Source organism: Simkaniaceae bacterium (assembly GCA_021734805.1).
Classification (GTDB): domain Bacteria; phylum Chlamydiota; class Chlamydiia; order Chlamydiales; family JACRBE01; genus Amphritriteisimkania.
In genome coordinates this window covers 1-42,319 of sequence record JAIPIG010000019.1, presented here as the reverse complement: position 1 = coordinate 42,319, position 42,319 = coordinate 1, and the positions used below count along the sequence as shown (strand labels likewise).

Annotated in this window: 41 protein-coding genes and 2 tRNA genes; 20 read left to right on the top strand and 23 right to left on the bottom strand. The window is 40.1% G+C overall.

Annotation, left to right across the window (positions count from 1 at the left end; translation table 11 throughout):
* The first annotated feature begins 203 nt into the window (after nucleotides 1–203).
* The 3 genes from K9M07_05015 (at nucleotide 204) to K9M07_05005 (ending at nucleotide 3,158) form a co-directional block, all read left to right on the top strand.
* A complete protein-coding gene (locus K9M07_05015) occupies nucleotides 204–1,994 on the top strand; it encodes a hypothetical protein (protein MCF7852582.1) in 1,791 nt (596 codons plus the stop codon).
* 6 nt (nucleotides 1,995–2,000) lie between these two features.
* Entirely contained in the window at nucleotides 2,001–2,360 is a 360-nt protein-coding gene (locus K9M07_05010; GenBank protein MCF7852581.1) for a hypothetical protein, read from the top strand.
* 300 nt (nucleotides 2,361–2,660) lie between these two features.
* On the top strand, nucleotides 2,661–3,158 hold the full coding sequence (locus K9M07_05005; GenBank protein MCF7852580.1) for a hypothetical protein: 498 nt from the start codon (nucleotides 2,661–2,663) through the stop codon (nucleotides 3,156–3,158).
* 39 nt (nucleotides 3,159–3,197) lie between these two features.
* Here the strand turns inward: K9M07_05005 and glgP are convergent, their stop codons facing one another.
* The 4 genes from glgP to K9M07_04985 form a co-directional block, all read right to left on the bottom strand.
* Complete coding sequence (gene glgP, locus K9M07_05000) at nucleotides 3,198–5,750, bottom strand: glycogen/starch/alpha-glucan family phosphorylase (protein MCF7852579.1); 2,553 nt, start codon at nucleotides 5,748–5,750, stop codon at nucleotides 3,198–3,200.
* Nucleotides 5,751–5,822: 72 nt separating this feature from the next.
* Complete coding sequence (locus K9M07_04995; GenBank protein ID MCF7852578.1) at nucleotides 5,823–7,265, bottom strand: inorganic phosphate transporter; 1,443 nt, start codon at nucleotides 7,263–7,265, stop codon at nucleotides 5,823–5,825.
* Between the two features lie 6 nt (nucleotides 7,266–7,271).
* Nucleotides 7,272–7,946: a TIGR00153 family protein gene (locus K9M07_04990; protein MCF7852577.1), complete on the bottom strand. Its 675-nt coding sequence runs from the start codon at nucleotides 7,944–7,946 to the stop codon at nucleotides 7,272–7,274.
* A gap of 199 nt (nucleotides 7,947–8,145) precedes the next feature.
* The gene (locus K9M07_04985; GenBank protein MCF7852576.1) at nucleotides 8,146–8,844 is read right to left on the bottom strand and encodes an rRNA pseudouridine synthase; all 699 of its coding nucleotides are present in this window, start codon (nucleotides 8,842–8,844) and stop codon (nucleotides 8,146–8,148) included.
* 179 nt (nucleotides 8,845–9,023) lie between these two features.
* On the opposite strand from K9M07_04985, the gene K9M07_04980 reads away from it, so the two are divergent.
* Genes K9M07_04980 through K9M07_04970 form a run of 3 tightly spaced genes read left to right on the top strand, consistent with a single transcriptional unit; the run spans nucleotide 9,024 to nucleotide 11,584 of the window.
* The gene (locus K9M07_04980) at nucleotides 9,024–9,704 is read left to right on the top strand and encodes a 2,3-bisphosphoglycerate-dependent phosphoglycerate mutase (GenBank protein MCF7852575.1); all 681 of its coding nucleotides are present in this window, start codon (nucleotides 9,024–9,026) and stop codon (nucleotides 9,702–9,704) included.
* A gap of 3 nt (nucleotides 9,705–9,707) precedes the next feature.
* Nucleotides 9,708–10,802: an aminotransferase class V-fold PLP-dependent enzyme gene (locus K9M07_04975; protein MCF7852574.1), complete on the top strand. Its 1,095-nt coding sequence runs from the start codon at nucleotides 9,708–9,710 to the stop codon at nucleotides 10,800–10,802.
* A complete protein-coding gene (locus tag K9M07_04970) occupies nucleotides 10,802–11,584 on the top strand; it encodes a NifU family protein (protein ID MCF7852573.1) in 783 nt (260 codons plus the stop codon). Before K9M07_04975 ends, K9M07_04970 begins: the two co-directional genes overlap by 1 nt.
* 3 nt (nucleotides 11,585–11,587) lie before the next feature.
* On the opposite strand, the gene K9M07_04965 is transcribed toward K9M07_04970, so the two are convergent.
* Entirely contained in the window at nucleotides 11,588–12,301 is a 714-nt protein-coding gene (locus tag K9M07_04965) for a biotin--[acetyl-CoA-carboxylase] ligase (GenBank protein MCF7852572.1), read from the bottom strand.
* A gap of 293 nt (nucleotides 12,302–12,594) precedes the next feature.
* On the opposite strand from K9M07_04965, the gene K9M07_04960 reads away from it, so the two are divergent.
* From K9M07_04960 to K9M07_04950, 3 genes are read left to right on the top strand one after another with little or no spacing between them, the layout of a single operon-like run.
* The gene (locus tag K9M07_04960; GenBank protein ID MCF7852571.1) at nucleotides 12,595–13,662 is read left to right on the top strand and encodes an FtsW/RodA/SpoVE family cell cycle protein; all 1,068 of its coding nucleotides are present in this window, start codon (nucleotides 12,595–12,597) and stop codon (nucleotides 13,660–13,662) included.
* Between the two features lies 1 nt (nucleotide 13,663).
* Nucleotides 13,664–14,134: a hypothetical protein gene (locus K9M07_04955; GenBank protein MCF7852570.1), complete on the top strand. Its 471-nt coding sequence runs from the start codon at nucleotides 13,664–13,666 to the stop codon at nucleotides 14,132–14,134.
* 4 nt (nucleotides 14,135–14,138) lie between these two features.
* Nucleotides 14,139–14,480, top strand: a complete 342-nt coding sequence (locus K9M07_04950; GenBank protein MCF7852569.1) for a hypothetical protein — start codon at nucleotides 14,139–14,141, stop codon at nucleotides 14,478–14,480.
* Nucleotides 14,481–14,565: 85 nt separating this feature from the next.
* Here the strand turns inward: K9M07_04950 and rpsJ are convergent, their stop codons facing one another.
* From rpsJ to rpsL, 4 genes are all read right to left on the bottom strand, one after another.
* The gene (gene rpsJ, locus K9M07_04945) at nucleotides 14,566–14,886 is read right to left on the bottom strand and encodes a 30S ribosomal protein S10 (GenBank protein MCF7852568.1); all 321 of its coding nucleotides are present in this window, start codon (nucleotides 14,884–14,886) and stop codon (nucleotides 14,566–14,568) included.
* An 18-nt stretch (nucleotides 14,887–14,904) separates the two neighbouring features.
* On the bottom strand, nucleotides 14,905–16,992 hold the full coding sequence (fusA, locus tag K9M07_04940) for an elongation factor G (GenBank protein ID MCF7852567.1): 2,088 nt from the start codon (nucleotides 16,990–16,992) through the stop codon (nucleotides 14,905–14,907).
* Nucleotides 16,993–17,014: 22 nt separating this feature from the next.
* Nucleotides 17,015–17,488, bottom strand: coding sequence for a 30S ribosomal protein S7 (gene rpsG, locus K9M07_04935; GenBank protein ID MCF7852566.1), 474 nt, complete (start codon nucleotides 17,486–17,488; stop codon nucleotides 17,015–17,017).
* A gap of 76 nt (nucleotides 17,489–17,564) precedes the next feature.
* A complete protein-coding gene (gene rpsL / locus K9M07_04930; GenBank protein ID MCF7852565.1) occupies nucleotides 17,565–17,936 on the bottom strand; it encodes a 30S ribosomal protein S12 in 372 nt (123 codons plus the stop codon).
* Nucleotides 17,937–18,290: 354 nt separating this feature from the next.
* Between rpsL and K9M07_04925 the strand changes: the two genes are divergently transcribed.
* Both K9M07_04925 and K9M07_04920 read left to right on the top strand, forming a co-directional pair.
* A complete protein-coding gene (locus K9M07_04925; GenBank protein ID MCF7852564.1) occupies nucleotides 18,291–20,255 on the top strand; it encodes a S41 family peptidase in 1,965 nt (654 codons plus the stop codon).
* A gap of 187 nt (nucleotides 20,256–20,442) precedes the next feature.
* Nucleotides 20,443–20,515 (top strand) — tRNA-Phe (locus K9M07_04920).
* 488 nt (nucleotides 20,516–21,003) lie between these two features.
* On the opposite strand, the gene K9M07_04915 is transcribed toward K9M07_04920, so the two are convergent.
* Together K9M07_04915 and K9M07_04910 are read right to left on the bottom strand one after the other, a co-directional pair.
* Nucleotides 21,004–22,092, bottom strand: coding sequence for a hypothetical protein (locus tag K9M07_04915; protein ID MCF7852563.1), 1,089 nt, complete (start codon nucleotides 22,090–22,092; stop codon nucleotides 21,004–21,006).
* Between the two features lie 234 nt (nucleotides 22,093–22,326).
* Nucleotides 22,327–22,731, bottom strand: a complete 405-nt coding sequence (locus tag K9M07_04910) for a winged helix-turn-helix domain-containing protein (protein ID MCF7852562.1) — start codon at nucleotides 22,729–22,731, stop codon at nucleotides 22,327–22,329.
* Between the two features lie 448 nt (nucleotides 22,732–23,179).
* On the opposite strand from K9M07_04910, the gene K9M07_04905 reads away from it, so the two are divergent.
* The 6 genes from K9M07_04905 (at nucleotide 23,180) to K9M07_04880 (ending at nucleotide 28,703) form a co-directional block, all read left to right on the top strand.
* The gene (locus tag K9M07_04905; GenBank protein MCF7852561.1) at nucleotides 23,180–23,977 is read left to right on the top strand and encodes an FkbM family methyltransferase; all 798 of its coding nucleotides are present in this window, start codon (nucleotides 23,180–23,182) and stop codon (nucleotides 23,975–23,977) included.
* A 677-nt stretch (nucleotides 23,978–24,654) separates the two neighbouring features.
* Nucleotides 24,655–25,359, top strand: a complete 705-nt coding sequence (locus tag K9M07_04900) for a class I SAM-dependent methyltransferase (protein ID MCF7852560.1) — start codon at nucleotides 24,655–24,657, stop codon at nucleotides 25,357–25,359.
* 14 nt (nucleotides 25,360–25,373) lie between these two features.
* On the top strand, nucleotides 25,374–26,366 hold the full coding sequence (locus tag K9M07_04895; GenBank protein MCF7852559.1) for a glycosyltransferase family 47 protein: 993 nt from the start codon (nucleotides 25,374–25,376) through the stop codon (nucleotides 26,364–26,366).
* Between the two features lie 7 nt (nucleotides 26,367–26,373).
* Nucleotides 26,374–27,048, top strand: coding sequence for a class I SAM-dependent methyltransferase (locus tag K9M07_04890; protein MCF7852558.1), 675 nt, complete (start codon nucleotides 26,374–26,376; stop codon nucleotides 27,046–27,048).
* Between the two features lie 42 nt (nucleotides 27,049–27,090).
* Nucleotides 27,091–27,744: a class I SAM-dependent methyltransferase gene (locus tag K9M07_04885; GenBank protein ID MCF7852557.1), complete on the top strand. Its 654-nt coding sequence runs from the start codon at nucleotides 27,091–27,093 to the stop codon at nucleotides 27,742–27,744.
* Nucleotides 27,741–28,703 carry a hypothetical protein gene (locus K9M07_04880; protein MCF7852556.1) on the top strand — a complete coding sequence of 321 codons (963 nt, stop codon included), beginning with the start codon at nucleotides 27,741–27,743 and terminating at the stop codon, nucleotides 28,701–28,703. Before K9M07_04885 ends, K9M07_04880 begins: the two co-directional genes overlap by 4 nt.
* A gap of 328 nt (nucleotides 28,704–29,031) precedes the next feature.
* Here the strand turns inward: K9M07_04880 and K9M07_04875 are convergent, their stop codons facing one another.
* From K9M07_04875 to K9M07_04860, 4 genes are all read right to left on the bottom strand, one after another.
* Nucleotides 29,032–29,787: a class I SAM-dependent methyltransferase gene (locus tag K9M07_04875; protein MCF7852555.1), complete on the bottom strand. Its 756-nt coding sequence runs from the start codon at nucleotides 29,785–29,787 to the stop codon at nucleotides 29,032–29,034.
* 6 nt (nucleotides 29,788–29,793) lie between these two features.
* Entirely contained in the window at nucleotides 29,794–30,858 is a 1,065-nt protein-coding gene (locus K9M07_04870; protein ID MCF7852554.1) for a hypothetical protein, read from the bottom strand.
* A gap of 37 nt (nucleotides 30,859–30,895) precedes the next feature.
* A complete protein-coding gene (locus K9M07_04865) occupies nucleotides 30,896–31,885 on the bottom strand; it encodes a hypothetical protein (GenBank protein ID MCF7852553.1) in 990 nt (329 codons plus the stop codon).
* Between the two features lie 77 nt (nucleotides 31,886–31,962).
* Nucleotides 31,963–33,264, bottom strand: a complete 1,302-nt coding sequence (locus K9M07_04860; GenBank protein ID MCF7852552.1) for an MFS transporter — start codon at nucleotides 33,262–33,264, stop codon at nucleotides 31,963–31,965.
* A gap of 171 nt (nucleotides 33,265–33,435) precedes the next feature.
* Between K9M07_04860 and K9M07_04855 the strand changes: the two genes are divergently transcribed.
* Both K9M07_04855 and K9M07_04850 read left to right on the top strand, forming a co-directional pair.
* A complete protein-coding gene (locus K9M07_04855) occupies nucleotides 33,436–35,031 on the top strand; it encodes a hypothetical protein (protein MCF7852551.1) in 1,596 nt (531 codons plus the stop codon).
* Between the two features lie 120 nt (nucleotides 35,032–35,151).
* Nucleotides 35,152–36,432 (top strand): MFS transporter, encoded by a 1,281-nt coding sequence (locus K9M07_04850; GenBank protein ID MCF7852550.1) that lies wholly within the window; start codon nucleotides 35,152–35,154, stop codon nucleotides 36,430–36,432.
* Nucleotides 36,433–36,439: 7 nt separating this feature from the next.
* Here K9M07_04850 and K9M07_04845 read toward each other — a convergent pair whose 3' ends face one another.
* The 8 genes from K9M07_04845 to K9M07_04810 all read right to left on the bottom strand — a co-directional run bounded on the left by K9M07_04845 (nucleotide 36,440) and on the right by K9M07_04810 (nucleotide 42,088).
* On the bottom strand, nucleotides 36,440–36,757 hold the full coding sequence (locus K9M07_04845; GenBank protein ID MCF7852549.1) for a hypothetical protein: 318 nt from the start codon (nucleotides 36,755–36,757) through the stop codon (nucleotides 36,440–36,442).
* A gap of 81 nt (nucleotides 36,758–36,838) precedes the next feature.
* Complete coding sequence (gene obgE / locus K9M07_04840) at nucleotides 36,839–37,861, bottom strand: GTPase ObgE (GenBank protein MCF7852548.1); 1,023 nt, start codon at nucleotides 37,859–37,861, stop codon at nucleotides 36,839–36,841.
* A gap of 24 nt (nucleotides 37,862–37,885) precedes the next feature.
* Nucleotides 37,886–38,140 carry a 50S ribosomal protein L27 gene (gene rpmA / locus K9M07_04835; GenBank protein ID MCF7852547.1) on the bottom strand — a complete coding sequence of 85 codons (255 nt, stop codon included), beginning with the start codon at nucleotides 38,138–38,140 and terminating at the stop codon, nucleotides 37,886–37,888.
* Nucleotides 38,141–38,145: 5 nt separating this feature from the next.
* Nucleotides 38,146–38,460 carry a 50S ribosomal protein L21 gene (gene rplU / locus K9M07_04830; protein ID MCF7852546.1) on the bottom strand — a complete coding sequence of 105 codons (315 nt, stop codon included), beginning with the start codon at nucleotides 38,458–38,460 and terminating at the stop codon, nucleotides 38,146–38,148.
* Nucleotides 38,461–38,617: 157 nt separating this feature from the next.
* Entirely contained in the window at nucleotides 38,618–39,436 is an 819-nt protein-coding gene (locus K9M07_04825) for a metal ABC transporter permease (protein ID MCF7852545.1), read from the bottom strand.
* Nucleotides 39,429–40,151, bottom strand: coding sequence for an ATP-binding cassette domain-containing protein (locus tag K9M07_04820; GenBank protein ID MCF7852544.1), 723 nt, complete (start codon nucleotides 40,149–40,151; stop codon nucleotides 39,429–39,431). The genes K9M07_04825 and K9M07_04820 overlap by 8 nt, the downstream gene beginning before the upstream one ends.
* Nucleotides 40,148–41,032: a zinc ABC transporter substrate-binding protein gene (locus K9M07_04815; GenBank protein MCF7852543.1), complete on the bottom strand. Its 885-nt coding sequence runs from the start codon at nucleotides 41,030–41,032 to the stop codon at nucleotides 40,148–40,150. Before K9M07_04815 ends, K9M07_04820 begins: the two co-directional genes overlap by 4 nt.
* 66 nt (nucleotides 41,033–41,098) lie before the next feature.
* Nucleotides 41,099–42,088: a hypothetical protein gene (locus K9M07_04810; GenBank protein ID MCF7852542.1), complete on the bottom strand. Its 990-nt coding sequence runs from the start codon at nucleotides 42,086–42,088 to the stop codon at nucleotides 41,099–41,101.
* Nucleotides 42,089–42,202: 114 nt separating this feature from the next.
* On the opposite strand from K9M07_04810, the gene K9M07_04805 reads away from it, so the two are divergent.
* Nucleotides 42,203–42,289, top strand: a tRNA-Ser gene (locus K9M07_04805).
* Nucleotides 42,290–42,319 lie beyond the last annotated feature (30 nt).

The window sequence follows — 42,319 nt, the reverse complement described above, 5'->3', positions numbered from 1 at the left end:
AATTTAATTTCCGGGAAGGCCAAAATCACCCCTTCCTTAGAAAATATAACTCCGGAAATAGTGGATTGGCTGGATGATATAGTGAGGCGGGTACTTCAGGCTGCTTGAGTTAGGCAACTAAAAGTTGCAAAGTCGAGGATGATGATGATGACGAGGAGGAGGAGGCATCAGAGATTTGGTTTGAAAGAATTAATTATTTCTTTTTGCTATATGATTTGCTGGAATTGGGTTGTACAGATTATTTAAGAGATTATAACTTTGAAAATTCATATAAATTTGGATTTGCTTATAAACTTTTACCTAAAGAGGTTGAGGGTTATACGTTAGCTATGCACTACGGTATGGCATATAGCAGAGATCAATTCCGAAATAGCCACTTTAATTTTAAATGCAATTATAAAATTGATGAAATGAAATTGCTGCCCATACGTATATTTTATACTGATAATTGTGGATTCGATATGGAGTTGTATCCGGAAGACTATTCTGATTTGGACTTCATCATCAATCGATTGAAAACAGCCTATACTTGCTACTTTCTAGATGCAACCAGTCGCGTAGAACATATGATTCAGGAGGAGCTCGATGACATAGCTGATCCCCCTGGAAATATTCGTGATGACCCGGAAAGTCTTAAAAAAAGTAATGAAGAATCTTTAGCAACAATCGAAAAAATTAAGAGAGAAATAGGCTTTGCGTATTGTACGTTGGATGGTCGATTGAGTTTGATCGAGAGAAAGCAACAAAAACTCAGGGAAGCCTTATGGTTGCTATATGATAGATGCATTAAAGAACATGGTACGGTTGGGAGTTATTATCAAAGGGGAATGATATCTTTTTCTAATGGAGATTATTCAAGTGCGTTCTTTGATATCAGGGATTTTATCGATCAGGGAGGAAGCGAAGAACATTTTTCATATCAAATGCTTGGGGAAACTCAAATTGAACTGGGACTATTTAATGAAGCGATTCATTCTCTAAGCAAAGCAATTGATATAGACCCTAAGAAAAAAGAAACTTACCTATTCAGAGCTATTGCTTATTTTGAACAAGGAAATTTTGAGAAGTCACTTGATGATTACCTCAGTTCAAATGGCTCTTTAAAATATATTGATCCCGGAAACAAAAAATCTTTTGATTTTGCCAAGGGGTTAATTACCGGAGCTCAGGGGGGAGGAAAAGATGCTATCGTAGAACTTGCGCCTTCAATCTATTCGTCAGCAAAAGGTCTTGCGCATGGGTTATGGTCTTTTGCTTGTGATCCCATTCATGTTTCTCAAGACTTTGTTGATAGTTGTCAAAAGATTATTCAATATCTCTCACAAGAAGGCGTTTTAAATACTTTGCAGATTGTTGTGCCTGAAATGAAAGAGCTAGTCGAACGATGGCCTAATTTATCGCAAGAGGCGCGTGGTGAAAAAATGGGCTATATTATTGGGAAATATGGAACAGACTCTCTTGCCTGCCTCGGAGTGATGAATGGAGCAAAATATTTTAAAAATCTCAGCAGGGCAAATAGAGTTTTAACAATCGATGCGATCAAGGATGCAAAAAAAGCAAAACGAATTAAAAAGGTTTCTGATCAATGGTGGGAAAAAACAAGTCCCCTACTTGAAGAATTAAAAAAACAAGAAGGTCGATTTGATCAAAATTTAGCTAAAGCCTTTAGGAATCAAAACCTTAATGAAACACAAGTAAGAAAAATCTTGCACGGAGCAGGATTTAAGACATTTCCTAGACCAAAGGGAGTGCCTAATAATTGGGTTGTGAAAATTGCTGATAAAAGTGGTGGTATGGAATATTTACATCCCTCCAATCAACATGCTTCAGTTAGAGTAATGCCGGGGAAATCACATAGTCCAAATTTAAACCAACAAAAACCATATATAGTTCAAAAGAAGGATGGAAAGGCTTTTGACGAATATGGAAATTTAGTAAATCAAAATGCTGCAGGAGCCCATATATCTTTCGATGATTTTGTTTATAGGGAATAATTTTTTATGGATATAGATAGAAAACAAATACTGGAAAGTTGTTTGGAAACAATAGAGGGTATTGCTGACAAAGAATATCAAAAAAAAATCTGGATACGAGGAGAGGGGCCTGAAGTTGATGACTTTAATGAAACAACATGTAATTTTTTCCAAGATGGTAATGGAATTATTCAAAATTATAAAGATTTTAGCTTGACTCATGAACAATACCAAATCCTAAGAAAGTTTCGGGATGCATTCGAATCATTTTGTTCAAAATATGAAGTTGATAATGAATCAATGCTTAATCATCCTGAATGGACCAAGATTACGGAAATAGCTAATGAGGTTTTAAAGGTGTTTGATTATTACAAAGATCATAAATAGTAGACTATACCGAAATAAACTGAAGAATTGGTTTTTATCTTCGCCGGCATCTTCGACTTTTTATCCTTCATTTTTGCGTAAGGTGAGTTTAAAAATCTCAGCAGGGCAAATAGAGTTTTAACTATCGATGCGATCAAAGATGCAAAAAAAGCAAAACGGATTAAAAAGGTTTCTAATCAATAGTGGGGAAAAACAAGTCCGCTACTTGAAGAATTAAAAAAACAAGAAGGTCGATTTGATCAAAGTTTAGCTAAAGCCTTTAAAAACCAACAGCTAAGTGAGCCTCAAGCAAGAAAAATCTTGCATGGCGCTGGGTTTAAGACGTATCCTAGGCCTAAAGGAATTCCTTTAGATTGTCAGGTGACAATTTCTAAAAATGGTTTTGGGATGGTGTATATTAGAAAAGGCACAACTGCAGATCAAGCTTTTCATATATTGATGAAAAATAAAATTGATTCACCAGTATTTTCATCTGTCTTAGAATCAACAAAAATTATATCCGATTTAGATTACCAAAAGAGAATATGGATTATGGCGTCTGATCCTCAAGTTGTAGATAGCTATGATGATACTATTATGTTCTTTTTAGAAGATGCGGAAGCAATTTTAGAAGCAAGAAAAGACAATAAAGTGAAAATGACAGATAACCAATACAATCTGTTATCTCATTTTTATGAGGTTGTTGAAAATTACAGCCTTTATTGTAAATTAGAGGATAAAGATATCATCAAAGATCCAAAATGGATAGAGATTACAGAGTTGGCTAAAAAAGTCTATGACGAACTAAAGGACAAATAGCATGCAAGTAATAGAAGGTATCCCGCTGTACAATATACCTCAAGGGGGATAAACGCGGCACTGATCGATTTTTTGATACTCTTCACGGATGCGATTCACTTCTTCTTGATCGGTTGGGCAGGGGGAGAGATCCCAAATTTGGGTCGCGTAATTGTGTATTGATACATCGGTTGAGAAAAGGCCCATTCCGGCAATGTTTCGAAGTGCAAATTCTGCCCAGCGCATTGGATCTTGATAGAGTTCATCGACTTTTTTATGGGTTTCATAGTAGGCATTGAGATCATTTAAAATAAAGTAGCGATCGGGAGCTCCACCATAGACCCCTTCAAAAATACTTTCATGAAGATAGGCAAGCGCATTTTTTTCGTCTTCATTTTCAGTGAGAGAATCATTGATAAGGGCCTCAAGTACTCGATTGATCTTGGGGTTTTCATAGGCAAGGTCTTGAGGGTGGTATGTTCGCTCTCTAGCCATGGTTAGGTTTTCTTCTGCCGATGATCCAAAAGCAAAAGGCCACCATGCCTCTCCGATGGCTTCTTTCATCTCAATATTAGCCCCATCGTTTGTCCCTACGGTGAGAGCGCCGTTGATGGCGAGTTTCATATTCCCCGTTCCGGAGGCTTCCGTTGAAGCCGTTGAAATCTGCTCTGAGACATCAGCTGCAGGAATAAGGACCTCAGCTTTGCTCACATTATAGTTTTCAATATAAAGGACTTTCAAATATTCGCGAGCTGCCGTATCGCGCTCGAGCATACGGCTGATGCAATAAATTAAGCGGATCACGTTTTTTGCAAGTTGATATCCCGGTGCTGCTTTCCCGCCAAAAATGAGCATGCGCTTGACTTTTCGTGCAGAGGGGTTTTCTTTGAAGTCGTAATAGAGCATGAGCATATGAAGGGCAGCCATGAATTGCCGTTTATATTCATGGATTCGCTTGATCTGAATATCATAAAGAGCCTCAGTCCCTAAGAAAGGTTCAAAATCGGGATAAAAATTATATTTTGCTTTGCACTCAGGTCTAAAATGATCGATGAGATATTGTTTATTCATCGTTTTAATTTTGAGAAACTCTTTTTGAACATCAGGATTAGAAGCCCGATCGCCCAATTTTGCAAGTTGGGCAAAATCGACAATCCAATCGAATCCAATCAGTTTAGTGATGAAGTTGGAGAGGAGGGGATTGCAATGCAAAAGCCATCGACGTTGAGTGACTCCATTCGTTACATTGATAAATTTTTCCGGGAACATTTCAAATATATCGCGAAAGACAGTTTGTTTAAGAAGTTCCGTATGTAATTTTGCCACACCATTCACTTTATGAGAGCAGAAGATGGTCAGGTAGGCCATGCGTACCTGATCGGAATGTAAAATGCTCATCATTTTAATTTTATCATTATTATCGGGATAGCGCGCCTGGATTTCATGTAGGAAATGTTGGTTAAGGCGTTCAATGAGTCGGTATTGTCGAGGAAGAAGCTCTTGCATGCGGTAGATGTTCCACTCTTCTAATGCTTCCCGCATCACCGTGTGGTTAGTGTAGCTGCAAACCGTACGTGTTATATCAAGCGCTTCATCAAACGTTTTGTCCTCATTTTGCATGAAAAGGCGGATGAGCTCGACGACGGCTAGAGAGGGGTGGGTGTCATTGATTTGAATGCGGACCTTATCGGCAAAGTCATCGATGGTATTATATAAAAAACGGCGCTCTGCAATGATGTCTTGAAGCGTTGCCGACACGAGAAGGAATTCCTGTTTAAGGCGGATCCGTTTTCCCACATCGTTATTATCGTTGGGATAGAGGACATCGGTCAATGAGGTGTTTTCAGCAGCGCTTCCCGTATCGCCGGCATTATATCTTTGGAGTGAGAAATTGCGTGGGGATTCTTTTGTTGACCAAATGCGCAGTGTCGTTACGGGGAAGGTTGAAGTGCGAGAAAATCCGACAATGGGATAATCATATGGGATCGCTCTTACATCTTCTCCATTAGAAACATCATAAACTTCTTCACCTTTTGCATTGAGTCGCTTTTGCAGCTCTCCCCGAAAATGAACGGTGGCAGCTTGAGCATCTCGACGAAATTCCCAAGGGTTTTCATATAATAGCCAACAATCGGGGCGCTCAATTTGAACCCCATTTAGGAGTTCCTGTTCAAAGATTCCATATTGATAGCGAAGTCCATATCCAATCGCAGGATATTTTTGAGTTGCAAGCGAATCGAGAAAACAAGAGGCAAGACGACCTAGCCCCCCGTTACCAATCCCGATTTCCGGTTCAATAAGCATCATCAGATTAAAATTCCGATCCACTTTTTTTAAAACGGCATAGACAAGGTCATTAGAGCAGAGGTTTGTCAAGTTATTGCCGAGGAGACGTCCCGGCATATATTCCATCGAAATATAATAGATTTTGCGCACATTTTTTTTAGCATAGGTGTGGTTGGCTGCGGCCCAATTGATCAAAATCTCCTCTCTCAGTGACCAGCAAAGAGCTCTATAAAATTCGATGTCGGATGCCCCTTCAAGAGTGCGGCCCATTGTTGTCAAAAGATAATGTTTGATTTTTAAAATAATGACTTCGCTTTGGATATCAATGGTGTTAGTCACAGAGCAAATCCTATGGATGGTGAAAGTTTCTCTTGATATATCAAAAAAAATTTCAAATGACTATAAAATTGCAGTGGATCCAATAATTGCTTTTAAAATGAGATAGATGATGATGCAAGAAAGGGCGCTTGACGGAAGTGTAATAATCCATGAAGCGATGATATCCTTCAGCATGCTCAGATTGAGCGCAGAAATTCCCTTTGCAAGTCCTACTCCAAAAACAGCACCAACAATACAGTGTGTTGTTGAAACGGGGAGACCTAGTTTGGAGGCGAGCAAAATAGTTGCAGCTGCACCAAACTCTGCGCAAAATCCGCGAGAGGGGGTCAAAGCGGTAATTTTTTTGCCAATGGTTTCAATGACACGCCATCCCCACGTGGCAAGTCCAATCACAATGCCCAAACCACCTAGAGCAAGAAGCCAGAAAGGAATTTTGGCGCTGAGCGCAAGATTTTGAGGGTTTTTAATGATTTGAATGGCAGAGGCAACGGGACCGATGGCATTGGCCACATCATTAGCTCCATGCGCAAAGGCAACGAAACAAGCGGATAAAATTTGTAAGTAACCAAAAAGCTTTTCCACAACCTGATAGTCGGAGACCTCTTTTTTCACGGGCATTTGCTGGGCTATTTTCTCAGATAGGGCTTTCATTGATTTGACTGCAGCGGAAACTTCATCCCGCGTTTCTCCTGAAGAAGAGAGCTTGAGGCGTTGTAAATGTTTCAATGCTTTGTTTAAGCTAAAGAGTTGGTGTCGATGTTTTAGAGAAACTGAACCTTGAAATTGGGAGTCTACATGGGCGTGCTTCACTAAAAAAGCGGTTAAAAGTGAGGCAAGAGATGCAATAATAAATGCCCCGCCAAGAACAAGTAGAATAGGAAAATGAATATCAAAATTTTTAACGCCGCTAAACCCTAATGTAATAAAAAAGGTGAAAAGTACGATAAATACGAGATAGGGCATGAGGCGTTTTGTCGCGTCAATGGGATGAAAGGCATAAAGTACTTTTTTCTGAACCGCGCTAAAAATGATAAACGAAATCAAAGCGCTTAGGCCGGGAGATAGAATCCAGCTCACGGAAATGGAAAGCACTTCTTTCCATTGGATTGCAGCGCTTCCGCCAACAACAATTCCAAATCCCATAATCGCACCTACAATGGCGTGGGTTGTCGATACGGGCCAGCCAAAAAAGGAGGCGAGTTGCAGCCATATTGCCGTTGCGAGAAGAGCAGAAAACATTCCGATGAGAAGAGAGCTCGGATCGTGGGTGAAAAAGTTAAGATCAATAATGCCCTTTTGGAGGGTTTCAGATACATTAGAGCCCAAGAGGGCAGCACCTGAAAACTCCAAAATAGCTGCGATAATCACAGCGCGCTTTAAAGTTAGAGCCCCCGAACCAACAGACGTTCCCATGGCATTGGAGACATCATTAGCTCCAATAGTCCAAGACATATAAAAGCCTGCTGCGAGGACAAGAATAATTAAGAGAAGTTCAATACTCATCAGTTATTATTTTAAATCTAAAATCATTCGAATTCTTATTGCGAGTTTTTCGCAAAGGTGGGAAATTTGCCCAATTTCCTCAATCAAACGGATCCACATATAAAAAACAGGTGTGGATAATGCATCAGCTTGCGCAAAAAATTGCTTCATCAGCTGATGTTTTAATAAATCCGACTCATATTCTCTATAAGAGGTTTGATCGACCATTACTTTAACGCGTTGCGCTTCCATGCCACCAAAGGAGGCTTCGAGCAATTGTTCCATTTCTTTTGTGATCTTTAACGTATCGTTAAATGCTTCGATATTTTTATCGAAGAGTTCTTTCAGCCCTTCATGCAATTCCCGAATGGGTTCAAAAGGCTTCAAAGTAAGCAAATATCCAATTTCTTCTGCTTTGTCGGCAATACTATCTTGGAGAGCTAAAATCTCTAGAATTTGAGAGCGGTCAACGGGTAAGAATAAGCTTGTAGGGAGGTGATTGCGGATATCGTTTTTGGTTAAATCAGCTTCATGCTCCAGTTTGGATAAAATGGGCACGAGACCCTCAATTTGATCGAGCTGATGATTGAAAATCGCCGTAAAGATTTCAGAGAGTTTAGTGATGCAAGCGCCCACTTTTTCCATATGGGACTGGAGAGGGGCAAAAGGGGATTTGCCGAAAAGTCTGGCAATTGTCAACATTGATCTCACCATGAATTAAGTGAGCTCATTCTAATCAATCCCCCCGATTTTGTAAACTGAATTGAATCATTCCCGCCATAATAGGGGTTATTTTAGTGTTAAAGTCCGATCTATCTATTGGTTTCTGTAAGTGTATGAAAATCAGACTGTTGCGGATAAATCAAAGTATTTATCAAAAACTAATCGTATTCAAAATGAGCTAAAAAAGCTGTCTTAATTCGGAAGGCTTAATCGGTCTTGGGATTCCAAGAGGAAGCTTGCCCAGATGTAAATTTCCAATACGGATCCGTTTGAGTTGGTCGATTTTGAGTCTTGCATTAGAGACGAGAAGACGCACTTCGTGTTTTTTCCCCTCAGTCACTGCAATTTTCACCGTATAGTTGTTAATGAATGTGACTCGAATTGGCTTGATAAAAGTCCCCTCGATATATGATCCCTGACAGATCATCTTAAATTGCTCATCTCGAATCGGATGGGTTGTTTTAACGAGGTATTCTTTCTCAATTTTTGAAGAAGGGTGGATCAATTTTTGGGCAAAATGACCGTCATTTGTCACAATCAATAGACCGGATGTTTCCTTGTCGAGTCGGCCAACAGTGAAAAGGCGTCGTTTTTCATGGGACGGGAAAAGGTCGAGCACGATGTGTTCTCCCGGGAGAGCCGTACTTGAACAGATAAAGCCGCGGGGCTTATTCAATAGGTAAATGACTTTCCCTTCGGCCCCTTTGAGGGGTTTCCCTTTCACCTCAATCCGATCAACACCCAGTTCAACGGGTGTTTGAGGAAGGGTTACCGTTTGGCTATTAACGCGTACATGCCCTTCCATGATCAGCTCTTCGGCTTTTCTTCTGGAGGCCACACCACAGGCAGCAATCACTTTGGATAATCGATTTTTCATAGGAAAGAGCATATCAAAGACAAGGAATGAATGCAATCAAATCAATCGACCAAGCGGGGATGCCGGTGACAACCAATATAAAATTTTAATTTACAGCCTCAGGTAGATTTTTAATTTACTCCGAATAGGGTATAGGGGTATAACGAAATGGTCTAATTAGCTATAATGAGTGCCTTTATATGAAAAAAGCGATTTTAGTACTACTGCGTCATGGACAGTCAGTTTGGAATAAAAAAAATCTTTTTACGGGGTGGATTGACGTTCCTTTGAGCCCTGAGGGGATAGAAGAAGCGATCAAGGCGGGTCATCAAATTAATCAAATTGATTTTGCTGCCGTATTCACTTCCGTATTGATTCGGGCCCAAACAACGGCAACACTCGCTATGAGTGTGCATACGCACGAGCGGGTGCTTGCGTTTCAACACGACGATCCGATGATGAAAAAAAATGCGCGGGTTTATTCGGAGAACGCAAAAGAGCAGCTCATCCCCGTATTTACGAGCTGGCATCTCAATGAGAGAATGTATGGCAGTTTACAGGGGATGGATAAGGATGAGGCGCGTGCCCGGTTTGGTAAAGAACAGGTCCAAATTTGGCGTCGCAGTTTTGATGTAGCTCCTCCTGAAGGTGAAAGCTTAGAAATGACAATGGAGAGGACTTTGCCTTATTTTGAAGAGCATATTTTGCCTTATTTAAAGAGAGGGGAAAATGTTTTAATCTCAGCTCATGGAAATTCCCTTCGATCCATTGTGTATGCAATTGAGGGGATGACAAAGGAAGAGATTTTACATTTTGAGATTCCCACGGGCATGCCGCTTTACTATGAATATGCCAATGATCGCTATGAGAAAAGAGGTTGATTGATGAATACAAAGGAGTCTCTGACAGCTCCTGCCTTTCAGAATGCAAAATTGCAAGAGGATATCCTCTCTGCTATTGAATCATTATATGATCTTGTGGGAGCGAGTGCCGATGATCAATTCGTATTGACGTCTTCTAATGCCGAGAGCGTCACACAAGTCTTTTATCATGTCTATTTTGAGCATATTTTAAAAACGGGAAAAAATCAGATTCTCATTTCTAATTTGGAAAGTGCTTCAACGCTTCTCAATGCAGCCCGTTTAGAAGCGGCGGGATGTCGTGTCGATGAAGTGTCTGTGAATTCGGAAGGTCTTATCACGCCAAGCATATTGAATCTGCATACATCTCCCAAAACAAGCATACTATTTATTTCTCTTGTCAATCCGTTAACGGGTGTCATTCAACCCATAACCGAGATTGCCGCCTATTGCCATCGCCATAATATTTTACTCCATGTGAACCTTTCCGATGCCATTGGGGGAACCTATTTCCATTTTGATGAGTATCCGATAGATACAATTTCTTTTGATGCAACAAGTATAGGTGGGCCAAGAGGCTTAGGGGCTCTATTTGTTAAAAAGGGGAAAAAGATTTCTCCGCTCATCCCAACAGCTGAGCGTATTAATCCCTCACGCGGAGGTGCTTTTGAGCCCGAGCAGTTACTTCAATTTAAAAAAGCAGCGTGCACGCTAAAGAGCGAATTCGACTCTATGACACTGAATGCAGCTCGGTTAAGAGATCGTTTCGAAGCGATTTTAAAAGACCGCATTCCGGACGTTGTGATCCCTTTTGAGCAGCAGCTACGCGTTGCTCATCTTTCGACGATTTGTTTCCCGGGGGTTGCGCAAGATCTCATGCTCTTCCATTTAGCCCATCAAAATATCAATGCGAGTATGGGTGGAGGAGAAACTCAAAAATTACAGCATCTCTTGACAAAGTGCGGGATGGATGCCACTTTAGCCCGCTCTTCTTTAAGTTTTAATATGTTTCAAGATAGAGATGAAGAGAGACTTGATTATATGGTAGAGATCATTGTTGACACCTATTACAAATTGAGAAAAATCTCATGCGGCCTCTCATTTGAGGAGGAAGACTGATGCAATTTTTTACCCCCTTTACTTGGTCTCGTTATAGCAAAGCGCTGAAAGCTTCAATTTTATATCCCCATAATGCCGGAACCATTACGCCTGAAGATGCTCAAATGAGTGAAATGCGGCTTCTTTCAGGTTCTGCGGGGCGTTTGAAGGACGGTAACTTTGCTAAAATCTATCTGCTTATTGATGAAGAGGATGGGCTCATTGCCGATGCAAAATTTCAAGCTTTTGGTGATAGCGCTCTGATCGGATCTCTACAAATTCTGTGCAATTTTGTGTTGAGAAAGAACTATGATCAAGCCTCTCGCATGACGGCAGATCTTATTGATAAACAGGTGCGCGAGCGCGAAGATCAAAATGCCTTTCCTCCTGAAACCTATCCCCATCTCAATTTGGCCCTTTCAGCCTTAATGGAGGCGTTAGAGGGATGTCAGGATATTCCTTTTGCCATCAATTATGTTCCACCTGTTCCTTTCGATCGAGAAAAAGGCAATGAGGCGCCCGCCTTTCCTCATTTTAATGATCTCAATGATGCGCAGAAAAAAGCCATTATTGAAGAAGTCATTGAAAAGGATATTCGTCCCTATATTGAACTCGATGCGGGGGGGGTTGAGATTACGAAGATTGATGGGTATCAAATTACGATTACTTATCAGGGGAATTGCACATCATGCTATTCGGCAACGGGAGCCACGCTCTCTGCGATTCAATCTCACTTACAAACAAAAGTAAATGAAAATATCGCTGTCATCCCCGATACGTCAACCCTCACATTTGTTCCTTAAAACTCAGGTCAGATGTCTCAAGCTGCCCGATTGGATGCAGTGCACTTTATAGTGAAGATCTTCGAGGAGGAGAAAGCCCTCTTTGGAAATACTGCGGACATAACCTTCGATTCCATCAACGCGGACAAGCTGATTGACAAACGCGAGATGCCGGTCATAAATCTTTAAAATAGGGCTAAAGCCCTCTTGGTGGAATTGATTGATTTTTTCTGCAAAGGATTGGGCGAGCATTTCAACGACGTGCGCTATATCGTATTCGCGATGATTTTCTAAAAAGATCGATGTCGCAGGTTGGTCGATCATTGAGGTGTCTTGCATATTGACATTGAGCCCAATACCAATCAACATCACATGATGATCTTGAATCGGTTCGGCTAAAATTCCCGCAATTTTTTTTCCATTCACAATAAGATCATTGGGCCATTTGATTTGGCCGCGGATTCCAAAAGTTGCTAAAAGTTCAATCACGCAGATACTGAGGATTTGCGTATATTGATGGGGGTATCTTTCTTCTTGATAGTCAAAGCAAAATGTTGTTAAAAGATTTTGATGTGGTAAAGAAATCCAAGCGCGGTTGTGTGTCCCAAGACCATGTGTTTGATGAGAGGTATAAATGACGCCTAATTCACCGGCATCAAATTGAGCATAATGCTCTTTGGCATAGCGAGTGGTTGAATCAATGCGCTCTAGGAAAATGGGTGTTATTTTTTCAATCATACGGTAATAATAGATCAAAACACTATTTATACCGAAATAAATTGAAGAATTGGTTTTTATCTTCGCCGGCATCTTCGACTTTTTACCCTTAATTTTTTGACCTATCTTCAATAGGATTAAAAAATTAAGCCGGCTAAAGCCTGATAAAAATTCGAAGCGCCATCAAAGCTAAAACCCCAATTCTTCAACTCATTTCGGTATATGCAAAGTTGAGAAAAGGAAAGTCATTGTTTTTTGATGCCAAGGTGCTTAAAAGATTAGATTTTAAGGCGCTGCCCATTATTTTATGCTTGATGATCATTAGTTTAATGGTGATCTCTTCTTCGACGGCAGAGTTCAAGCCGGGTGAAGAGGTCTATGTTACGCGAGAGGTTATGGGACAGTTGCGCGCCTTTTTATTAGGGCTCTTTGCCTATTTCTTTTTTGCATGTATCGATTACAGAAAATTACGCAGCTATGCTTGGCTCTTATATATTGGAATGCTGATCCTGCTTGTTGGATTGTTTTTTACATCACCGATTCAAAATGTTCATCGTTGGTATAAATTGCCATTGATTCCATTTACAATACAACCGTCTGAATTTGCGAAATTGGGCGTGATCATGATGCTGAGCTTTTTTCTCGAAAGGCACAAAGCAAAGGCCCATCGATTGTCTGTTTTTTTACAATCATCACTCATTGTCTTTATTCCGTTTGTTTTAATCTTAAAACAACCCGACTTAGGAACGGCGCTTGTATTGCTGCCGATGATGTATGTTATGTTTTATTTTGGGGGAGTGAATCGCAAAATAATGATTGCATTATCAATGATTGGTGTGGTTGTATTTGGATTTGTGATTAGCTTGTTTAGTGGCATTCTTTCGCATGAAGAATTGAAACCTGCGATGACTAAAGTCTTAAAAGAATACCAATATGAGAGGCTCAACCCCAATACGTATCACCAGCAGGCCGGTCAAACGGCGATTGCTCTTGGACGAATGACCGGCTCCGGTTGGCATCAAAGTGAGTATACCGCTAAAAAATGGTTGCCATTCGGTTATAGCGATTCGGTCTTTTGCGTTTTTGTTGAGGAATTTGGGTGCTTAGGCGCTTTTTTGCTTTTAGGCTTGTTTTTTGCACTTATTTATTTTAGCTTTCAAGTTACGGCAGTTGCTAAGGATGACTTCGGTCGTTTGCTGTCTGCAGGGATTGCCGTATATATTTCGATGCATGTCATCATTAATATCGGGATGATGGTGGGTTTTTTACCCATTACAGGCGTACCGCTTGTTCTGATTACATGTGGAGGTTCATCTGTTTTAGTGACGATGAGCGCTCTCGGAATATTACAAAGCATTTATTCAAGAAGGTATATGTTTTAGTATGTATCATCATTTATTTATATTTAATCCCGGATGTTGGATTGGAGAGGGCAATATTGATATGAATGCCTTATCGGATCGACTTATTTATTTTATGCGATGGAGATCTCTTGTGATTGACCACGAACTAATGGAGTTTGAGGCGACGCAAGAAATTCAAATCGCCGGTCATACCGATGTCATGTACAATCACTTTCTATTCACCAATTTTGATAAAAAGCATTTCGATGTGGTGTTAGAGAACCAAGCTTGGGGTGAGGTGAGTGGCCGGGGAATGGTCGATGACCGTTTTATCGGTTGGGAGTTTAGAAAAAATGACCTTGGTTTTGAAGGATATGAATTCTATGAACTTCAAGATGATGAGACATATCACATTAAAGCGGAGTTCATCACACAAGAAGATTTACGTACAACGATTGAAGGAAAGATCTGGAAACAACTAGCTCCTTCAAAAACAGAAATGAAGGAATAAAAGAATGATGAAAATGCGGTATTTACCTTTGCTTGCGGCGCTCATAGTCGGATGCGCCCATGGTGCACTCATGACGATTGATGATTTTTCTAATATTCAAGTAGGGACATCGATTCAAGAAGTTGAAAAGAAATATGGTAAACCGATTCAAACAAAAAAAGAGGGGAATCGGATTGTCTATGAATATGTCGAGCGGATCAAAATGGGAACGGATACGGTTGAAATGCGGAAATACTTTTTTGTTGTGCGCGATGGCAAAATCGTGAACAAGTATGTTCGCTATAAGAATCCACCTGCCTATGACGAAGTCTACTCAGATGATATGTTCCCCGACCAGGGTGGTTAAAACATTAAAAACCCCCTCCGTTCGTGGACAAAAAAAACCACAGTCAAATAGACTGTGGTTTTTTTATATAGCAGGAGATCTACCGTTAGGCTTTGATATTGATATCAACACCGGCCGCAACGGGCAATACTTTGAGTTTGTCAATTGTATCGGGTGTTGGATTTAAAATATCTAATACACGGACATGAGTTCTCATTTCAAATTGCTCGCGTGATTTACGGTCAACGTGTGGAGATCTCAAGACAGTGTAAATTTCTCTTCTTGAAGGCAAAGGGATAGGGCCTACAACTCTTGCACCTGTGCGCTTAGCTGTTTCAACAATATCAAGTGTTGAGCGATCGAGGACTCTCTGGTCATAGCCCCTCAATTTGATACGTATTTTTTTATTTGGATGTTGTTTTGTCATATCCGAATTAAATCCTTCTTATTTTTTCATAATTTCTTCTTGCAATTTCGCGGGCACTTTTTCAAAGTGGCTAGGTTCCATTGTATATGTCGCACGTCCGGAACTCAAAGAGCGCAGTTGCGTTGAGTAGCCAAACATTTCACTAAGAGGAACTTCAGAGTCGAAAATCACAACTCCGCGAACATTTTTTTGATTCATAATTTTTCCGCGTCGTCGATTGATATCGCCCATGACATCTCCAAGGAAATCTTCCGGAGTTGTGACGCTGACTTTCATAATAGGCTCAAGAAGGATTGGCTGAGCTTTATTTGCCGCATCCTTAAGTGCCATCGATCCGCAAATCTTAAAGGCCATCTCGTTAGAGTCGACATCGTGATAAGATCCAAAGACGATGTCTACTTTGACGTCGACTAGGTTATATCCCGCGAGAACACCTGTTGAGAGTCCGTCTTCAATCCCTTTAATAACAGCCGGAATGTATTCTTTAGGAATGGAACCACCCACAATTTTACTTGTGATTTCATTTCCCTTTCCTTGCTCATTTGGCTGGATTTCGAGGCAAACGTGAGCGTATTGACCGCGACCGCCCGACTGCTTGACATATTTTGTCTCAGTTTTAGAGGGGGATGTAATTGTTTCTTTATAAGAGACTTGGGGCTTCCCAACATTAGCATCTACCTTGAATTCGCGTAGCATACGATCTTTAATGATTTCAAGGTGGAGCTCTCCCATCCCTTGAATAATAGTTTGTCCCGTATCCTCATCGGTTCTTACTCTAAATGTCGGATCTTCTTCAGATAAAGAGGAAAGAGCTAAGGATAGTTTTTCGCGATCGGCTTTAGATTTGGGCTCAATAGCCATAGAGATCACGGGCTCGGGGAATTCCATTTTTTCAAGAATTAAAGGGGCGTTTTCAGCACAAAGCGTATCGCCTGTTGTTGATGACTTTAGGCCGATGATGGCCGCGATATCTCCGGTATAGAACTCATCTTTATCCGTACGTTGATTCGCATGCATCTCCAGAAGACGAGAAACGCGCTCTCTTTTATCTTTTGTTGTGTTGAGAAGGGGCATGCCCTTTTTTAAGGTCCCCGAATAAATGCGGACGAATGTCAGACGACCAACATAAGGGTCAGTCATCACTTTAAAGGCTAAGGCAGAAAGAGGGGCATCGTCACTGGGATCAAGAGAGATCTCTTCGTCCGTTTTCATGCTAATTCCTTTGACGGCTCCGCGATCAATAGGAGAGGGCATCCAACGAGTGACGGCATCTAATAGAGGCTGAATGCCTTTATTTTTGAAGGCCGTACCACAAAGAACCGGGTTGATCTTGTTGTCACAGACACCCTTGCGAATGACTGCATGGATCTCATCTTCAGTCAGCGTTTCAGGAGCCTCTAAGACCTTCATCATGAAGTCTTCGTCTTCCTCATCGACTGTCGCAAGCTCTTCAAGAAGACGCGCTCTCATAGATTCGCATTGCTCTTTGAGATCAGCCGGGATTTCCTCTACATCGTATGCAGCGCCCAGTGTTTCATCTTTGAATACATAGGCTTTCATTGCGACGAGATCAACCATTCCTTTAAATTCATTTTCCGCTCCAATCGGACATTGAACGGCAATAGCATTCGCATAGAGTTTTTCCTTCATGGTGTCAATGCACATAAAGTAGTCGGCACCTACGCGGTCCATTTTATTGATAAAGGCGATTCGAGGAACATGGTATTTATCAGCTTGACGCCAAACGGTTTCAGACTGAGGTTGAACGCCGTCGACAGCGCTAAATACGGCAACGGATCCGTCAAGAACGCGGAGTGAGCGCTCTACTTCAACCGTAAAATCGACGTGCCCGGGAGTGTCAATGATATTGATTTTGCAATCTTTCCAGAAAACTGTTGTTGCAGCAGAAGTGATCGTGATTCCACGCTCTTTTTCCTGTTCCATGAAGTCCATGGTTGCAGCCCCTTCATGTACTTCCCCCAAACGGTGAAGTCGGCCACTATAGTAGAGGATTCGTTCGGTACAAGTCGTTTTTCCCGCATCAATATGGGCCATAATCCCAATATTGCGTACATTTTTAAGCTGCTCTTTTTCACTTCTTGGCATATTCAGTTTTCCTAAGTCTTATTTACCATTTATAATGAGCAAAAGCTTTGTTTGCTTCTGCCATGCGATGGGTGTCATCTTTCTTTTTAATTGTTGTTCCTTGATTGTTGTAACAATCGAGAAGTTCCAGCGCTAAGCCTTCTTCCATGCTTCGGCCGACTTTTGTTCTTGAATGGGTAATGATCCATTTCATAGCAATTGAAGAACGGCGGCTCGGAGCGATTTCTACAGGAACCTGATAAGTCGCACCACCGATCCGGCGAGATTTTACTTCTAAATGAGGTTTTGCATTCTCAAGCGCTTGCAAAAATACTTCGAGTGGATCTTGAGCGTTGATTTTTGTAGAAAATTTTTCTATTGCATTATAGACGATGCGCTGAGCAATCGATTTTTTTCCGTGAAGCATAACGCGGCTGATGAATTTTGCAACTTCATCATTACCGTATTTCAAATCTGGCTTTACTTTGCGCTTTTCTGCACTGTGCCTTCTTGACATAGATTTTAATTCCTTAAATACGTTAAAAAAAGAAGCCAAAAAAATGGGCTTCTATGAGTTGAATCCTAATTTAAAATCACTTAGGGCGTTTTGCGCCGTATTTAGAACGTCTTTGCTTACGATCTTTAACAGCAGCACAATCAAGAGCCCCTCGCACAATGTGATATCTCACACCGGGAAGATCCTTAACCCGGCCACCGCGGACAAGAACGATGCTGTGTTCTTGAAGGTTATGGCCTTCTCCACCAATATAAGCGATGACTTCGTGACCGTTAGATAGCCTGACCCAAGCAACTTTTCTAAGAGCCGAATTCGGTTTTTTAGGTGTTTTTGTCTTGACTTGAAGACAGACTCCTCGACGTTGTGGACAACTTACGAGAGCAGGTGATTTTTTTCGTTTAACTTTATCGCTACGTCCAAAACGTACAAGCTGGTTGACCGTTGGCATGATAAACTCGTTCTCCTTAAATAAATTGAAAAATTCGAAGCTATTCGCTGATTTGATGAAGAATATAGCGAAATCGGTAATTTAATGCAAAAGTCATTTAAGCTTAAAAATTGATTTTCATACATTTAAACTTATTATCAAATTTTCCGCATTTTGGGCTATTCCTGCAATCTGTTGACTATCAATCACTTAATAAACTCCTGATTTTAGTCGATATTAGACTCTAGTTTTCAAAATTATATTGTTACGCGTTAATTCCATTTGTTTATTATTTAATATTAAAAACCTTTTATTATTTTATAGTTGCCGATATAGGAATGAAAATAGATGAAGGTTATTTAAGGCGTTTGTTTTATGAAAAGACTTGGCATGTTTTTTTTCTATTTGAGTCTATTGGTTTCTTCAGCAGTAGATTGTAAATCCCTCTCTTTAAAAGATATACATCCTATTGCTATGCAAATGCTAACCTTTCATGTCGAATACAATGAGCTATCCCCTCTCCTTGTAAGGCGCAGTTTTAAGCTCTATATTCAGCAATTTGATCCGATGCATACCTATTTATTGCAATCTGAAGTGAATGATTATGTGAATATGAGCGATCGTAGGGCTCAGGAGATTGTCCAACGGCTGCTCAATCGAGATTATACCGATTTTGAAAGGCTTAATACGATTATGCAGGGGAGTGTTCAAAGAGCGCGGGATATTCGGGCTAAGGCTCTAAAAACAGTTGAGAGTAAACGATTTCAGGTCAATGAGATCGCAGTGAAGCCCACGACTAGCTATCCAAAATCAGTGACGGAGTTGACGGAAGCGAATCAGCGGCTCATAGAGATGTGGGTCCTTGCTGAGTCAAAAGGCCCTCATTATGACTATTATACTGATGAGGAAAGGCTCAAAGCTTTTCAAATTTGGGAAAGACGCCAGCAAAAGCATGAGAACCCCTACCTTTTTTGTGATAGCAGCGGTCAATCATTGAGCCTTGAAGAGGAAGACCACTATTTCTCCGAACATTATCTTAAAGCCTTTGCAATGAGCTTAGATCCTCATACAATGTTTTTTTCCCGAGAGGAAGTCAATCATATGCGGCTTTCTCTCCATAAACAATTTAAAGGGATAGGCGTTATCATTCGCGAGAGCGGTAAAGGTCCTTATATTGCTGATGTTGTTAAGGGGGGGCCGGCAGATCGATCGAAACGCATCTATTCAGGGGATTTACTGATTGCCATTGATGGAGATCGATTAGAGGCTCTTGAATTTGATCAGATTCTCAAAAAACTGGAAGGAAAAGACTTTACAAAAGTTGTTTTAACCCTGAAAAAACCATCTGATCCTGCTGAATATGAAGTTGTTTTGCGTCGCGAGCAGATCACAATGGATGATGAGCGATTAAAATATACTGTCGAGCCCTACGGAGATGGCGTCATTGGCGTGATTTCATTTGATGCCTTCTATGACAACGGGCGTGGAATCTCAGCTGATAAAGATTTGAGAAGAGCTTTTAGCGAACTTAAGAAACAAGGTAATTTAAAAGGGGTCGTGCTGGATATTCGCAATAATGGCGGGGGATTTTTATCCCAAGCCGTTAAAGTAGCCGGTGTGTTTATCCCCCGTGGAGTCATCGCCATTGCGAAATATTCAAATGGGGAGATTCAATATAGCCGCGATATCGATGGAAGTCAATTTTATGACGGGCCTGTTGTCGTCCTCACCTCCAAGGGATCTGCTTCTGCAGCGGAAGTCATTGCCCAAGCACTGCAAGATTACCATGCTGCCGTGATTGTCGGAGATGAGGCATCTTACGGGAAGGGATCAATGCAGTTTCAAAATATCACCGACCCTAAAGCTCCCCACTATTTTAAAATTACGGTGGGCCGCTACTACACGATATCAGGTAGAACTCCACAGCTCGAAGGCGTTAAATCCGATGTTGTCGTGCAATCCGAATACGCGCCCTATCAAATCGGTGAAAAATATCTCGAATATGCCATCCCTCAAGATCACCTTGGATTTTCATTCACCGATCCTAAAAATCCTCTCCGCGAGATTTCATCCGGTGTTGATGAAAACTATCTCTATTCTTCGTTTTTCCCACGGAATCGGATGAAGTGGAAAGCCATGATCCCACAGCTGAAAGAAAATTCTCAGAAAAGGCTCGCAAATGATGCCGACTACCAAGCTTTTTTGCAGAAAATCCAAGCACTTCGCGAAGATAAATCCAAAGGGCATCAAATGCTCCAGGGACTGAGCGATCTACAAATGCAAGAAGCAGTCAAAATTATCAAAGACATGATCGCTATAGATGAGCTGACCTCAAAATAGCCAACGCATCTTACGCAAACAGATCTAGTGTTTAATTGCAAAAATCCGCCGGCGGATTTTTGCAGTTAAACACTAGAAAAAGACTGAAAAAAAGCTCATTTTCAGAAACTCCTTGCAGAAAAAACAAAAAATCGCATAATTTAAGACACACTCATCGAAATGAAGCTTCTAAACTTCATATTCTTATGGCCAGATAGCTCAGTTGGTAGAGCAGAGGACTGAAAATCCTTGTGTCGCTGGTTCGATTCCGGTTCTGGCCAAACCTTTCACATTCTTGCCGAGCAAATGATTCGGAATTCTAGATTTCCTTAAATTACCCAAATGACTGGATTAGAATTTATTTTTAAGATGTTATTTTGGGATGCTTCAACTATTCAATTCAGACGAGCATTTTGATATGTTCCATTCTCTTGAAGAGATTGCAAGTATCAGAGTCTACTTGGGAAAATAGAAGTTCTCTAATCATCTCCGGATTTAACTCATCGAGCTCGATCTGAATTTTTGGCGACGCGACATAATGGAATCATTAGCCAAGGAGTCAAAATTTAGAGAGGGCGGAAAGATGGGCCAAGACACCCTAAATTTTAATTGTGACAAAGCACTTGTCCAGGCCCCAAGGGGTGCAGGATATTATGGAAGCAATCCTTTCAGTCAACGCAAATAAATGAGTTTATTGTGAGCAATCAAAAATTTTGCAATGGCGTCTCTCCACCTCTATTTCATCCGGAAGATATCTTTCTGTTTTTTTTTACTTGGAGTCCAATATAAATATATCATCCCAAGCCAATGTCTTTATTGCGCATTTCTTTATCCGTTCACTTAGTAGTTTGATATACTTCTGCATTCCATTTATATCCCCTAATTTATTATAGCAGATAATTACGTAGAGATAAATTCTCTCATGAATGTTTGGATCGATAGATATCAATTGCTCGAAATCTCGAAGGGCTAGCGCATATTTTCCTGCCCCTAAATTTCTCAAACCGTGCCATAGCACAGGATAATAACCACTCCAATCTTGAGCATGGAGTGGGTTCTTATATAATAGATCAATCATATTGTCTAATTCCGGGCAAAAAGGAGCATTAGCAATTAAGCTTTCTGCCAAAAGCAACTCTTCAATACTTCGATCATCATGTTCTTCAAATGGATTGAAAATGTAGCTTTTTGTACAACTTTTAACGTAAGGAGATACCGATACAGGAAAGTAGGTGGAATCGTAAATGATTCCCATATCTCCTAGGACATAAAACACTAACTGTTCCCCATGGGCTTTAACCATGGAGTAAAGTTTACTAACTGTCGTATATTCTCTACCTAGTTTGTCTTCTGATCGCAAGTTTAGATACCCCCTTAAGTCATCGATTAAGACAACGCCTTTTTGAGGCCAATTATTTAAGATAATTTCTAATTCATGCTCTAATGGAGAAACAATCCATTTTTTTTCAGAATAGAGCGTTCCTGTACCTTCCCCACAATAGTGAGCATCCAACCAATATAAGGGTCTTTCTAATTTAGAAATTTCAGGATATATCAAAAAATTAAAAGAATTATCGCAGTACATGGAAATATTCTGAAAACGAGCCAACCTTCGCTTTGTCTCTAAGAAGATGTTCTTGTGAATTTCAACCGTATAAACTTCTGAAAAACAGTGAGACGCACATTCTGCAGTCATTCCCGTATATGTCCCCGTTTCAACCAAGGTGTCTACATTAAAATTAGAAATCAGATGTCTCATAAACTCATTAGACAAATGATCCGGATGGGCATAAAGAGAAATGTCATAAGCAATTAATTTCGTCATAAACAAGCTTAAAATAAAAACGATATTTCTCATTGGAGCTCCAACAGTTAAATTTTGAATGATAGTATATGTGGATGTACATTTTGCCAATCAAAAGTATGGGAGTGGGTGTAATTAAAAGTTTTAGGCAATCAGTTGCGTAAAAGATGTGGAAAAACGTAGCATCACTCTTTTGAAGTCTTGTTGAGGAACATCATGCAGAAGATAGTCAAAACGTTATTAATTTTTGCGCTATTCAGTTTAATTTGAATGCTTTTGATATTGAACTTATAGAAAAGGAAGGTTTTGCATACACACGGCATAAGTTTTATCCTCGGGTGAACGCCACCCTATAAAACAGATGGTTTCATTAGATAACAGGCCCTTTTTTAGCTGCTCATATTCAGCAATCCATTTCTCTTGTGCTTCTCGGTTGGCCTTACCGGGGACAACAGCTGGTTTTTTATAGAAAAACTGATGTTGTTCAAGCCAATGCGTCATTCCTGAAACGGTGTAATCGATTTGATACGTCGCTTTGACATAGACAACAATATCTTTCACATACAAACAAACATGCTGTTGAAGGTGATTGCAGAGCTCTTCTGATTGGGTTTTTGTGAGATTACTCTCTGAACCCCCATTTTCCGGTTTAAGTTTTTGAGAGTTTTGATAATCAAGGATGTGCTGTCGCACTCCCTCATCACTGAGAAGCAGAACATCGGCTATCCGGGAATAAGACCATCCCCTGTCATAGAGCAAAACAGCTTTGATGCGGTCACAAATCCGCGTATCCCTCTCCAGCTTGTGCTAAGAGATTAGTTTGGTACGTTGATTGTGCGACAAGAAATTCATAAGAACATTTTTGATAAATCAAGAATTTTTTGAAACTGAAATTTCCAAATATAGAGAATCGGAAAACCCAATTTGCTTACGATAGAGCTATAGCGAAAGGACTTCCCATAGGATCGGGAAAAATAGAAAGCACGCATAGAAATATTATTCAGCAACGAATGAAAAAACCTGGGGCTTGGTGGAAATCAGAGCTAGCAGAAGCAATGATCAATCTCAGAATACTAAGCGCAAATGAAGACTGGGATGAATTTTGGAAAGAGGAAACGCCTCAAAGCGTGGCTGCCTAAATATGAGTACAATTTTTAGTTACACCCGAATGGAAGTGGAAAGCCGCATTCAGGAATTTCGATTGGCAAAAATTTCAAAAGTGGTTACATTTCGTTCAATTTTGTTGAAAATCATAGGTGTTCAGATGAAGTTTAGTGGTTTGTTTTGTATTTTTCCTTTTCTCTGCTTGAATATACAACTATCTGCAGTATCACTTTGTCATGTAAATAAGTATTTGCCAAAAGATGCTATTATTTTAGAAGCTGGAGCATATGATGGACATGATACTCTTAATTTTGTAGCTAGTTTCCCTCAGGGAATGATTTATTCGTTTGAGCCAATTCCTAGTTATTTTGATCTTGTTAGTAATAAGATAAAGGATCATAAGAATGTACGACTATTCAATTGTGCATTAAGTAGCTATACCGGTCAGGCTACTTTTTATTTTAGCAGAACTAATCCAGGAGCTAGTTCTCTTTTGCCAGCAAATAAGGATTATAAGTCGCATTATAATGATGTTGAAATGACTACTCCGTGTATTTCTCTAGAAGACTGGGTATGTAGATATAATATAGATCATCTAGATCTAATGTGGTTAGACATGGAAGGAGTAGAATATCATGTTTTATCTTCTTATCCTCAAATATTAGAAAAAACCTCATGTATCATTTTGGAAGTAAATTATGAGGAATTCAGAGAAAATATGTCGTTAGGCGATCAAATACAGGAATTATTAACACAGTATGGATTTGTGTGCACTCATATCGAAGGCGGAAAACTACAAAACGATCAGGTGTGGGTGAAAAAATCCTTATTATGATTTCAGAGTAAGGGCATAAATAGTTTCGTCCAATTGAGTAGCGTAAAATTTGCGTAATTAGGCTTTATGCAGCTGAATTTTCCGATTGGGATTTCGTGTTGTATGGCACTAAAAACAAAAGACTTCAGTAGTTAAACTGAAGCCTTAATTTGGATCGGAAGCTTGTTTCCATGGGTTTAGGGGAAGAGAATCGAACATAGTTGGTGATAAATTGCTTCTAAAACTGTTGTAGAATGCTTTACTAGTGCTCTTTCCCAAAACCCCCTAATACTATAATATTTTTTATAAAAAATTTTATAAGTAGAATTGAATGCATGTTTGGGTTTTTAAAACACTACAGAAGGCTCTTTGCAAGATTTGAAAAACTGAAATCCAGACTCCAATCCTTTCTTCATTTTGTGGCGGCACTGCAATGGCTTAGGTAAATTTCATAACAGAACCTAACATCTGACAACAAAAAATTTAATGCATTTGCTCTGGGGAAACAACGGTTATTGTTGACTTTAATTGGGAAGTGGAAAAATATGTCCAAAAATATTTTTACTTTTGGAGGTTGCAAAAAATTTCCAAAACTTGATTCATCTTACAAAGAATGATGTGGAATATGGGTTATTTGTGATTTTAAATACATAAATAAGTAGGATTACAATTTTATATAACACTTTTAGGGAGACCGTATGAGAGTTCCATTTGTCACTGTCTTGTTTTTCTTAACAATTAAGTTATTTAGTTATTCGCCAGAGGAATTAATAGAGCACGTACAAAAGAGCCTTGAGTGTGCTATTCATCATAAATCAAAGCTTACGCTTCCTCTTTTGCAAATTCACGGGATGTCCTCTGAAAAAAATAGACATTTTCTCAATAATATATGCACTCTTGAAGGGATTAATTATTTAGAAATTGGGGTATGGAAGGGATCTACCTTTTTTTCAGCTTTGTATAATAATCTAAATATCAATAGTGCTGTCGGGGTGGAAAATTGGTCATTGGATCCTCATACCCGGGATTATTATTTTGCAAATCTTAAAAAATTCAAGAAGTTATTACCTGCAAATCTCCGAATGATTGAGAAAAATTGCTTTAAAATTTCCTTGAAGGAATTCAAAGAACCGATTCAAGTATATTTTTATGATGGACGGCATGAAGAAGAAGATCAACGTATGGCGTTTACCTATTTTAATGAAATCTTAGATGATGTGTTTATAGCAATCGTAGATGATTGGAATCATCCTCCCGTTGAGAGTGGAACGCGCATAGCATTTAAAGAATTGGGATATAACGTACATAAAGAGTGGATTCTTCCTGCTCGCGGTAATGGCGATCTTGAGTTGTGGTGGAATGGATTATATGTTGCTGTAGTTGAAAAAAGTAAAAACAACTAAAATCTAGGAACTTTATGAAAAATTGGATCTTTTTAGTTGTATCTTTAAGTTGCAGTCTCTTTGCAGAAACATTCCATTTGGGGGGTGAGCTTAAGCGCACTTTTCCATTTGCTGCCGATCCCGCAAAAAGAGGTGCAGATGCACCTTTTATAAGTGGTAATACCTACAGAAGTATTGCTAATTGGTGTCTTGATGAAACGGATCTACCAATTGACACAGATAAAGTTGTAAGGGGTGATATTATCTTTGTTAAGGGGTGTATACTCGACAATTTTATACACCATGTTCACCCTCATATAAAGGAGCCTTATATATTGCTATCATGTGATGCCGACCACACGAATGGTTTGGATTATCAAATGGTTTTTGTAAATTCAGAAAATCTTATTGTAATGGGCTCGGTAAATTGTCAAGAAACGGGTCATCCAAAGATAATTCCATTGCCATTAGGAATCCCGAATGGCTCTGCGGTAGGATTTCCTAAAAAAAATCAATACACAGATATAATAGCTAAAAACCTTGAAAAGACAATTTTTTGTTCATCAAATTTTACTATTGGATCTCATAAGCGTCGAGAGTACGTATATGATGTTATTACAAAAAAACAATTTATTAAAAACTTACTGAGGAGTTCTCCTGAAAACTATATTTTGAATATTGCTAAATCAAAGTTTTGTATTTCTCCACGTGGTGCAGGCCTAGATTGCTTTAGGATATGGGAAGCTTTATTACTTAACTGTGTGCCTGTTGTAGAGACATCATTTTTGGATCCGCTTTTTTATCAACTTCCTGTATTAATTATTGATGATTATAGCAATCTGACAAAAGAACTACTCATCGAATTTAATAGGAATGTTATTAAGCACAAAAATGAATTCCATAAGGAAAAAATTTATGCGAAATATTGGCTAGATTTCTTTTTACAACTTCAATTTCTAGTAAGAAATGGAATAGACCATGCTGGATTTGTTCGGGAATTTAAGAAACAATCATTTAATATATTATAAGGGTTTTATGAGCTACACGAAATTAGTCTTCGTTTTTATTATGTCTTTAAACTGTTTAATGCATGCCGGCCAGGTTTATCCTAGGCCATATAGTAGTCTTGAAAAAATATTGCCATATAGGACAACTCTAGGGACTTATTATTCCAATGGTATTGAAATTGAGAGAATTTTTAATACGCATAAAATTGTAAAGGCTTTGGAAGTGGGGAGTTTTCTAGGTACTGGATCAACGGCTCACATTGCAAAACTGATGAAATCAAGGGCAAATGCGAAATTGTATGCAGTTGATCATTGGCTCGGTAGTTATAATCATCAAGTGGGTGGTACCGCATATGACCCCATCCTGCCTAAGCTTTATGACCAATTTTTATCAAATATGGTCCATTTAGGACTAACAAAAATTGTTGTTCCCATAAGGATGGATAGTGTTGAAGCCTCTAAATTTTTAAATGAAACATTTGATTTTATATATATTGATGCTGAGCATTTGGAAGAATTTGTATATAATGATCTTGTAGCATGGTATCCACATCTTAACTTAGGTGGTGTCTTTTGTGGAGATGACTGGGGTACATGTGGAGATGTAAGAAATGCTGTAAGAAGATTTGCTAGTGAAAATAATCTTGAAATTTTTACGGGCAGCAATTTTTGGCGTCTTTTGAAAAAGGGTGAAATGCTATAAATTTGTATATAGATTAAGAATAGAATTGGAGGAGAATTGTTAATGGATCCAGCAGTGAAAATGCGATTAGCACATTATATGTTAGGTTTTATACTTCTTATAAATATGCAGCTATATTCAAAAGAAGTTCACTATGTTTCTAAAGAAATTGTCTGTTCTAAGAAATATAAGAAGGGCGCGATTTTAAGAAGGGATAACCTTTTTGTGAATGATTTTTTATGTATTCATTCTCTAATTCGGCACTTTGAACCGAGTACACTTTTTGAAATAGGGACATGTACTGGAGAAGGGACTCAAATTATTAAAAATGCCATGAGAATGGGAGCTGTCTATAGTCTCGAGCTACCTCCTGGAGAGAGTTCTTATGATATTCATTCAATTGGTGAAATGTGCAAACTTCCATATGTACAGGTTATTGGGAATAGTTTAAATACTGATTATACAGCATATTATCCAATCGAGAGTTGGTTTATTGACGGCAGTCATGATTATTTTCATGTGCTTCATGAAACAAAAGAGGCAATTAAAGCAAATTCAAAACTAATTATTTGGCATGATGCTGATATTTTCGAGGTCTTTAAAGCAATAAAAGACGGACTTGATCTGTCAGATGATTATATTTTATATAGAGTTCCAGATACTAGAATAGCATTTTCATTGAACAAGAAAATAATCAAATTCAAGCATTTTCTATGAGATACATTTTTTTACTATTACTGGCTGTTCCACAATTCATTTTTTCTAAGACATTAATTTTTACTACAGCATTTAACCGTCCTGATTTTATTGAATTACAGGACAAACTATTTAAGAAATTCTTTCTGGATGATTATGAATATATCGTCTTTAGCGATGCTAATACAGCCCAATTACAAAATAAGATAAGGTGTGTGTGTAATCAACTGAATGTCAAGTGTATAGATGTTCCTCAAGGTATTCATACTCAGCCTTATTTGCCCAGACTTTCGGGTGATAACTTACATCGACCAAACATTAGAAATTGTAACGCTGTTCAGTGGGCATGGGACAACTATATGTCAAAACATAATGGTCCGGTATTGCTTATGGATTCAGATATGTTTTTAATACGACCATTTTCAGCAGAAAAGTTGATGAGTAAGTATGATATAGCTTATGTTGCTATGGGTACTGAGGATCCCATAACCAAAAAAGGGTATGCTTACATGTGGATTGCTTTGATTTGTTTTAATACACAGACGCTTCCTGAGTTAAATGCCTTTTGTTTTAATTGCGGCCAGTTGCCTAATACTAATGCAATAGTTGATAGTGGGGGTTGGACATATCTGTATTTGAAAAAGTATCAAAATCAAATCAAATATAAGAATATAAATTGCGTGCCAGGTTGTGACTTTTATTGCCCTTATAGATATACGCATCCAAGTAGGCAACGGCCAAAACAAGTGTCTAGTGATATCATTATTGAAAACCTTACTACAAGGGGTTTTACAAAAAATGAGATTGACATGATTTTATGTCAACCAGATACAATAGAACTATTGTTCGACAATCATTTTTTACATTACAGGGCGGGATCCAATTATGAAAAATATTCTAAAAATCACCTAGATAAAAAAGATAGAATCTTGCTCTCATTTTTTGATAAAATTTTATCAGCAAACAGCTGTGTTGAATAACTCAAATTTTTAAGCCTGAAGAAGCATTTTCTATATGAACCTATCTCAATAAGATTCTCGTCTAATTCAGGATCAATGCTAGCTGAATCATAGCATTCCAAGTTTCATTTTTTTCTCCCAAGGGTGGCTATAATGCGAGTAAGTCACATGAACTGCCTCCTGATAAATAGCAAAAAAAAATGAACTGCCTTCATACAACCATAGCATGCTTAATTGTAAATATAAGGTGGGCTTATTTCCCGGTTACTACGGTGTGAGAGGGTGGAGGTGAAAAGCCTCCCCCTACTCGATTCTTTTAACCTGAGTTATGAGTTTATTTGTATATAAATTAAATTTTGCGGAGCAAGACTTGGTATTCATCCATGACAAGCTCAAAGCCATTTTTGAGGAGATAGGGAAGCGCATATTTGGATTTGCCAAGGTCTGATGTTTCTCCGAATTTCCTAGGTGTTTGGTTTCTGACGTCATCAACGAGTATAAGGCCACCGGGGGCAATGAGATTGCGGCTCACGATGAGTTTGGCTTCAGCAAGTTGAAGTTGGGCTGTTGGTTCAATAGGAGTCATATCTCCGGTATCTAGATAGAGGAGATCGATCTTTTTTCCGGGATTCCAATTTTTTAGAAAAATCAGGGATGAATTGACATGGTAGCGGATAAAGGGAAAGTCTTTTGTCATCCATTGGCATCTCGCAATATGAGAGCGGATTAAATCGACGGTGTGGAATTCAATGGGATGGTCTTTAAAAGTTTCAGCACACATGCGGGTGAAAAAACCTGCGCCCCAATCCCAATTCTCAGGTTGAGAAGGTGTCCAAAAGCGTCTATCGTCTAGGTTGCAACCGGGATGTCCCCCGTGAGTAAAGCTGCGTGATGTTCCCAGTTCAACAATGATTTTGCCGTGGTTTTTCTTAAATCCTTCAAATGCAGCTTTAAAGGTGTCATAGCGCGAGAGCGGCTTTCTAGCTAAATGGGAAAAATCTTGATTTTCATAGGTTCCATTTTCCAGATAAGCTTTATACCGATCCAGAGGATGCTCTGCAAATGCAGTTGTGCATAAAGCTAAAAAGAGAATCATTTTTTTCATAAAGGTCTACCTTTTTATAGAGGATAATTCATAAATGAGTTGGTGCCATGCATTTAAAGTTCTTTGCTTGTGTTTTTGAGCAAATTGCTGAACTTGTTGGCTTTTTTGTTCAAAATCTGTGTGTTGAATTTTATATTTTAAGTCATCCCAGGAATCGAAATAGACAAAATGGTTTTGATGCTCAGGCAAATACCATTCACTTTGATGTAGATAAGCCGGTTTAAAGGGAGGTGACCAGAAGAAAGAATATTGTATTGAAATGGTTTTTAAAAAATTTTCAGATGGAATGAAATAGACAAGACCGGACTCCCAGTTTTCAAAAAGAGCGACATTTGACCAGGCATAGGGAATATGGATAATGCCCTTAAAATCTTTTAAATCATTTCGGCCGGCATAGCGGCCTCTATAAAAGGGAATATCCAACTTTCCCAATACAGGAGGTAATATTGCGTCATTGAGATAGGGGGGGATAAAAAAAGTGGTATTTTTATTTATAGTTTTAGGAATCGAAGAAGCTTGTTGATTCGGATTGTAGTAAAGACCTGCCGGTTTAATCGTCAGTTGGCCGGTATCGACTCTTTTCATTTTAGTATAAGTGTGTTCGAAGGGAGTATAACCAACAAATCGAATATGATTTAGGTGTTTTGCTCTGCGGAATAAGCGGTAGAATTCAGGATCGGGAAAATGACAATCAAGGGATGCGTAATCACAATAATCAAAACGGTTGCAAATCCAAATAACCAAGGGGATTTTTGAATGGTTTTGTAAAAAAATACGAGCAAGGGGAGCTGTATCAGAGGTGAGAATGAGATCAAATTGTTCAAAAAAATCGCGGTGTAGGTTCCAAATTTTTTCAGCTCTATCATGCCCAATATTATAGAGTGTAGATCCTTTAGACATCCCGTCAAAAAATAAAGGGGGCAAATCATGAATATACCAGGTTGTCAGATCAATTGAGAGCTCTTTTGCCATGGCCTCAATCTCAAGTGCGCATCCCTTATGAAACGTTAAGTGGAGCATTTTAATGTTAAGGGGTTTTTGCTCTGCTGTGATATTAGATACAAGCCCCATGCAAAGGATTAATAACAGGCGGTATAGCATAGACAAATTAGACTCCTTTACATGTATTGAGACATTTTAAGATCGTTTGAATGCGATTGATATATGTGTGATGGTCTTTAACAAAGTCCATTATTTCAAGTTGATCTTCAAGGGTATAGGATTTCATGCGTTCTTGCGCTAAGTGAAACAAGGTTTTTTCGTTGGGATGGTAGATGATTTTTTCTTTAAAAAGCTTCCAAGTGTGGTAAGAGTTGGTGATTCCCATCGCACCATAACTAATGTTTTTGAAGATGCGGCATGGGATATAGCCTTGTTTTTTCTGCCATTGTCCAACAATGGCAGGAGCCAAATAGGCTTTAGAAATAAACGTGCAATTGCCTTCCATGGAAAGATTTTTTTTCCCGGGATCAAATCGAATTTTAGGATTTAAATGTTTTGCTTCATTGACAAAGCGATGAATTTCATTGGAGTTGCCAAATTCTCCTTGGCCGATGGTTCCAACCCAAGCAATTAAATGATTTTTATTTGAGATGCCTTGAGTTTTTAAGCGGAGTTTATTTTGCTCGATTTCATCCGGTAATAGATCGGTTGCCCAAGGCATATATAAGATTTTGTGCTCTTTGGAAAAGAATAAGTAGGGTTCGATTTCAACTGAATGTTCGCTTGATTGTCTTTTAAGCACATCAATGGTGAAGACTTGAATGGCAAGGATGCGATTTTCATCGACTTTATTTTTCCATTGCGTTTGATCCACATTATGCAAAATATAGTCACAGTCTTTCCTAAGGGGGATGTGATCGGTGCATTGGCCTTCCGTTAGAAATAGACTGTTTGAAAGCTCAATGCCATGAAGGTCTTGAAGTGAGTCAACCCAATAGGTTGAATAACCCAGTGCTTTGAACGCGCGATAAAAACCATGATGAATATATGAATGCGTATGGGAATGGAGCTTATGCCCCCAAATAATGACACGATCAAAGGTATAGCTTTGAATACTGATCATCAAAAAGAAAAGACTAAATATAATGTAGCGCATCTTTTTCACCGCTTTGTTACTGTGATTAGCGATGAGTTATACGTTTGACGCGGTTTTTAAAACAACTTTTTTATGATTTAGAGGTCTTTTAGGTCTTGTTTCACTTCGTCTTTGAGCGAGAGGAGGTGTTTTTCTTCTTTGATGAAGAAGGGGAGGATGAAGGCAAGGAGGAGGAGGAGGGGAAACCAGGAAAAGGCGAATTGATAGTCGGCGATGCTGTAGACCGGAAGGCCGTCTTTGAGGAGGCCGCTCCATCTGATTTCTAAAAAAGCTCCGATGATCGGTTGCATAATGGAGCCGACAACAAAGACCATGGCATTGACAAATCCCACGCTCGTTGCTTTGAGTTCAACAGGATTGGATTCAATAGCAAAGATATAGCTAAGAAGCTGTCCCGATGCAAAGATTCCCGTAATTAGGAGTAGGAGAAAGACGGCGTAGGTCGGAAGATGGGGGAAGTAGATCACCGGGATCATCCCGATACAGGTGAGCAGTGTGAGGATGACGAGCATCACTTTGCGGTGTTTAAGCCGATCGGAGATCATTCCGACAAAAGGTCCTCCGATGACAAATCCCAGATAGATCATTGAGGTGGCAAAGCCTGCCTTTTCAGTTGAAAATCCATAGGCAACTTCGAAGAAGGGGACGCCCCATAAAGCTCCAAATGCAAGCAAACACGAGTAGTAAAGGCCCGATGCGCATGAGATGACCCATGTTTTGCTATTTTTGCAGACGATCCAAACCCCTTTCCAAAAGGGAATATGTTGCTTTTTCTCTTCATGGCGCACTTCCTTGGGGTCATTGCGCACAATAAGGAAAATCAGAATGCCGATGAGCACTCCGGCTCCTGCTAGAATGAGGACAACAGGTCTCCAAGACCAGATCCGTACGGCAAAGCTTAGGGGGCCTTCTCCAAATACCGCTCCCAGCATTCCGATTGAGTTGCCAATCCCGATGAGAAGGGCCCATCTTTTTTGGGGAAACCAGTGGGTACTCACATAAATGAGCCCTATAAATCCAAAGGCGGAGCCGATCCCCATTAAAAAGCGGCCGATGCTAGCTATTCCCAGGTGATCGGCCATCCCAAAGAGAAGGCCTCCGGCAGCGCAGAGCATTGATGCTAGGGTGAGTAGGCGCCTTGCTCCATATTTGTCGGAAAGTGTTCCGACCGGGATTTGCATAACGGCATAGGCATATAGGTAAAAGGACGAAAGAAGGCCGACCTGAGCTGCCTTAATATCAAAGGCTTGCATTAGTTCAGGGATAATAACGCTTGGGGTCACCCGAATAAAATACTCATAGAATAGAAAAGTGATTGCAAGCAGCCAAATGATCCATCTTAGGGGGTGGTATTTACCGGTCCATTTTTTTGATTTCATTCTAAAGCGCCTTAAGTAGATGATAATTAGGTGCTTAAAAACCACCTTTAAATTGAATAGGTCTTAGTCAAGTTAAATATAAGATTTTGTAATTAATTTGAAATGATATAGATAAATTTAAGTTAAATTATGTTATGATAGTATCATAAAATTAATAATAACGGTTTAATTATGAGCTTGCCAGTTACGCTTAACGCCGCATCGGCTAGGGAAATTCTTTCTAACAATTCACATGTCACATTAAATTGGGATAGGGGTTGGATGACAGCTACTCTTAAAACGGACACATTGGGGCAATTTTTTCTTCGCCGCATGGGTGAGTGGATGGGGTCAGGGGTTAAGGCCGGATTGGCATTGGGGGCAGTTTCGGGTGCTGTTTTAGGTGGTGGTGGATTCGGTTCGATTGGATCTGTCATTCCTTTATTTGGCACTATTGTGGGTGGAGTGGGTGGAGCCGTTGTGGGTGGCATCGTTGGTATTGCTGTTGGAGGCATCGCCGGGGCTGTTATCGGTGCAACGATTGGCGTGTTTGCAACCATTGTGGAGGCTTACAAAGTCCGAAATGCTTTCGCACAAGAATTGTATACATTAGACATAGCCTTCGTTGATAACGATCAATTTGAAAAGGTAAGAGATTTATATCAGAGTGGGGCTGTCGAGCCCCTATTAACAAAAATTTCACCGGACGGTGTGAGTGGGGTAGCGACGCTTCTTGGATGCGAAAAAATCAAGCTTTCTAACAATAATGTAAAACTAGAGAAAGAAGGCTCAAAATTAGTGGCTATGCATTCAACGGCTGAATCAGTCGGTTCCATCTTCTATTCTGAGATTAAAAATTCAATGAAAACGCTATCTGTGATGGGGGCAGTGATTGGCGGTGTGGGAGGAGCAATTGTTGGTTCGACTATACCGATCGGAGGAAGTGTTTTAGTTGGGCTAACAGGGGTGTTTGTTGGAGGGATTGCAGGTGTTGTTGCCGGCATTGCACTAGGCGTGATATCAGGAACAATCAAAGCCATTGGATCTAGTTTGACAAGCAAAGACATTCAGCATCGCTTTACAATTATGGACAATGGGGTGGTTGATCGTGATCAGCTTAAGTCAGTTTATGATAGTTTGAAACAGATCAGAGACTTGAAAAAAGGGACGTTACGTGTTTATGGTAATGGCAGGGACGCTGTGCTTGTATTGTATGGTGTTGGAGAAAAAATCCCCTTAAGTAAGGAAAATATGGGATTATTTAATGTGTTAGCTCGATGTGCGGATAAAGAGCGTAAAGACGATGCTGCCATTTGGTTTCATGTGGGTGTATTAAGTAAGTTGATTAATAAGGGTGAAATTAGATCATTAGGTGAAGATGATTGGGACAAAATTCATAGCTATAAAGGAAGATTAAATGAAGCTGTAAAAGGAGATCCTACGATACCACTAAAAAAAGCGATGATAGACGGAGCGAAGCTAGCTTTCCCGTTAAGGAGTCGTCCAAGCTCAGATCCTAGATGTCGAGGCAGTTCCGGCTTCAGTGGTGATATAGAATTTTACTCGAGGAGTTCTAGCGATTCTTCCTTAGGATCTCAAAGGAATGTTGGGTCGCCGGTTAGTGGAAGTATAGATGCTTCAGGAGCATCCAATGTTACTTCAATAGATTTTGATGATAATACAAGTGATAATGGAGATGGGGAGTTAGGTGGATTTGGTGATGTAGGATTTTATACGGGTTTGCTTGACTCTTCAGATCTTGATAATGATGGAAAGAGTATCGCATAACCGGCTATTGTTAACTCGATTAAAAGGCATCTTCGTTTCAGAAGATGCCTTTTTTCTTTTCAGAAATAAAAGGGGTATGCAATAGGGGAGTCAATAGTGTGATTAGCTAGGGACTTATCTATGGCAACCAAGCTTGAAATGAGACGATCGTCTTTATTCCCCGTTTATTTTATCTTTTTTCTCGATAATTTTGGCTTTGCGCTTGTCTTTGCAATTTTTGGGCCGTTGCTTTTAGATCCTTCGTATGGGATGGTATCTGCTGAGGCTTCACAAGGTGTTCGCAATTTCTTAATTGGCCTTCTTTATGCTGTTTTCCCCTTGGCTCAGTTATTTGGGGCCCCGTTTATTGGGGATCTCGCGGATCATTTTGGAAGAAAAAAGGCTTTTTTTGTCACGTTGATTGGGGCTGTCATCGGTTATGTCTTATCGGCGATTGGGATTTTAGTGCATAGCTATGTGCTTCTCGTCATTGGGCGATTAATTTGCGGTTTTGTAGCGGGAAATTTAGCTATTTGTTTGGCTTCCATTGCAGATATGTGTCCAACGGAACGGTTGAGAGGGCGCCATTATGGACTCATTGCGATGACGGCCGGAATCAGCTGGATTATGGCAATGGTGATCGGTGGATATTTTTCCGATCACGCTCTATATCACTTATTTAATCCTGCACTGCCTTTTTTAGTTTCAGCGCTTCTCGCGATGATTGCACTTTGGGCTGTGGCGGCGTTATTTAAAGAGACCAGGGCGACAAGAACGAAAAAGTTTGATGTTGAAATATGGCGCGGATTTAAAAATATCGCCACCTCATTCAAGATTCGCGAGGTGCGTTGGTATTATGTGATTTATTTCTTTTGGGTGGTTGGATGGGGAATGACCATTCAATGGTTTTCGCCGTTTTCAATTGAACGATTTCGCGTATCGGAGTTGGAGGTTTCTTGGGTCTTAGTTGGATTTGGCCTGGCATGGTCGCTAGGTGGTTCATTATTTAATTGGTTTTTGCTGAAAAAGTTGGCGAGCTCTACTGTAGCAAAAATTGGAATTGCCGCTACTTTTGTTTTGATTCTCCTTACATCAATCGCCTATTACTATACCGCATTTAGTTGGATCTATGTGATTTCGGCCGTATTTGCCGGGATTGGAATGAGCAATATTCTTAATCTCATTTCATTCTCTGCCCCCATCAATATGCAGGGAAAAGTCATGGGACTTAGTCAATCAATGATGGCGCTCGGTTGGATTGTTGGTCCTCTTTTAGGGGGATTGCTCTCAGCAGAAATCAATATCGATTGGATCTATTATGTAGCGGCACTCTTTCTACTGATAGCGCTAGTGATTTTGCTTGCACATCAAAACTATAAAAAAGCACAAAAGCGCAATCGACGTTTTGACTACATCGATTAAATTTGGATTAGCCCATTTTATCGAGAGATTCTTGAACTTTTTTGATTTCAGGATCGATTTCTTGCATCTCTTGGATATTTTCAATATGGTTTTGGATATATTTAACCCGATCAACCATCTCTTTCAATCCATGGGGGAGTTTTTTATAGGCTTCGAGCTTATGAATTAAACTTGTCAAACGCCCCATATAGTCACATTCGCTATTCAGATCATTGTTGTTAAATGAGTTGATGAGAAGGTTGAAATAGAGTTTAAATTCCTTGATTAAGTGGCGATCGACGTCTTGATAAAAAACATCTGATCCTTCCATTTTGGAGTTTTGCATGAGTCCTCTCAACAAAAATAGGTTTTTTTATTAAGATGGCGGTTTGAGGGTTTTTTAAACAGCATTTTCGCGTAAGGTGAGTTAATAAACGAGGAGGGGCTCAGCTTCAACTTCAACATTTTTAGGGGTGATGGCTTGGATTTTATCGACGAGTTGATCGAGATGGAGTTGTTCTTTTGCAGAAATGATGACCGTGTTGAATGAGGGAAATTTAGCCGTGAACTCATTGATTTGTTCTTGAGATTCTTCGCATTCGCATTTATTTAGTGCGACTAGAAATGGCTTTTGCATTAGGGCTGTCGAATAGGAGTTGAGTTCTTTAAGCAGGATTTGAAAGGCTTCAATAGGTGAGCATAGGGGATCCGATGCATCGAGGACAAAAATTAAGGAAGCGGTTCGTTCTATATGTTTGAGAAACTCAAAACCGAGGCCTTTGTTGAGGTGTGCGCCTTGGATGAGTCCCGGGATATCGGCAAAGGTAAGCCGCGTGAAATCAGGGAATTGAATGAATCCCAAATTAGGGACGAGCGTGGTGAAGGGATAGTCGCCTATTTTGACTTTATGAGCCGTGATGTTTGAGAGGAGGGTTGATTTTCCGGCATTGGGCATGCCAACAAAACCGATATCGGCGATCATTTTAAGTTCGAGTTCGATATCAATGGATTCGCCTTGACGGCCATTAGTACAAATATGAGGGGCGCGATTGGTTGGAGTCTTAAAGGCATCGTTGCCTTTCCCGCCTTTTCCACCTTGACAGATGACAACGCGTTGTTTGTCTTGTGTTAAATCGTGAAGGATTTCACCCGATGCGGAATCAATCACAAGAGTACCACAAGGGACGAGGATAATGCGGTCTTTGCCATTTTTACCATGGCATCGGTTAGTGCCGCCTTGTCCACCGTTTTCAGCAGTGATGTGTGTTGTATTGCGGTATTTATCAAGAGCATAGATGTCATGAGAGGCTTCGATGATGACGCAGCCGCCCGATCCACCGTCACCCCCACAAGGGCCACCTTTAGGAATAAATTTTTCTCGGCGCCAGGCAATGATCCCATTGCCGCCTTTGCCTGCTCTTAAATTGAGTTTGACTTGGTCGACAAACATGACCCGGCTCTCCTTTAAAGATGGTTATGCATTAAGAGGAATGACAGAAACAACAGTTTTATCTGCTTTTCTGAAAGCAACTGTTCCTTCTACTGTTGAAAACAGAGTGAAATCAGTTCCCATTCCTACGTTTTTACCGGGATGCCATTTTGTACCGCGTTGACGAACGAGTATGTTTCCCGCTTTAACATATTGACCTTGCGTTTTTTTCACACCAAGGCGTTTTGATTCTGAATCGCGACCGTTACGTGTCGATCCTTGACCTTTCTTATGAGCCATTGACGTTACGCTCCCTTAATCTTTGTAATTTTCACTCTAGAATATTTTTGACGGTGTCCCACTTTTTTTCTACTGCTTTTGCGCATTTTGTATTTAAAGGCAATGACTTTAGGACCTTTCACTTCATCTAAGATTTCACCTTCAACAGTGAATCCACTGATATGGGGCGTTCCTACTTTGATATCCGATCCGTTGTTATAGAATAGGATTTCATCGAATTCAACAGTCTGTCCTTCTTGAGATTCAAGTAATTCAACATCGATTGTATCGCCTTCCTGCACGCGGTATTGTTTACTGCCGCTTCTGATAATTGCGTACATCAGTCCTCCAAAAAATTATTTACATTCCATCCGCTATCGAATAACTATCGGTATAGTCACACTAAAATTCGAGAAAAGACGGATTTATCTATTTTATCGGCATAATCTTAAAGTAAAACTCAATGAAAGTCAAGTTCATACCGGTGTAAAAAATTTTTTACCGTTTGATCATAACGGATAGGAGATAGCCTACCGTTGAGGTAAGGGCAATTGTTGCTCCGGGAGGCCAATTAAAAAGATAGGAGAAGAGGGTGCCTAAAATACTGAAAATAAGCGAAAAGAAAATCGCCGAGAAGATCATTTTCGAGAGGCGTTTATTGAACAGGTTTGCAGTTGCAGCCGGAAGGCAGAGCATCGCGATGATTAAGATGGCTCCGATCACTTGGACGAGCGCTACGACTGTGACGGCGATCATCGAAAGGAGGAGAAAGTAGAGGCGGGAGGAGGAAACGCCTTGGAGATAGGCTTGGTCTTCATCAAAGCAGATCATGAGAAATTTGCGGTGAAAAAGAAGGGCGAGTGTCCCAATGACAACATTCAATAGGAGAAGAAAAAGGAGGTCAAGCGAGCTCGTCCAAAGGAGATTGCCGAATAAAAACTGGATGATTTCGACACTATATCCGGGAGTGAGGGAGACAAAAATAACTCCAATAGACATTCCAAAGGCCCAAAGGGCTGCAATGACCGTGTCTTCTCGTTGCTTGTGTTTGAGGTGGATCCAGCCAATTAAATATGCAGAAATAATCGCAAAAACAAAGGCTCCTAAGTAGGGATTGAGCCAAGGAAGATGAAAAACGCGGTTAAGATAGAGGAAAAGGCCCATCCCACCTAAAACGGAATGGGAAATGCCCCCTGCAAGGAAGACAATGCGCTTTGATACGACGTATGAGCCGACAATACCTGATGAAAAAGAGGCAAAAAGAGCGGCGGTAAGACCCATCAATAAAAAGATATTATTTTGAAAAAACTCAATCATCACAACGCTCTTGGTTTGTCTTTTGTGGCGTGTGATAAATTCCAATAGCTGTGTGTTTACAAACACTTTCCGGGGATAAAATCGATAGGGTATTTTGAATACATAGGACGCGATCGACATGAGGGATAATCCCCGGGAGCTCATGTGTCACCATTAAAATCGTCATTTGTTTTTTCAGGCTTACGATAAGATCGCAAATCGCACTTTCCGCTTCGACATCAATATTGGCCGTCGGTTCATCGAGAAGCAAAAGTGAAGGTGAGCTGACCAAGGCTCTTGCAATGAGAGCGCGGCGCGCTTGTCCACCTGATAATTGTCCGAATAGCTCATCTTTTTTTTCAAGCAGTCCCACCTTGTTGAGCGCTTCCTCAGCGAGCTTTTGGGCTTCTTCCTTAAAATAACCCCATGCGCTTAAGTGTTGAGTACATCCCATCAGTACGAGATCGATAGTCGTGAGAGGGAATTCTCTGTCAAAATGCGCCACTTGAGGCACGTAGCCGATCGAGGTGCGGAATGCAAAGGGCGACTGTCCTGAGATTGAAATCGAGCCGCTAGAAGGTGTGAGCCGTCCCATCAACAGTTTAAGAAGGGTCGTTTTTCCACCGCCATTCGGTCCCACAATACCAATCAATTCACCTTGATTGATGTGGAATGAAATATCCTTTAAAATCAATGCGCGATCATAGGAAAATCGGACATCTTTAAAATCAATCACTGGGCTATCTCACTCGCAATTGTGAAAAGATTTTTGTAATAATCAATAGCATAGGGATCCATTGAGTAAGTTGGGATGGACAAGTCGTTTGCAATTTTTACAAGAGCTCGATTATCGAATTGAGGTTGGCTAAAGGCGCATCTGATTTGTGTATGATCGAGATGTTTAAGGAGGCGCTCCATATCGCGAGGAGACGGGGTTTTCCCTTCGCACTCGATAGAGAGTTGTTCTAGTCCATAGGTCTGACAAAAATAACCTAATGCAGGGTGTGAAAGAAGGACTGCATCTCCTTGGTAAGGGGCGAGGATCGTCTGAATTTTATGATTGAGTTCATCTAGGTCTTTGCAAACCACCGCGGCATTTTCTTGGAAGCGCTCCGCCTCTTCGGGTTTCCAAAGAATCAAATAAGATAGCATGGCATTGACTTGTTCTTTCATCAAAACGGGACTCATCCAAATATGTAGGTCGGGATAGCCCGAATGGTCATGGCTATGTCCGTCGTGATGATGGGAGTGGCATAAGTTGTCGGAAGAGGGGATGAGCTCGACGCTTTTTGATAAGTCGACATAATTAAGTGGGCTTCGCGCTTCAAGCGCCGGCAACATTTTCTTTTCGAAGACATCGCCTGTCCCAAACCAAATGGCCGCATTGGCAAGTTTATTAATATCAGAGGGAGTCGGTTCATAAAAATGAACATTGCTATCTTTAGGAACGACGACTTCAACGGTAGCAACGCCTTGAGCGAGTTCTGAGACAATAGGGTAATAAGGCGCAACGCTGACAAGAATAACGGAAGAAGATTTTAGGGTTTCTTTTTTTTGACATCCTATAAAGAAAAAAAGAGAGGATAGGCAAAAAACAAATAATAACAGTTTTCTCATAAAGACTCCAAAGACATCTCAGCCTAGGTTAACATGGAGATATAATTAAAACAAAGAGGGTTTGGGTTATCCCTCTGCAGGAGGGAAATAGCGGTCTAGAATATACTTTCTATAAGCGAGGGCTTTTCGATGTAGAAAACTGCAAACGGATCTCGTTACGGTTCTAGATTCGATCTCGCATTTCCCTTTATCGAACTCCATTTTCCAGAGTTGTTCTATGGTTGTGGTATAGCGTTTGCGCAGATCTAAAACAGTCTCGCTTCTTTTATTAATGACAACACCATCAAATCGGCCATCGAGATCTCTAAAAATTTGGGCTCCGGGAACCCAGCATGATGGGGTTTTAAAAATGGAGGAGTCTTCCCGCTTTGTGATGTCTAAAATATCCGGCATATGGGAGGGTTTAGTGTCGGTGCAATGGCGCATCGTATATTTGAGTGTGACGAGGGCGTCTTGTTGGCACCCATAGCGAGATGCCTGTCTTGGTTTATCGGTGAATAATAAAACACTATCCGTAGGAGTGTTTTTCGTGAAAAAAACTCTCAGTTCATTGGATGTCTCATGTGAAAAAGACCCGAGCGAATCTAAAAATAAAATATAAAGTTTGTGGTCTTTCTCGCTCTGATGACAAAAAATGGGGATGACATGACTAAGGCGTGGTTGGGTTATAATGAGGCCAAAAAAAGGATGGGCTTTTCGCATTGCGTCGATTTTAGATAAAATATTCCTAGGATAGGCCACTTCAATTGGATAATTGTACTTTTCACGATAGTGAGAGGCAATTAACTGCATGCCCCTATCTGTTAAAACGGCATGTCTTCCCATTTCTTTAGTCAAAAGCACTTTTTGAATAAAAATACGATCTGTTTTAAAAGTCGTCAGAAGACTGCTCACTTCGGATTCGGATAAATTGAGAAGGGTAATTAATCTTTCTAGGGACTCCTCAGTATCAATAGGATAAAAAGGAGGGTTCCCCATTGTAGACTCCGTTCTATAAGCAACATAGTCGCAAAACGGAAGTGGTAAGGGGGTGGGAACGGAAGCTGCACACGCCATGTTTAACCCTGTTTTTTTTATGATGAAGTGCAAAATTATAGCATTAAGCTTGTTTCTTTTCATCGATTTCTTTAAAATTCCCTCTCAGTTAATCACCCCAATTACACAGCATAGGGGAGAATGTCCGAGTGGCCGATGGAGCACGCTTGGAAAGCGTGTATGCAGTAAAATGCATCGAGGGTTCGAATCCCTCTTCTTCCGAAATAACAAAGGCCAAGCCGCCTCGGCTTG

Coding starts and splice junctions, on each gene's coding strand:
- K9M07_05010 (MCF7852581.1), top strand. CDS start 2,001: ATGGATATAGATAGAAAACAAATACTGGAAAGTTGTTTGGAAACAATA.
- K9M07_04995 (MCF7852578.1), bottom strand. CDS start 7,265: ATGAGTATTGAACTTCTCTTAATTATTCTTGTCCTCGCAGCAGGCTTT.
- K9M07_04990 (MCF7852577.1), bottom strand. CDS start 7,946: ATGTTGACAATTGCCAGACTTTTCGGCAAATCCCCTTTTGCCCCTCTC.
- K9M07_04985 (MCF7852576.1), bottom strand. CDS start 8,844: ATGAAAAATCGATTATCCAAAGTGATTGCTGCCTGTGGTGTGGCCTCC.
- K9M07_04980 (MCF7852575.1), top strand. CDS start 9,024: ATGAAAAAAGCGATTTTAGTACTACTGCGTCATGGACAGTCAGTTTGG.
- K9M07_04975 (MCF7852574.1), top strand. CDS start 9,708: ATGAATACAAAGGAGTCTCTGACAGCTCCTGCCTTTCAGAATGCAAAA.
- K9M07_04970 (MCF7852573.1), top strand. CDS start 10,802: ATGCAATTTTTTACCCCCTTTACTTGGTCTCGTTATAGCAAAGCGCTG.
- K9M07_04965 (MCF7852572.1), bottom strand. CDS start 12,301: ATGATTGAAAAAATAACACCCATTTTCCTAGAGCGCATTGATTCAACC.
- K9M07_04960 (MCF7852571.1), top strand. CDS start 12,595: ATGATCATTAGTTTAATGGTGATCTCTTCTTCGACGGCAGAGTTCAAG.
- K9M07_04955 (MCF7852570.1), top strand. CDS start 13,664: ATGTATCATCATTTATTTATATTTAATCCCGGATGTTGGATTGGAGAG.
- K9M07_04950 (MCF7852569.1), top strand. CDS start 14,139: ATGATGAAAATGCGGTATTTACCTTTGCTTGCGGCGCTCATAGTCGGA.
- rpsJ (MCF7852568.1), bottom strand. CDS start 14,886: ATGACAAAACAACATCCAAATAAAAAAATACGTATCAAATTGAGGGGC.
- fusA (MCF7852567.1), bottom strand. CDS start 16,992: ATGCCAAGAAGTGAAAAAGAGCAGCTTAAAAATGTACGCAATATTGGG.
- rpsG (MCF7852566.1), bottom strand. CDS start 17,488: ATGTCAAGAAGGCACAGTGCAGAAAAGCGCAAAGTAAAGCCAGATTTG.
- rpsL (MCF7852565.1), bottom strand. CDS start 17,936: ATGCCAACGGTCAACCAGCTTGTACGTTTTGGACGTAGCGATAAAGTT.
- K9M07_04925 (MCF7852564.1), top strand. CDS start 18,291: ATGAAAAGACTTGGCATGTTTTTTTTCTATTTGAGTCTATTGGTTTCT.
- K9M07_04915 (MCF7852563.1), bottom strand. CDS start 22,092: ATGAGAAATATCGTTTTTATTTTAAGCTTGTTTATGACGAAATTAATT.
- K9M07_04905 (MCF7852561.1), top strand. CDS start 23,180: ATGAGTACAATTTTTAGTTACACCCGAATGGAAGTGGAAAGCCGCATT.
- K9M07_04900 (MCF7852560.1), top strand. CDS start 24,655: ATGAGAGTTCCATTTGTCACTGTCTTGTTTTTCTTAACAATTAAGTTA.
- K9M07_04895 (MCF7852559.1), top strand. CDS start 25,374: ATGAAAAATTGGATCTTTTTAGTTGTATCTTTAAGTTGCAGTCTCTTT.
- K9M07_04890 (MCF7852558.1), top strand. CDS start 26,374: ATGAGCTACACGAAATTAGTCTTCGTTTTTATTATGTCTTTAAACTGT.
- K9M07_04885 (MCF7852557.1), top strand. CDS start 27,091: ATGGATCCAGCAGTGAAAATGCGATTAGCACATTATATGTTAGGTTTT.
- K9M07_04880 (MCF7852556.1), top strand. CDS start 27,741: ATGAGATACATTTTTTTACTATTACTGGCTGTTCCACAATTCATTTTT.
- K9M07_04875 (MCF7852555.1), bottom strand. CDS start 29,787: ATGAAAAAAATGATTCTCTTTTTAGCTTTATGCACAACTGCATTTGCA.
- K9M07_04870 (MCF7852554.1), bottom strand. CDS start 30,858: ATGGGGCTTGTATCTAATATCACAGCAGAGCAAAAACCCCTTAACATT.
- K9M07_04865 (MCF7852553.1), bottom strand. CDS start 31,885: ATGCGCTACATTATATTTAGTCTTTTCTTTTTGATGATCAGTATTCAA.
- K9M07_04860 (MCF7852552.1), bottom strand. CDS start 33,264: ATGAAATCAAAAAAATGGACCGGTAAATACCACCCCCTAAGATGGATC.
- K9M07_04855 (MCF7852551.1), top strand. CDS start 33,436: ATGAGCTTGCCAGTTACGCTTAACGCCGCATCGGCTAGGGAAATTCTT.
- K9M07_04850 (MCF7852550.1), top strand. CDS start 35,152: ATGGCAACCAAGCTTGAAATGAGACGATCGTCTTTATTCCCCGTTTAT.
- K9M07_04845 (MCF7852549.1), bottom strand. CDS start 36,757: ATGCAAAACTCCAAAATGGAAGGATCAGATGTTTTTTATCAAGACGTC.
- obgE (MCF7852548.1), bottom strand. CDS start 37,861: ATGTTTGTCGACCAAGTCAAACTCAATTTAAGAGCAGGCAAAGGCGGC.
- rpmA (MCF7852547.1), bottom strand. CDS start 38,140: ATGGCTCATAAGAAAGGTCAAGGATCGACACGTAACGGTCGCGATTCA.
- rplU (MCF7852546.1), bottom strand. CDS start 38,460: ATGTACGCAATTATCAGAAGCGGCAGTAAACAATACCGCGTGCAGGAA.
- K9M07_04825 (MCF7852545.1), bottom strand. CDS start 39,436: ATGATTGAGTTTTTTCAAAATAATATCTTTTTATTGATGGGTCTTACC.
- K9M07_04815 (MCF7852543.1), bottom strand. CDS start 41,032: ATGAGAAAACTGTTATTATTTGTTTTTTGCCTATCCTCTCTTTTTTTC.
- K9M07_04810 (MCF7852542.1), bottom strand. CDS start 42,088: ATGGCGTGTGCAGCTTCCGTTCCCACCCCCTTACCACTTCCGTTTTGC.